Source organism: Streptomyces sp. NPDC017940, assembly GCF_044328435.1.
Taxonomy (GTDB): Bacteria; Actinomycetota; Actinomycetes; order Streptomycetales; family Streptomycetaceae; genus Streptomyces.
The window spans coordinates 1-41044 of the sequence record NZ_JBIRHJ010000020.1 but is presented as its reverse complement, the minus strand read 5'-3'; the positions used below and the strand labels follow the sequence as shown (position 1 = coordinate 41044).

Sequence of the window (41044 nt, the reverse complement as noted above, 5' to 3'; positions counted from 1 at the left end):
TGTTCCACATGAACGTTCCCAAAACATCTCCCTCGCGGACTCCGAGATCGTCTCGCAGTGCGTGGGCGAGCTGGGCGGCGCGGTTGCCGATCTCCGCGAAGCTACGGCGCCGGGGTTCGGCATCGCCGGTCCATGTGGTGACCTGCGATGTGCCGTGTACCGTGCGGCCGTGCTCAAGGATTCGCGGGATGGTGAGCGGAACCTCTTGCATCGTGCTGTACACCGGGGGCCTCCCATTGGGTTACGCGGCGGTAGCTCCGTGCCGCGATTGTGAGGGCATACCCAGCGGTATGTCACTACCTACGAGGGATTTCTCGCATCGGTTCACCCGGGCGCGACCACAGAGCGTCTGCCGCCCACTCAGCCGCGGGGCGGGTTCCGAGGCTCCCTCGGCAGATGTGCGCCGGGGTCCACGGGTCCGGCTCCCACAGGGCTTGTACCCAGGTCTCCACACCTTCCGCCCCGGGGATGGGCTGCCCATGCTCGTCCTTGCGCCGGACGAGAGCGACGCGGCGCACGATCTGTTTGAGCATGGCGTTTTGTTCTCTGGTGTTGAGGGTCTTCCACTCCTGGGCGAGGCCGACGACCAGCAGCTCGAAGTCAGCGCGGTGCGGAGTTTCCGCGACGGCGGTTAGTTGCTCCATGTCGCGGGTGACGCTCTCCTGCTGTGCGAGGAATCCGTCGCGTGCCCGCTCGAACGCTCCTGCCGGGTATTTCTTGGGGTTGCGCGCGTTGTCTGTAATGAGGTTGGTGAGCGCAGTCTCGATCTGCTCGTGTTCGGCCTGGAGTCGGGCCCGTGCCGCGTGAGCTTGTGCGCGCTCGTCGATTCGTGGTTCTTCGGATTTTGTCGCTGGGGCGTGGTCGATTCCGGGGGCGGCCTCCTTCACGAGCCATTTCTCGACGTCTTTCTCGACTTGGGTGCGGGGTACCCAGATTCCCTCACAGGACTGGGGGCCGGCCTGTGCGCGGCGCGTGCACCTGTAGGCGTAACCGGGGAGGTTGACGCGTTCGCCGCCGGTGGTGGTGTGGCGGGCGCTTGTCATGCTGGTTCCGCCGTGGCAGTGCGCGTGTCGTGTGAGTCCGGTGAGCATGTAGAGGGTGTTTCGGGAGCGGGGCGGGGTTTCCTGGATTTCTTTGCGTCTTTGGCGGTAGAGCTGCCAGAGGTCGAAGTCGACAGCTTCTTTGTGGGCGCCTTGGACTAGGTGATAGTTTCGGCATATTCCTTTGGTGTTTCGACCGCCTTTGCAGGGGCACTGGTCGTCGTGGACGCGAAGGAGGCCTGCGGCGAATCCGCTGTCCATGTAGCGGGTGAGGGTTGGGGTTTGCCAGAGGTTTCCGCGGGTGGTGCGGTGTCCGTGGTTGTTGAGCCACGTGCACAGGGTGAGGAATCCGTCGCTGTTGCTGTCACAGTAGCGCCGGTATAGCTCAGCGACGTCTGGTGCCACTTTGCGGTCTAGTTCGTACTTTTCCTCTTGCAGTTGTTCGGTGCGTGGGTTCCAGCGGCGATGCCATATGTAACCGAACCGCGGTCTGCCGGTGGCCGGTAGGCCGACGCTGCGGCGGTGTTGGTGGGTCTCGGCCCATGCTTCGCCGATGCGGTCGGACTCGAACGCTGCGAACTCAAGGATCATGCCGCGTTGGAATCGGCCGATGGCTGTGCTGGCGTCGACTGGCTCTGTTGCGCTTGCGAGTTGGCCGCCGACGCTCTCGACACGGGCGAGGTTGATGGCGTTCCCGGCGCGGTCGCGTCCGAAGCGGCTGTATCGCCATAGGGCGATGCCGCGTTCTTTGCCCTTTTCGACGATCTCGATGGCTCGCATGATCTTGCGTTTGAAGTTGCGGCCGGTGGTGTCGAGGTCTTCTATCCACACGCTGATTTCTGCGTGGTTGCGGCGTGCCCAATCAAGGATGGCTGTCCGTTGGAGTTCGGGGGATATCTTCTCCTCTTTCCAGGTCGATACTCTGATGTATCCGACCCAGAGGTCTCGCGGTTTGAGGTATGGGCCGTGGAGGGTTGCGGGTGTTTCCGCTGGTGTCATACGGCTTTCCTGTCGTTTTCCATTTCGTCGTCGTGCGACCGGATTGGCCGCACGTTGTCGGGGAGGATGACGGATTTGGTGGTGGAGAGTTTTTGCGCGTCGTCCTCCTCGACGCCCTCGCCCCCGTCCGGCGGTGCGCTCGGTGGTTCGAGGAGTCCCATGGAGACGTGGTGTAGCGCGAGCCGGTACCCGGCGCGGTGTGTTTCGGCGAGTCGCTCGTCGTTGGCCTGTGTGGCGCGGTGCGTGAGGCAGTAGCAAATGGCGGGGACGGCGGCGACCAGGATGAGCATTCCGTAGCTGGACCAGGCGTAGTGATTTCGGAGGACCCCGGAGGTTGCCAGGGCTGCGCCAAATGCAGCGGTGGCGAACGACGGGAAGTACAGGCGTCTTGCGAGCGGGGCCATGTTCGGGTGTCCTCCGTGCTGATCGTTCAGTCGGCGAGTTGCTGCTCGCCTTCTTCTGGTGCGGTGCGGCTCAAGGTCTGTGCCATGTTCACGAAGACTTTGCGTTCGACCGGGTCGTCGATGCCGAGTTCGTCGGCGGCTTGGTCAGGTGTGATGTGGCGTGTGGTGGTGGGTCGCTGGACGGCGGCGAGTTCGTTGGCGGTGATGACGCCGGCGCGGACCAGGACTTCGGCGTAAGGCACGTCGATGGCCTCGGCCAGGGTCCGCAGGGTGCGGGTGTCGGTGGGTAGCTCGCTCTTGAGGAAGCGGGTCACGGCTGAGGGGCTGAGTCCGCTCTTGGCGGCGAATCGGGCGCGTCCGCCGCTGCGGGGGCCGGAGACGTCGAAGCCGAGGGTGCCTAGCCGTCCGGCTAGCCAACTGCCGAAGTTGGCAGGGTCAGGTGACGCATGAGGGGGCTTGGGGGTTGTACGGCGCTTGCTTTCTTTCATGGTTGAAATGTAGCGCGCGCCCGTTTGAATGAGCACGCCAGGTTTCAGACACACCATTTTGTCCCACATCGCCCTCCTTTGGCGTACAGGTTTGACGTGAAACCGCCGTTTCTGGCTCGCACGTCTGACCGATTCTTGTATGGCCGATCACCAGGTGTCAACGCGCATTCATGATCAGTAACCGTCTCCTTGCTTTCAATCTTGAAAGCAAGCTGTTACTTTCGATCTCGACAGACAACTGTCGAGATCGAAAGGACATGTTCCGTTGGCATATGACCGTGCCGTCTTGCACTCCGCAGCCCACATGCGCGACATCCACAACCCCTCGGCTCTGGCCCGTGCTGCGGGCCTGTCCGGGCCCACCGCATGGCGGATCTGGAAAGGCGTAGGCGCCCCCCGGGGCGACCACGCCGACCGCGTCGCCGAGGCCGTCGGCATCTCCGCGTCGAGCCTCTACACCCCCGCCGAAGCCGGGGCCGCCGTATGACTGGCGAAGTCATCACGCGCGAGCAGGCCTATACCAATGCCCGAGCCGTCCTCGACCGCGCCCGCTTGCGAATCGCTCGTGACCGTGCCGCCGGGCGCCTGTCCCCCGAGATCGAACTCGTCTTGCGCCGCCTCGAACGACAGCAGCGCGCCGAGCGGGCGCCCGCCGTCGAGCACCGCGCCGCTGCCTGAACGCCGAAGGGCCGCCCGGATGCGACCCGGACGGCCCCTCTCGACCGGCCCCCGAGAGGACCAATCGTGAACACCCCGCAGGCTACCCGCCGACTCCGCGCCGCCAAGGCCGTACAAGGCGCCCAACGCGCCCGTAAGGACCTCCTCCGCCGCGCCGTGCTCGCTCGGCAGCTCGACCAGATCGCACCCGGCACCGTCCGCGTGCGCACCGTCCCCGTGTCCACCGACCAGGACGGCGATCAGCGCCTCGCAACGGCCGTCGCCCTCGACGACGCCCTCGGCCTCCCCGTCACCGCCGACCGGGCCGCGCACCGTGCCGCCCACGGTCTGTTGCGCCGGATGTTCCCCGCCGCCGACTGGAGACGCCCGCAGGTCTACGACGCCCTCACGGGCGCCCTCGCCGTCGACGAGCCGACCATGCCCGAGGAGCTGCACCCGTGATCCGGCCCCAGCTCAGCACCGACGGGAACACCGTCCGCCTGCCGCTCGCCGAGCACGTCGACCCTCTGCTCGACGAACTCGCCCTCGCCTACGCCCAGGCCCCCGAGGACGTTGGCCGCCTGCTCGCCGCCCATGCCGCGAGCGTCGTCGCCCTCGACTTCGCGCTGTGCAGCGACGACGCCACCGACTACGGCCGCGCCGTGCGTGCAGCCGAGGCCGACGCCACCCGCGAGGCCCTGCTCGACGACTGCCCGGCCGCCGTCACGCTCGATCCCCTGCTCGCCCCCGACGACGCGATCAGCCTCGCCGGACGCATCACCCGGGCCGCCGCCCACATCCGCCACCGCACCGCACAGAACAGGAACGCCCGCCCGTGACCGTGACCACCCTGCCCACCGCCCATGCCCCGGCCGCCGTCACCCCGGCCCGCGGCGGCGCCCTGTCCCTCTCCCACATGAGCCCGTACGAGGCGTGGCAGTTCTGCGAGTCCCTGGCCAGCACCCCGCTTCTGCCTGACGCCTACCGCAAGCAGCCCGCGAGCGTGTTGTGGGCGATGGAGTACGGCCGCGCTCTCGGCCTCGACGTCGTGACCACGATCACGACCATTCACGTGATCAAGGGCAAGCCGTGCCAGTCCGCCGACCTGATGCTCGGCCGCGCCCGCACCGCCGGGCACCGCGTGCGCATCAAGTCCGAGCGCACGCGGTGCGAGGTGCGGATCATGCGCCACGACGACCCGGACGACGAGACCGTCATCGAGTGGACGCTCGATGACGCGGTGACCGCTGGCCTGTGCACGCTGCGCGAGGGCCGCCCGTACGCCCGTGACCAGAAGGGCCAGCCGCAGCCGTGGGAACGCTTTCCGCGCGCCATGCTGCGGGCCCGTGCCATCGCCGAGGCCGTGCGCACCGCGTGCCCCGAAGTGCTGCACGGCGCCATCTACACGCCCGAGGAACTTGGCGCCGTCGTCGACCAGGAGGGAAACCCCGTCGTCGCCGAGCGGGCCGACGCCCCGCCCGTACAAGCTGGCGTGACCGTCGTGCGGTCGACGCCGAACGGGCCGCCGCCCGCGCCTCAGCGTGACTACCTCGTCGAGGCCGCCGCCACCGCCGAAGCCGACCAGCTCGCCGTGATCCTCGCCGACGCCGAAGCGAACGGCGCCCCCGCGGACTACATGACGTGCCTCGCCGAGATCCGCGACGCGCACGCCGCCGAGTCGGTCGGCCCTGTGCGTGCTCTGCACACCGCGGCCCAGGAGCGGGGCGCGCACCCCCACCACCTCGCCCGCCTCGCGGCCATCGGCGCCACCAAGCCGGGCGCCAGGCAGCAGGACGCTGGGGCCGAGAAGCGCACGGCGCCCGACGAGCAGGTCACGCCGGCCGGACCGGCGCCGCACTCGATATCGGACGCGGTCGCCGCCGAGGCCCCCGTACCCGCCAACGTGGTCACCGCGGAGGAGGCCGCCGCCGAGGCCGAGAACCGGCTCAGGCTCGCCGCGAGCCGCGCCAACCTCGCCACCCTCGACGCCGATTTCGAGCGCGTCTATGGCCTGCCGGTCGAGCAGGCGACTGCCGCCCAGCTCGACCAGTTCCGCGGCAAGATCGAGGCCGCCGGGGGTGCTCAGTGACCGCCGTCGAGAAGAAGGTCGAGGCCCCCGACCCGGCGTACCTCGCCGCCGTCCTGCGCCGCCGTCAGGCGATGCGGGCCCGCCTCGACCAGGCCGAAGAGCTGTACGACGACGTCAACCGCGAGGCCGCGAAGCTGCTCGACCAGCAGTACCAGGCGACCCGCAGCGTGAAGGCTGACGTGACCCTCGACGACGATACGAAGTTCGCCAGCGTGACCCGCGTCGGGGGCGAAGCGGCAGCACAGGTGATCGACCGCGAGGCATTCGCCGCGTGGGTGCGCGACCACTTTCCCGACCACTGGGATTACCGGATCGTCCCGGCCCGTGCCGAGACCATCGTCGACGACGCGTTCGCCGCGGCTGTCCTCGCCGCCGTGGATGCCGCAGGCACACCGCAGTTCGCCGACCCTGAGTCGGGCGAAGTACACGACGTGCCCGGCGTCATGGTCAAGCCCGTCCGCAGCCGCTACTACCGGTGGACCTTCACCCGTCCCTCTAAGCGGCAGCCGCTCGACGGCCGCGCCCTGGTCGCCGACGCGGTCGAGTCCGGGGCGCTGGACCTCGATACGCCGCTCGCCATCGAGGCCGCACCCGCCGACGCGTGACCCCCGTGAACGGCCCCGGGGCGAGGAGACAACCGCGCCCTCGCTCCGGGCGCCCCTTCTTGCCCCACAGGAGCGACCCCTCGTGACCCTCGACGCCATGGATTGGGTGTGGACCCGCGCGACCTCGCGCGGGAATGCCCGCCTGGTCCTGCTTGCCGTCGCCGACGCCACGACCGGCCCGGAGGCCACCACGCGTATGGGCACGGCCGAGTTCATGCGCCGTCTGGCCGCGTCCCGCTCGACTGCGCGGGCCGCCGTCGACGCTGCCCTCGCCAGTGGCGAACTGGTCGAGGACGAGCCTGCCAAAGGCAGCCGTGCGACCCGCTACAAGATCCCCGGAGCCGTCGGATACGTCCGGAACCACCGCGCTACCGGGCCGGAATCCGGCACCGAAGCCAGGATGACCCCCGGGCCGGAATCCGGTCCCCTACCGGCTACCGGGCCGAATCCCGGCCCCCTTACCGGGCCGGAGTCCAGTCCCCCCGCCGATACCCCGCCTACCGCCTACCGGGCCGAATCCCGGCCCCTTTTGGGACCGGATTCCGGCCCCCTTCACCCACCCATAGAGGGAGTGGGTGAAGGAGTGAGGGAGCGCGGGCGCGACGAGGTGGCAGTGATCCCGGACTTCGCCCGCCCCCTGGTCGACCGGATCACCGCCGCCGGGGTCCTGGTCGCGTGGACCCTCGCCCCGGCCGAGTGGTTCGTCGTCGATGCCCTGGTGAAACGTTCGGGCCTCGACATGCTCGCCACCGCCGCCGTGCAGGCCGCCGCCCGCAACCGCCGCGGTGTCTCCCACGCCCGCTACTTCCTGCGCGCGTGGCAGTCCCTCGCGCCCGCTCCCGCGCCCGGCACCGTCCCCGCCGCCGCCTCGAACGTGATCCCCCGCAACCGCGCCCAACCCCGCGGGCGCGTCGCCCAGTCCGCCGACCACCTCGCCGCCGCCCTCGCTGCCATGGAGGCCCACCCGTGACCCCCCGAGAAGTTGCCGCCCTACTCGCCTACATCGCCCGCCTCGACCCCCGGCTCGCCGTCGAGGACCAGGCCGCCGCCGCCGAGCGGCTCGCCCAGTGGTGCGACCTGCTCGACGACGTGCCCGCCACCGCCCACCGATGGGACGCCGCCCGCGTGGCCCGTGACTACATAGCCCGCGTCCCCTACCGCATCCAGCCGTCCGACATCTCCCGCCCCTGGCACGCCCACAAGGCGGAACAGTTGCGCCGACACATGGGCACGTTCGAGCCCACCGCGCACCCCGAGATCAGCCCGGACGACGAGACCGGCAATGCCTTTGTCGCGGCCCTGCGTGCCGAGCGCGCCGCCATCGCCACCGGCCAAAGGGCACCCGTCACACTCCGTGCCATCACCGCAGGTCCCGCCGCCGCAGCCGTTGAGCGCCGACTCGCCGAGCTGGGGACCTACCTGCCCCGCACCGCTGCCCAGGCCCTCGCCGCCCACCGGCCAGAGCGCGCCGCCCGCGAACGGCTGGCCGCCGCAGGCCTGCCCGACGCGCTCGACGTGGCATGCACGTGGTGCGCCGCCCCCCGGGGCAAACCGTGCCGGGCCCGCCGCATCAACCCCCAGACCCACGCCGTCGGCCACCGCGCCAAGAAGACACCGCACCCGTGCCGCATCGAGGACGCACACGCCCACTACGCCCGCCGCAACGAGCAGGAGAGCGCAGCATGAGCCCGACCCCGAAGCAGACCCGCACCCACCGCCGCAAGCCCGCCACCGGCGACAGGACACACAACGTGAACGCCTACCGGATCGAGGCCAGTTGGGACCACCGGCCAGACGACCCGGCCATCATCCGCACATCGGACCGCAAGCGCGCACGCAAGGTGTTCCGCGACTTGGTCGACAAGGGGGCGTATGTGATCTTCCAGGAACACCAGGGGTGGGACCGGTGGCGCACGCTCCGCGAGGCCGACGGAGCCGCCCTGCGCGCCGAACGCGCCGCCGAGCAGCAACTCGCCGCCGCCGCGCTCCCCCCAGCCCCCGCCAGCTACCGACCCGAGGAGCACGACCGGAACCGGACGTGGCTTGCGCGGATGAACGTCCGCGCCGAGGCCGAGCGCCGGACTGCCGAGCAGGCCGCGCGCGAACAGGCCGAGGCCGAGGCCCGCCGCAGGCGCCTTGCGGCCGAAGCCCGCCGCGACGCCCGCGCCCTGATGAGCCCGCCCGCCGACGTCCGGCCCGAGAACCGGCGGCGCGCCCGGCACATCACCGGGGCCCAGCGATGATCCCTGCCGCACTCGCCGTCATCCTGGCCACCGTCGAGGCCGCCCAGCACGAGCACCTCACCCAGCCCGCGGCACTCGTCGCCCGGATCGCCGTCGACCTGCACGATCACGGGTGGACGCTGGCCCCACTGGACCGTCCCGAACAGCCCAGGCAGCTCAAGAAACCCGCAACCTGACCCGCAGCCCAGGGGGGCGCATCCCCCACGACAAGGCGCCCCCCTGACTGCTAGCTTGCTATCTTGACAGGCAGCTAGCGATCTCGACAGCAAGCTCCTTTGGCCGCCGCACTTCCCCCGGAGGCACGTCCCGATGGCTCGCACCACCACACCAGCCGAGCGGTTCACCGCCAAGACCACCCCCGGACCCGTCCCCGCCGGTCCCGGCACCCCTGCCACGCCTTGCCTGATGTGGCCCGAGAGCAGCCTCGACCGCGACGGATACGGCCGCTTCTGGGTCGAGGGCCGCGTCGTCCCCGCCCACCGATGGGCCTACGAACAGACCCGCGGGCCCATACCGGCCGGCCTCGAACTCGACCACCTGTGCACCATCCGCCGATGCGTCGCCGACGACCACCTCGACCCCGTCGACCACCGCACCAACGTCCTGCGCTCGACCGGCCCCTCGGCCATCAACGCCCGCCGCACCCGATGCGTGAACGGCCACGACCTCACCGACCCAGCCAACGTCCGCGTCAGCTACCCCCCGTCCCACCCCAACGGCATGCGCAAGTGCCGCACATGCGCCCGCAACCGCGCCCGACGCACCCGCGAGCCCCAGCTCGCCCCCCTCGCCACGCTTCCCACCCGCGTCACCCCCGAGAGGACCGCCGCGTAATGGCCGGAGAGACCCCGATCACCGTCGTCGGAAACGTCGTTGCCGACCCCGAGTTGCGATTCACCCCGTCCGGCGCCGCCGTCGCGAAGTTTCGCGTGGCCAGCACCCCCCGCACATTCGACCGCACCACGAACGAATGGAAGGACGGAAACCCCCTTTTTCTCGGTGTCTCCGTCTGGCGCCAGCAGGCCGAGAACGTCGCCGAAACGATCCGCCGCGGCGACCGCGTGATCGTCGTTGGACGCCTCGCACAACGCCAGTACGAGAAGGACGGACAGACCCGCTCCTCGTACGAGATTCAGGCCGAGGACGTCGGGCCCGCGCTCAGGAACGCCAGCGCCCAAGTCACCAAGAACAACGCCCACAACGGCCAGCAGCCGCGTGCCCAGGGGTACGGCCAGCAGAGCGCCCAGCAGGGATACGGAGCCCCCCAGGCCGACCCGTGGAACCAGGCCCAGCCTCACCAGGGATACAGCGCCGAGCCCCCGTTCTGACCCTCGCCGCGACCGGACGCGGGCCCGCTCACACGCGGGCCCGCACGCGATAACGCCCACCACTGACACAGGAGCACCCCGCCATGACCACCGCCCGCCCCGCCTCGCTCGACGCCCTGCTCGCCCACGTCGCCGAGCACCTGGTCGCCGACGAGCAGCCCGTCGAGTCCCGCGTCGCCGTCGTCGACGGCCGCGACACCCTCGCCGCCGTCATCCTCCGCCCCGCCACCGGCACCAACGGCGAGGACTCCATCAGCGTGGAGGCCAACGCACACGGCATCAGTAAGGCCGTCGTGGCCTACGCACTGCGCCAGGCCGCCGACCAGTTCGACGCCGCCGCCCAGGCCGAGGGCGACGAGCCGATCACCCCCGACGAAGCCGCCGACGAGCAGCGCGCCCGCGTCAACGAGCCGCCCGCGCTCACCGCCGACGACGTGCGCGCCGCCCTCGACTTCAACGCCCCGGACCGCGACCCCGCCCTCGCCACGCTCCGCGACGTCCTGCTCGACGACGGACCGCGCACCCCCGAGCAGGCCCTCGCCGCCGCCCGCATCATCCTGTCCGCGCACGCCCGGCACCTCGCCGCCCTGGTCGAGCACGAGAGCACCCAGAGCCGTTGGGGACTCAACCGCTCAACCCGCGGTCTGCTCACCGGATACAGCGGAGCCCGCCGCGCCGTACGGGCCTACGCCGACCGCCTCGACGACGAGCAGGCCCTCGCCGAGCACGCAGCAAACGGCCAGGCCCAGCCGTGACCGGCACCCGGACGTGTCGGGCGTGCCGCCGCCCGCTCCGCGCCCCCTCACCCGACGGATACGGGCCACGGTGCCGACGCAAGCAGCAGCCGCCCGACATCCGGACCCACGGGGGCGACCTGCTCGCCCTCTCCCGTCAGCCGCGCCCCGCCCCGCCCGGACACCCCACCCTCGACGACGCCCAGGAGCAGCACGCATGACCCGTCCCCAGCAGCGCGCCCCCAAGGGCCGCACCCGCGACCGCGACGACCGCCGGGCCGTCGTCGACGTCCTGCTCGCCCGTGCGCAGCGAGGCGCCCTGTCCCCGGTCGAGGGCGCCCTACTCGCCGAGCACGTACGCGAAGAGATGCGCCTCGCCGACGCCACCCGCCGCGCCATGGCCGGTACGACACAAGCCCTCGACCGGCACCGCGAGGCCGCCGACGCTGCGATCGTCGAGGCCGAGCAGCGCGCCGAGGCCAGCGAGGAGCAGCTCGCCCGTACCCAGGCCGAGCGCGACCGCCTCGCCCGCGACGTTGAGGCCATGCACGACGGCATCAACCAGGCCGCCCGCGAGGCGTACGGGGAGCGCAGGCAGCACCGCCAGGCCCTCGCCGAGCAGCGCGCCCGCCTCGACCAGGTGCTCGCCGTCCTCGCGCGCGTCCGGGGTGCCCAGTCCCTCGGCGACGCCCTCGCCGCCGTTGCCGAGCACGACGGACTCTCACCGGCCGCCGCCCAGATACACGGCCGCATGCTCGACCGCGCCGACACCGTCGAGGCCCGCCTCGCCGAGCAGCAGCGCGAGCACGACATCGCCCTCGCCACCGAGCGCCGCCGCACCGAGGGATGGAAGCAGCACACCCGCGAGGCCGAGCGCCAGGCAGGCCGATACCGCATTGCGTGGCTCGCCGCCCGCCGCGACCGCCAGGCCGACCGCGCCGCCATGGCCGCCGAGCTGCCCCTCGTACAGGCCGTCGAGCGCGTATGCGCCCTCGCCGCCCGCATGCGCGCCGGATCACCCCAGGGCGCCGCCGCCATCTACGCCGCCCGCATCGAGCAGGCCCTCGCCGACAGCAACGAGCACCAGGAGCAAGCCGCGTGACGATCACCCCCGGCCAGCGCGCCGCCGACGACCTCGCCGCCGTCCGCGAGCAGTGGGGCGACCTGCTCGCCGCCATCGCCGAGCCCCCGCGGGCCGCCGAATGGATGCCCTACGAGCGCCGCGGATTCCTCGACCAACTCGCCGCCGACGACCGCGCCGAGGACGACCAGGCCCTCAACGAGGCCACCGTCGGGCGCCTGCCGCTCATCCTGCGCGAGCACCCCGCGCCGGCCAACCTCCGCGCCCTCGACGCCGCCCTCGACACCGAGCGCGACGTGTTCGACATGTGCGACGCCGTCGCCGAGCGCGTGCAGCTCCCCGCCCGCGACGCGAGCGACCCGCGCCTCTGGCGCCTGCCCGAACATCGGACCGCAGACCACCGGCCCCCCGTCGCCACGGCCGGATCACGTGCGTACGGCCTCCATTGGGCCGCCGTTTGGCTGGGAGGACGCGCCCTAGACGACCCGGCCGACCGCGGCCTGTTTGCCACCACCTCCGCGACCCTGGTCGACCAGATAGCCGACGTCGCCCGCACCGCGCGCCGTCGCGTCGAGGCAGCCCTCGGCCGCACCCCGCGCGTGCTCACTCTCGATGACGTCTGCCCGTTCTGCCACACGGGCCGCATCACCGTGCACAACGGCGGGGGCGACCCCCGGCAGGCTGTTGCGACCTGCTCGACTGGGCCAACGTGCCTGGCACCAGTCGACGCCGAGCGAGGACGCCGCGCGTGGCGTGGGCCCGACCTGGTCGGTCTGTGGGTGGCTCTTCAGGCTGCACCTGAAGAGCAGCAGGCCGCAGCCTGAATCGACGGGCCGGGCAGCTCCCGCGGATGAGTCGCCCGGCACGAGGCGGGCGGATAAGGCGTTCCTGATCTGTTTGGTCTGCCGTCTCTGTGGCTTGCCGATGACCGTAGGGCACACCCGTACAAGTCCGCCGACCTTCAGGCGGGTTGCTTTCGATCGGCACCGCCCCACCGCTTGTGTACTGGGTTGTGAACTCCGTACAGTGACGCATACGCCGAACCTCACTCGGCCGCCGGACCTCACCCGGCACCACCAACCACGGGAGCAACCCCCATGGACCTGTACCGCCCCGCCAATCCCCGTAGCCGCGGCGTCGGCCACTACCGCCGCCCGGGAACATCCGCGAGCTACTGCGGGCGCACCGTCGAGGCCACCCCCACCGAAGGGAAGTACGTGACTGGCGTGTGCCAGACGTGCGCCAAGGCCGCGAAGCGCGACCGCGTCGCGGCCGAGCAGGTCGCCGCCGACCGGGCCGTCGACGGCCCGGCCCTCGCCGAGCGCGCGGGCGTCCGCTACGCCACCGTCGGCACCGGCCGCCGCGTCCACTACTCGCCGAACAACGACGACACCCTCTGTGGCCGCGAGGTCTCCGGGTACGTCGACGGCGACGACCTGCTCGCCCTGTTCAACAAGGGACACCAACCGTGCGTCCCGTGCGACCGCGCCGCCGAGAAGCGCGCTTACGCACGTTCCCTCGCCGCCGCCTCGCCCGTCGCTGCCGCTGCGGTCGCCCTCGCCGAGACGGTCGAGCAGGCCGCGACCCCGGCTGAGGAGCCGACGCCGGCGCCCGGCACGCTGGTTGATCCGTGGACGTGGATTCGGCGCCCGTCGAGCAGCGACGCCGCCCGGGCCGCCGAGGAGCGCACCGAGCGTCGCCAGCATCTCGCCGACTCCCGCGGGGCGAACGCGTACGAGCTTGCCCTGACCGCCGTCCGTCAGGTCGTCCGCGAGATGCCGCAGACCGGCGCCTTTCGTGTCCGCGTCGTTGAGGGCAGCCCCGAGGCGACCCTCACCCGCAACGACCTGCACGCCCTCGCCTACAGCGGACACACCACCGCCGACGCCGTCACCCGCGTCCGCGCCGCCGTCACTGCCCACATCCGCCACGGCGAACGCGAGGTGCACGTCATGTTCCCCGCCCTGGGGATGCGTCCCGCCCTGTACCTCCCCGACGTCATGGCCCTGTTGGGTCACTGGGAGGACAGCCAGGCCGAAGCCGAGCAGGCCCTCGCCGACGTTGAGGCGCAGCAGGCCGCCGCCATGGTCACCGGGGCCAAGGCCGCCGAGGGCACGTGGCGAGGCGCATGGATCGGCGAGCAGCCGCCCGCTGACGCCCTGTTCGTCGTCGACCGGCCCATCGAACAGGGCGCCCTGTTCGACGAGCGCGCCACCGCGTCTGCCCCGACCGTCCGCGAGCAGCAGCGCGCCGCCCTCGCCCGCATCAAGGCCAAGGCCGACGCCAAGCGCGCCGCCGAGCGCGTTGCGACCGACGAGCAAATCGCTGGGGAGTGCGCCGCCCACGGCGTACCGGCTCCCCGCTCCGTCACTGCCCGGATGGCTGTCCGCGCCGCCGAGCAGTCGCCCGAGCGTCGCGTGATCGAGGGTGTGATCGTGCAGCACGGGGGCACCGCCCAGGGCAGCACCCCGGCCGATGCAGACCACCCGGACGTGGTCGCCGCCCGCGCCGCCCTCGACGGCCTCGCCGTCGCCACTATGACCGACCACCATGACGTGACCGAACCGACCGAGGACGAACAGCACGTACGCGGGTACCTGATCAACCCCCGCACGCATGGTCGCGTCGCCGTCTACTGGCTCGAAGGCGGGCGGATCATCCAACGCGACCAGATGCCGCACGGGCCTGCCCTCGACTGCCTCGCCGACCGACTGAAGCGCCGCGGGTGGGCCGTCGAGAAGATGCTCCGATCGAGTCAGTGCGTGTTTGCGCACCGGCCGTCGACCGACTGACCACCACCCGACCGGCCCGCCCTCACCGAGGGCGGGCCCTGCCCCGAACCGACAGGAGCCCCTCAGCATGGACAACGACCACCCACCGAAGACGTTTGAGGAGCAGCAGGCCGACGCCATGCGTGTGGCACACGACCGCGGCCTCGACGCGACCCCCACGCCGGACCCGGACGCCACCCGGGCCGCCCTCGCCGATCTGCTCGACGAGCGCCCACAGCTCGCCGCCCTCGCGCTCGACCTGCTCGGCACCATCGCCAAGCACGAGCCCCGCACATGGTCATCCGGCGAGGTCGTACGCAGCATGCGCCGCGGACGTGCGGCCCAGCGTCTCGCCGAGCGCGAGGCCGTCATCCAAGCGCGCTTCCCCGCGCAGCAACAACCGCACGCGCTCGCCCTCGCGCAGATCGCCGACACACGCAAGGCGGGCGAGAAGGCCGTCGAGAAGACGCCCCACATGATCAGAATGGCCGGTGACGCGGGCATCAAGGCGCCGGACATCGCTCGCCTGATTGACCTTACGACGTCGTACGTCTACCGCGTGTTGCGCGAGCGACCGGCCGAGGGCGACTCGCCCCCGATGGACCGTTGGCGGCGCGACATGCTGCTCGTTATGGAGGAGTTCGAGCACAACCGCGCCGCCGCGTATCGCGCCGAGGCATCACGCAAGGTCCCCGCGGGACACGTGCTCTTCGACTGGCGCCTCGACCTGTTCAACGGCCCCGGCGGCGAAGGCTGGCGATCCTGGGAGAACGGGACCGACACCGGCCCGAAGGGAAGCGAGGCCCACCTCGCCGAGTCCATCATCGAAAACGGCGGACATAGGCCCGCGCAGCACAGGGCCCGCGTCCTGATCTGGGAGGGCGAGCAGGGCCCCGACGATGCGGCCCTCTTCCGGTACGAGCGCACCCCGGACGAGCAGTAACCCACCACACAACAGCGCGGGCCCGGTCCGGCGACCTCACCGCCATACGGGCCCGACTCACCGACGGGAGCAACCCCCGTGGCTAACGCCCACCCTAACCAGCCCAAGAAGCAGGACCCGCCGAAGGTCGGCGCCCGACCCTCGTTCCGCGTCGACGACCAGCTCGCCGCCGACCTCGCCGACGTCATGCGGACCGGCCTCAATCTGTCCGACGCCATCCGACAGGCCGTCGGACACCTCGCCGACGTCTACCGCGTCGGATGGGCCAACGGCGTGTGCCCGGAAGGGACCGCGCCGCAGGTACTCGCCTACCAGTTGCATCAGCAGCCCAGGCCCGAGCCCACGGCCAGCGGGTATGACGAGCCGTCGGCCACGTCGGACACGCGTCCGCCGCACCTGCTCAACCGCAGGCTTGCCAGTCCGCCACCTGGTCGGCACCTGCCCACGGCGTACGCCGAGACCCTGCTCAGCCGTCGGACACCCCAGCAGCCGCGTCCGGACGCAGGGCGCTCCGCGCGCACGTGACGGCGCCTGAACAGACTTGCGCCGTTATCGTTCCGTGACCTAATGTTGGACCCGTCTTCGGCGTGCCCGGAAACGGAACGCCCACCCGAACGCCCCGCCGCGCCCCCGCGGCGGGGCGTTCTGCATGCCTAGCCTCGGGCAAGGAGGTGACAGCCCCATGGCTCGACCAATCGACGACAGCGACCGCGAGCAGGTGCGCCGCCTGCACGCCCAGGGCAAGGCCCGCAACGAGATCGCTCGCAAGATCAGGCGCAGCCCGTCAACCGTGTCGAAGATCGCCGCCTCGTACGAACCGCCGCTCACCTTCGACCGTGCCGCCGAGGTCGCCACCGCCACCGACGTACGGCGCGCCGACCTCGCCGCCCGCCGCACCGCCCTCGCCCTCGACCTCCAGACCGACGCTGAGCGCCTACGCGCGCAGCTATGGGTACCCACAGTGCACGGGGAGTTCGCCGGCCGCGAGGGCGAGTGGCACGAGACCCACCTACCGCAACCACGCTTCGGCGACCAACGCCAGATCATCGCGTCGGTACAGACCGCCGTCGGCACCTCACTACGCCTCGCCCCGGCCGAGAGCGGAGAGGGTGCCGAGGACGTGCGCAGCATGCTCGGCGCACTCGGCGAGGCCCTGACGCAGGCCGCCAACGACGACCAGGCCCACGACGACGGGGGCGACGCCGGGGGGTGAGCCGCTGTGCTCAACCTCGGCCGCCTGCCCCTGTCCCGCAAACAGCTTCGCTCCATCGGGCAGGCGACCGCCCGTATCAACCTGTGGCACGGCAGCGTGCGCAGCGGGAAGACGATCGCCTCGCTACTGGCGTTCGTCATCGCCGTTGCCACCGCGGGACCGTCGGGTCTGATCATCGTGTGTGGGCGCAGCCTCCAGACGATCGAGCGCAACGTGTTGGAGCCCCTGCAAGACCGCGCACTGTTCGGGCCATTGGCCCGGCACGTCGTGCACACCAGGGGCGCCACCACGGCGACGATCCTCGGCCGCACCGTCCACCTGATAGGCGCCGCCGACGCCCGCGCCGAGGGCCGCCTACGTGGCCTTACCGCACAGCTCGCCTACGTCGACGAGGCCACCCTCGTACCCGAAGGTTTCTGGACTCAGCTTCTGGCCAGGTTGAGCGTCCCGGGCGCCCGCCTGTACGCCACGACCAACCCGGACAGCCCGCGGCACTGGCTCAAAACCGGCTACCTCGACCGCAGCGCCGAGCTGAATCTCAGGGCTTGGCACTTCCGCCTCGCCGACAACCCGTCTCTGTCGCCCGAGTACGTCGCCGACCTCACCGCCGAGTACGTCGGTCTGTGGCGCCGCCGCATGATCGATGGGGCGTGGGTGGTTGCCGAGGGCGCCATCTACGACATGTGGGACGAGGAGCGGCACGCCGTCGCCGAGCTGCCCGACATGCGCCGGCACTGGCTCGGCTGCGACTACGGCACCACCAACCCGTTCGCCGCTGTCCTGCTCGGCGAGGGAGTCGACGGCCGCCTGTACGTGTGCGCCGAGTGGCGCCACGACTCCCGCACCGCGCACCGCAGCATGACCGACGCGCAGTACAGCCGCGCCGTCCGCGGATGGCTCGCCGCCCTCGGCATCACGCCCGAGTGGACGTTCATTGACCCGAGCGCCGCCAGCTTCTCTACGCAGATGTGGCAGGACGGGCACCCGGGCCTCGCCCGCGCCACCAACGACGTCACCGACGGAATCCGGTCCGTGTCGAGCCTGCTCGCCGCCGACCGCCTGCTCGTGCACAACTCGTGCGAGGGACTGCTCGCCGAACTCCCCGGATACTCATGGGACCCCAAGGCGACCGAGCGCGGCGAAGACGCCCCGATCAAGGTCGACGACCACAGCGCCGACGCCCTGCGGTACGTCGTCCACTCCACCGCGCACGAGTGGCGCCACCTGCTCACCGCCCCCGCACCCGACACCGCCAGGAGGTGAGCACGCATGGCACTGCCCGACAACGGCGCAGCGTGGCCGCCCCCGCAGTGGGCCCCGTACTACGCCGAGATGCGCCTCGACGATGCGTGGTACTCCGGTGACCGGCGCCGCCTCGCCCGCTACTACGGCGAGCACGACGCCGCCCCGTCCCGCCGTAGCCCGTTCAACCGGCGCCGCGAGCAGCCCGCCCGGCCGCGCCGTCACCGACTGCATGTGCCGTTGGCGTCCGACATCGCCAGCGTGAGCGCCCACCTGTTGTTCAGCGACATGCCGTTCCTGAGTGTCGAGGACACCGCCACACAGGAACGCCTCGAAACCCTGGTCGACGAAGGCCAGATGCAACAGGCGTTGCACGCCGCCGCTGAGCAGTCCGCGGCCCTGTCCGGGGTGTACTACCGCGCCACGTGGGACCGCGACTTGGTCGACCGGCCGATCTTTTCCGTTGTCCAGCCCGACAACGTGGCCCCCGAGTTCCGTTGGGGCATGCTGCGGGCCGCGACCTTGTGGCGCGACCTGCCCGGCTCGACGGCCTCGACGGTGTTCCGGCACGTCGAGCGGCACGAGCCGGGCCGCATCCTGCACGGCCTGTACGAGGGCACCCCCGACAACCTTGGTCGCGCCGTCCCTCTGGCCGAGCACCCCGAGACCGCCGATCTTGCGGGCAGCCTCGGCGAGGACGGCGTCAGCGTCGAGACCGGCATCACCGATCTCACGATCGCGTACGTGCCGAACATCGGGCCCAACCGACTTCACCGGTCAAGCCCGATGGGGCGTAGCGACTTCCAGGGCATCAGGGACGAGTTCGACGCCCTCGACGACGTGTGGACGTCATGGATGCGCGACATCCGCCTCGCCCGCGCCCGGTTGATCGTCCCCGACGGGTACCTCCGCGATCAGGGGGCAGGACAGGGCGCGTCGTTCGACGAGGATCGCGAGGTCTGGCACTCCCTGAAGATGCCACCCAATGACGGCACGGGCATCACCCTGGCTCAGTTCGCGATCAGGGTTGAGGAGCACCAGAGGACCAGCGAGGCACTGACCCGGCAGGCCGTCCAGTCGGCCGGCTACTCGGCTCAGTCGTTCGGCCTCGACGCCAACGGCGCTCCGATCACCGCGACCGAAGTCGACAGCCGCGACGCCCTGTCCATCGTCACCCGCAAGCAGAAAGCCGGATACACGCGCCAGCCGCTCGCTCACATCCTGCACGTTCTCTTGCAGCTCGACGCCGTGCACTTCGGCCGCCGCATCAGGCCCGAGCGCCCCCGCGTCGAGTTCGGCGACGGCGCCACCGAGAGCGAGCAGAGCACGGCGACAACCCTCGACCTGCTCGCCCGCGCGGGGGCCGTCTCCACCAAAACGAAGGTGAAGATCCTTCACCCGGAATGGGACGACGGCGACGTACAAGCCGAGGTCGCCGCGATCCTGCGGGAGACCGGTGCCGCGGACGCACCCGACCCCGGGGCTACGTATCCGCTCGCCGCGTAAGTGGCGGCGTCCAAGCCTCAAAGACTCGTACCGGTTCGGGCACGAGTCCTTGAAAGGCTCGGCGTCGATGCGCGCTTGCCTACTTCCGTCGCTTCATTCGTCGGGCGTGCCGCTCACGATCAGCGTCCGTTGTTCGAGGTCCGGGTGGTGGATCTGGACCTTGCACCCCGCGCCTCGGAGGTCCCGTTCGATGGCGCGCGCCCACTGCCGCGTCTTCGCTTTGACCATGCAGGCCCCGTTCGGCGCATCCGTCACGGTCGCCACCTCACGGATCATTACATGCTCTGTGCCATTCCCTACGAATCGCTCCTCGATTTGTGTACGAAGCTCCTGAGACACCTTGCTCCTCCTCGTCGGCCGTGTGCGCGAGGATCATTCCCTCGCCCCGGAGAGAGCAGACCACCCTTACGGATGAACATCGCGCGTCACGGCTACTCCAAGCCAACCGTTACGGAATGACGGCGGGCGCCCGGCAGGAAATATGACGCTGCTCTGAGGCGACGGGGGGGGGTGGCCCGTGCCGATCCACCCGGGCATGGTCGAGGATCTGGCCGCGACGACGCGCGACACCTACGCCGCGGCCGAGGAACGGCTGTTGGGCATCATCGCCCGCCAGTTGGCCGCAGGGCTCGACGCGCCCGGTTGGGTCGAGGCCAAGCTCGCCGCCGTGCAGCAGCTCAGGCGCGCCGCACAAGCCATCGTCGAGGAGCTGGGCAAGGCGACTCAGCTCGACGTGTTCGACGCGGTCGCCGAGGCGTACAACACCGGGCACCGCGCCGCGGTCGCCGAACTCGGCGCCCTGTCCAACGACGCCCGCCGCCTGGTCGACGACCGCTTGCCGCAGGCGCAGGCCGTCGACCGCCTCGCACAGGAAGCCGTCGACGTCGTCACCGCGACGCACCGCAGCATTCTGCGGGCCGTCGTCGACGGCTTCCGCGCCGTCGTGGCGTCCGTGGCCGCAACGCCCCTGCTCGGTACTGGCACCCGCCGACAGGCCGTACAAGACGCACTGCGACAGTTCGCCGACCGCGGGATACGCGCGTTCGTCGACAAGGCCGGCCGCCGCTGGTCGATCCCCACCTACGCCGAGATGGCCGTACGGACGGCGACCGCGCGGGCCGCGACCGAGGCGCACATGCGCACCCTCGCCGAGCACGGCGTCGACCTGGTCATCGTCTCCAACGCCCCGCGCGAATGCCCGCTGTGCCGCCCGTGGGAACGCCAGATCTTGACCATCGGCGGGCCCGCGGGCCCGCGCACGGTCGAGGTCGAGCACGCCCTCGACGACGGCCGCATGGTGCCCGTCCGCGTCGCCGGATCGCTCGACGAAGCGCGCGCCCGCGGGTTGCAACACCCCAACTGCCGCCACTCCGTGAGCGCCTACACCCCAGGACTGACCACGGTCGAGGACGCCGAGCCGGACCCCACCGGGTACGAGGCCGGACAGCGACAGCGCGCCATCGAACGGACCATCCGCAAGTGGAAGCGCCGCGAAGCCGTCGCCACCAGCCCGGCCGAGAAGCGCACTGCCCGCGCCAAGGTGCGCGCGTGGCAGGGCGCCATGCGCCAACACCTGACGGATCACCCGGACTTGCGCCGACTTCGGCACCGCGAGCAGGAAGGCGCCGGGAATCTTCCCGCGACGCCGCGCCCGCCGGTGCCGGATCAGGTCGAGCGGGCCCGCGTGTGGTCGGGTGACGAGGCGACCGTGCGGGAGATGAGCGACGACCAGCTCGCCGCCGCGCTCCGTACGCCGCTCGACGACCGCGCACGGCGCCGGATCGAGACCGAGACCGACCACCGCGACCTCGCCGCCCTGCTCGACCGCGCCGCACCGCGCGGGCGCCTGGTCGAGGATCTGCTCACCCTGTCCGACGACGACCTCGCCCGCCTGTTCGCCCACGTCGACCAGGACGACCAGTTGCGCATCATGGCCGAGACCGACCGCCGCGACCGCGCCGGACAGTACCCCGACGTGCGCCCCGACCTGGTTGGTCTGTCCGATGCCCAGCTCGCCGCCCGCTACCGCGACGCCGGGACCGGACCGGAGGCCGCCGCCATCGCTGCGGAGGCCGCCCGCCGCGACCTGCTCGCCCGCCTCTTCCCCGGCGGGAACCTGCGCGCCGATCTGTCGGGCGTGGGCGACGACGACCTCGCATGGGCCATGCAGTACGCCGACACTCCGAACTACTGCGCATCGCCGCGGAGATGGACCGCCGCGACGCCGTCGAGCTACCGGCCCCAGCCGACACCGGCAACGCCGTCGACGACCTGCTCGCCGACCGCGACGCCCTCGCCGAGGCCATGGCCCCCGCGCCCGACCCCGAGCAGTGGGGGCGCCTCGCCGACGACGAGTCGTTCGCCGCCGAGGCCGCCGCCCTCGCCGCCGCCCAGCAAGAGGACGAGGGCGAGCAGGACGAGCGGCACACGATCACACGCCGCGAGGCCCGCGCCCTGTACGAGGAGTACGTCTACCGGCAGTACTTGAAAGCCGAAGAGGACTGCCGCGGTTACCTGCTCACGAAGAAGGCCCACGCCGCCGGACACAGCCCAATCGGTCTGTTCAGCGGGCCCGCGCGCATCGCCTACGCGCGGGCGTCCGACGAGCTGAAGGAGTGGTGGGCCGTACACGGCAGGCTCACGCAAGCCGAGTTCATCGAGCAGGCGACGGGCAAGACCCAACGGTGGGCCACCAGCGCCCGCCATAACGAGTCGGACCACCAGAACAAGAGGTGACCTTGGGCACGCGCGAGGACATCGTCGAGGCCGTCACGACAGGTCGCGAGGCAGGCAAGCGCGGCGACCCTCCGACCGTATGCCCGTACCCGCTCACCTCACTACTCAGTACCGCGTGGATAAAGGGATACGCCGACGGCCGTCGAGAACACAAGACGGAAGATTCCGCGTGATTTTTCGTTCCATTCAACGTTGATTCGCCTTACGAGTGCGCCGTCAAGGCTGATTCGTATTTCGCATCCACGATAGAAACAAAACGTCGCTGCCTCTTCGATTTCGACAACTGTGCAGCATCGCGCCAGCCTTGCCCTGCCATGCTCCAATATCTCCTGCCCACTTCTCCCCTGAAGAAAGATTCGAGCAGTAGAGACAACTGTCCGTCGGTCATATCATTGATCACATAGCCAGAGTTCCACCAGGTGACGATGAGGTTGGCGAACATACTTTGCCGAGCTGTCTCCTCTGGAAGCTCGGCAATAGTACCTCCCCAACTTGCCCTCAAGGTTGGGTCGTTGAGAGCCATCCCTAAAAGCTCTCTGTGAGAACTCCTCATGCTCTCGTCTTTAACGAGCCTAGTCTGGCGTGCTTGATATACGAGTGATAACCCGGCAGCCACCAAGGCAGCCGCTGAAACCATGAGGGAAATGATCGCCACAGGCGACACTCCTAAGCGTCAATTTACGGCGTGACTCAAAACGTCAGAGGCATAGAACGTTCTCAATCACGCGTGCCTGACTCACATTCTGTAGCCGAGCCCGCCAGGAGCGGGCCCATTTCCCGTTTCCCATACTCGGTCGAGCGCCAGGCGCGCACGGCCCCTGACACCGTCCCGGGAGGACACCGTGTCGACCCCGCCCACCGCGCCCGCCCCGTCCAGCGACCCGCAGGCCCCGACCGCGCCGAGCACCACCTCGGCACCACCGCAGCCGCAACCCACCGCTACGCCCCTCACCCCGCAGCAGTCGACCACGCCGCAGGGTGAGCCGCAGGACGTCGCATCGCTGCCCGAATGGGCCCAGAAGCTCATCAAGGACACGCGCGCCGAAGCCGCCGACTACCGCACCCGCGCCCAGCAGGTAATTCCGCAGCAGCTGACCCCGCAGGCCTCGGCCGCGCCGCCCGCCGCCGAGGCGCCCGAGGGCGACGTCGCGCGCCTGCCGAAGTGGGCACAGCAGGCCCTCGCCGACTCGGGAGCCGCCGCCCGCCGCGCCGCCGTTCAGGCCGCCGTCATCCAGGCCGCGCCGACCGTGGGCGCCGACGTCGCCCGCCTGCTCGACTCCGCCAGCTTCACGGCCGCCGTCGCCCAGCTCGACCCGACCGACACCGCCGCCGTGACCGAAGCGATCAAGAACGCCGTCGCGGCCCAGCCCTACCTCGCCGCCGTCCCGCAGACCGCGCCGAAGGGGGGCGCCGACTTCAGCGACCCCGGACCCGGGGCCGTGACCGCCGAGCAGTTCGCCGCCATGCCCTACGCCGAGCGTGCCGAGCTGTACCAGACCGACCCCGAGACGTACCGGCGCCTCGCCGGTTCCTGATCTGTCCGGCCGAGCGCCGGGCCCGTAATGCCCGGCCACCGTGCCGGAGAAGGAGCACACCACCCATGGCCAAGACCACCAGTGCCGCAATGATCGTCCCCGAGGTCTGGGGCGACATGGCGCAGGCCGAGTTCCTCGGCAAGGTCCGCGTCGGCGGATCGTCCGCCGTCGTCGAGGACAACACCCTTGAAGGCGCACCCGGCAGCGAGATCGAGTTCCCGAAGTGGGGCAGTCTCGGTGACCTCGACGAACTGACCGAGGCAACGCCAATGACGCCGGTTGCGATGTCGACCAGCTCGGCGAAGGCAGTGATCAAGGAGGCCGGTAAGGCCGTCGAGATCACCGACAAAGCCAAGTTGGTCAGTCTCGGCGACCCCGAGGCCGAGGCACGCCGGCAGTTCGGCATTCTGGCCGCGCGCAAGGTCGACGCCGACCTGATCACCCAGGCCCAGGCCGACGAGACCGCCCTCGGCGGTGGCCTCCCGTTGAAGTTCACCACCGGCGCGGGCAAGACCAAGTTCACGTGGCTTGACGCCATGGTTCCGGGCATCGCGCAGTTCGGGGACGAGTGGGAGCCGGACGACTTCGCGGGACTGTTCCTCAACAGCGCCCAGTACGCCGACGCGCTCGCCGACCCGCAGTTCGTCGATGCCTCCAAGCTCGGCAATGGCCCCTCCGCCGCCGTCGCGGGCAGCATCGGCCGTATCGGCGGGGTGCCCGTCTTCCTGACCAACCGCGTCGCCGCTCGCACGTTCCTGCTCATGAAGCGGGGCGCCCTTGGTCTGGCCTACAAGCGCCGCCCCCTGGTCGAGGACGACCGCGACATCCTCGCCCGCTCCACCGTCGTCACGACCACGTTGCACTACGCCGTCAAGCGCTTGAGCGACCGCGGTGTCTGCGTCGGCACCCTCGCCGCCGCCTGATCAGAAAGGAGGGTGCTGCGTGATGCTGCGCCGCTACCACCAGAGGATGCCGGGCCCCGAGCCGGACAACCCCGTCACCGCGCCGGACAGCCCCGATGGCGCCCCGCAGGCAGACAAGCCCGCGGGGCGTTCTGCTGTCCGCAGCAAGGCCAAGAAGGAGGGGTGACCGTTGCCCCGTGTCTACGCCACCCCCGTACAGCTCACGGCGTGGACCGGGAAACCGGCCCCGCCCGGCGCCGAGCGGCTGCTCGCCCGCGCGTCCGCGGACCTCGACGACGCACTGATCAGGGCGGTCTATCGCACCGACGACGCAGGTATGCCTACCGATCCGGCGATCGTCGGTGCGTTCCGGGACGCGGTCTGCGCTCAAGTCGAGTACCAGCTCGCAGCAGGTGACGACGGCACCGGAGCGGCCGACCGATGGGGTTCCGTGAGTATCGGGCCCGTGGCCCTGTCGGCCCCCCAGGGCGGACCGCGGACGCCCGACGATGTCGACCTCGCCCCTCGCGCGCACCGCGCCCTACGGCGTGCCGGACTGCTCCCGGGGGTGATCTGGTGACCAGTGTTCCCCGCTGGCTCCTGCGCCACCGCATCACCATCGAGCCCTGTCTCGGCACCTCCGCGTACGGAAAGCAGTACGGGCCCGCGGTCGCGGACGTGCCCGCCCTGGTCGCCGAGACCGTCAAGACCGTCCGCAACAAGGAGGGGCGCGAGGTCATCAGCACGGCGCAGATCATCGCCGAGCCCGATCTCACCTGCCCGGCCGAGTCGCGCATCACCCTGCCCACCGGCCGCAAGACCACCGCAATCAGCGTCGCCCACCACACCGCGCCGGGCCTGCCCGTTCCCGCCAGTACGGAGGTGATGTGTGAATGACGCAGCGCACCCGCCTGCGCTGGAACGGCGACGCGATCCTCGCCGCCGAGCGCCGGGGCGCCGCCCGCGGTCTGCGGCTCGCCGCCGAGCACGTGCTCGAAGTCTCCCGCCGCCGCGTCCCGATCGAAGAGGCCACCCTCGAACGCTCCGGAACCGCGACCGTCGACGAGCCGACGCTTACCGCCGCCGTCTCCTACGACACCCCGTACGCGGTGAGACAGCACGAGGAGATGACCTACCGCCACGATGCAGGGCGCACCGCGAAGTACCTCGAACGCCCCCTCACGGAAGAGGCCGGCACGGTCGCAGAGATCATCGCCGCGCAGGTCCGGCGGTCGCTGCGGTGACGTTTCTCCCCGATGTCGTCGACGGCCTCGCCCGCCTGCTCGACGAGCAGGCCATCGGCACCTACCGGCCCGACGGCCTGTACGCCGAGGGCGAGACCGCCATCACCGACACCGTGATGCCCGCGGCACCCGATCGCGTCATCGTCCTTACCGCCTACCCGGTCCAGGAGTCGGCCGCGCTCACCGACACCGTGCTCGCCGTGCAGGTCCGCACCCGCGCCGGACCCGACCCGCGTGAGGTCGCCGCCCTCGACGACGACGTGTTCGCCATTCTCCAGGGCCTTGGGGCGCGCACCTTTGGCGCTGCCCGGATCACTCTCGTCTACCGCTTCTCGGCCGCCTTGCTCGGCGCAGACGCCAACGGCCGCCAGGAGCGCACCAGCAACTACCGCGTACGCGCCCACCGACCGCACCCCCGCCTCGAATAGGAGGATTCGCCCTTGAGTACGCCCACGCCCCCGGCGGAGACCGAGACCGCGCTCGCCCGCCGGTACCGGCTCGAACTGAACACCGGCACCACCACCCCGACATGGTCCCTGGTCCCGGGCGTGCAGGAGTTCGCGCCCAAAGTTGAGCCCACGCAGCAGAAGTCGACTACCTACGACGACGAGGGGTGGGCCGACAGCACGGTGACCGAACTCGCCTGGTCGATCGAGACCAAGCTCGCGCACCGCTGCCACCCCGAAACCCGCGTGTTCAACGCTGCCCAAGAGCGGCTGCGGCTCGCTTCCGAATCGTTCGGCGCCGCCTCGCGCGTGCACGTGCGCTACTACGACCGCGAGGGCCGCGACGAGGCGTACGAGGGGTACGCCCTGGTCACCTGGGAGCCCGAGGGCGGGGCGCCCGACGACCTCGACACGGTCAAGGTGACCTTGACCGGCAAGGGACCCCGCAAGAAGATCGCGAACCCGCTTGCCCCGCCCGCCGGTGGCACCCTCGCCCTGGTCGCCGAGGAGTCCTCGGCCGCAGTCCGTAAGAAGGTGGCTGCCTGATGGGGTTCGAGGACATCGACGACCTGCTCGACGAAACGTTGTCCCTGCCGATCGGCGGGCGCCGCTACACCATCCCCGCGCCGTCCGCAGAGACCGGTCTACGGGTCCAGGCCATCGTCCAGGCCGCCGCCCTCGCCGCGAACGGGGGCGACATCAACACCGAAGTCCTCGGCGATGCCGATGAACTTGACCTGTACCGCGACGTCCTCGGCGCCGCCTACGCGCAGATGCTCGTCGCTGGCGTCTCCTGGCCCGCGCTCAAACTCGCTGCGCGTACTGCGGTGGTGTGGATCGTGCAGGACAAGGCCACCGCGGAGAAGGTGTGGGCCGCGGGCGGCGACCCAAACCGCTCGGCCCCGTCCAACCGGCAGCAGCGCCGATCGGACGGGGCGAGTACGACGCCGCCTCAGGGCTCTACGAGTGGTACGAGTACCCGCCCGGCCAAGCCCCGCGCAAAGCGCCGACCGGCGCCGCGTCGCTGACCTGGCCGCAGCTCCTTCAACAGTGGCCGCTGATCGAAGCGGACCTGCACGAGGTGTACGGCATCGACGCCGGCGACCCGCTCGTGAGGCGGGCTCGCTCCTGGCGGTGGCTGCGGGTGCGCATCCTCGGCCTGCTCTCGGCTGACTCCCGCCTCGCCCGCCACCTGGCACCACCCCCGGATGCACCCGTGCGCTAGGCCGCCGTAGGCCTGCCCGTGCCCGCTCTGCGAGACGCGACGGGAGGCGGGCCCGTGGCACTGCGCATCGGCGAACTCTTCGGCGTCATCGACCTTGACGATTCCGGCGCCCGGCGGGGCATCGCCCGCACCGAGGCAGGGCTCGATGGTCTGGTACGCACCACAGACGGGCGGCTGCGCGACATGCGCGGGCGTTTCGCCCGGCAGGGCGAGGCCATGGGCGACTCGCTCGGCGAGAACATCCGGTCTGGTGCGCTGCGTGCGGCTGCGGGTCTTGGCATCCTCGGCGCGGCTGTGCCCGCGGTCGCTGCCGCCACGGTCACGCTCGGAGGTCTGGCCGCGGGCGCTGCCGCCGCGGGATTGGCCGTCAAAGCTTTCACGACTGCGGTCGGGCCGCAGATGGAAGGCGTGCAGGAGGTCGCCAAGCTCGCCGAGGAGGCCGAGAAGGCCGCAGCTGAGGGCGCGGCCGATGCTGCCGAGAAGCAGCAGGCCTACACTGCGGCGCTTGCGGAACTGCCGCCCGCCACGCGGGAGACCGCACGGGCGTTCTTGGGCTTGAAGTCGGACTATCAGCAGTGGTCGGACGCGCTGAGCGACACCACGATGCCCGTCGTTACCAAGGGCCTCACGACCCTGCGCGGTCTGCTGCCCACGCTGACTCCGTTCGTCGACGCTGCGGCGGGCGCGTTCTCCTCTTTCCTCGACGACGTCGAGGAAGGGGTGGAGTCTGCCCGTTTCAAGGAATGGGCGAGCGAGACCGCGGCGGCATCGGGGCCCGCACTGCGGGACCTTTTGGCCTTCGTCAAGAACCTCGCCGTGGGGTTCGCGGGTCTGCTGTACGCCTTCCTGCCCGCTTCGGCAGGCATCACCGGCGGTCTGGTGGACCTGTCCGCCGCCTTCGCCGACTGGGCTACGTCTCTCGGCGACAGTCAGGGATTCGCCTCCTTCCTCGACCTTGCCGACGAGGGCGGCGAAACGCTGGGGAACCTGGCGGGGGCCGCAGTCGAGGTCCTGGTCGCGCTCGGCCCGCTGATCGGAGTGGGCACGCAGATCGCCCTGGTCCTGGCCCGCATCGTCGGCGCTACGCCCACCCCGGTCCTGACTGCGCTTGCGGTGGCTATCGGCGCGGTGACGCTGGCCTCGAAAGCCTGGGCCATCGCACAGACCGTCGTTGCGGTCCGCAACCGGATCTGGACGGCATCGCAATGGCAGCTCAACGCCAGCATGTACGCCTCGCCGGTGTTCTGGATCATCGCCGCAATCGTCGCCCTGGTCGCGGTTGTGGTGTTGATCGCGACGAAGACCACGTGGTTCCAGACAGCATGGTCAACGGCGTGGGGGTTCATCAAGGCGACCACGGATACCGTCGTGGCGGGCATCGGCAGCGCGCTGGGCTGGTTCGGCTCGCTGCCTGGCCGGTTGGGCGGCTGGTTCGGTGCGGCGAAGAACGCTGCCGTGCGCAAGCTCGTGGAGCTGCACGCCTACCTCACCGGGGTGCCGGGCCGCGCCGCCTCTGCGCTTGCAGCGCTGCCCGGCCGTCTGCGCGGAGCCGCTTCCCGCGGCTTCCAGGCTTTCCGGTCGGCCGCCGGGCAGAAGGTCGGCGAGTTCCTGGGGTGGGTGCGTGGCTTCCCTCGCAGCATCGCCGCCGGAATCGGGAGTCTGGGCGGACTGCTGCGCGGGCACGGCCGCGACGTCGTGCGCGGTCTGTGGGCCGGTATCCGCTCCATGGGCGGATGGCTCAAGAGCACGATCACCGGATGGGCGAAGTCCGTCATCCCGGGTCCGGTGGCGCGGGCCCTGCGCATCGGCAGCCCCTCACGTCTGATGGCGGACGAGGTGGGCCGGTGGATTCCTGCGGGCATCGTTGAGGGCATCGAGTCCGGCGCCGGTGCGGTCGACCGCACCATGCGCACCCTGGTCACCACCCCCACCCCCGGGCAGGCCACCGCCGCAGCCATGGCTGCACAGACCACCGCGGTCACGGGCGGCGCGGTCGGCGGGGGCGGGCGCCTGGTCCTCGACGTCACCGGCGCCGACGCCGAGTTCAAGCGGCTGGTTCGCCGCATGGTGCGTGTGGACGGACGCGGCAGCGTACAGACGGCATTCGGCACGTGAGCGGGGGTGGACCTGTGGTTTTCCCCGACACCCCGCTCGGCGTGCGCGTCGAGCTGCTGCTCGACGCCACGTGGGTAGACATCACCGCGGACGTCTTCACGCAGTCGCCCATCACCATCACCCGCGGGCGCCCGGACGAGGGGGCCCGTACGGACGCGAGCACGTGCTCGTTCGTCCTGGACAACACCAGTGGCCGCTACTCGCCCCGCAACCCCCGCAGTGACCTGTTCGGACTCCTCGGCCGCAACACCCCTGTACGCGTCTCCGTCCAGCCCGACCCTGGGGGTCCGCGGCTGGTGCGGTTCGTGGGCGAGGTCCCGGCCTGGCCCGTGCGCTGGGGCACCCCGCACGACGTCACCGTGTCCGTGCAGGCCGCGGGCATCCTGCGGCGCCTGGGCCAGGGGGCCGCGCCGCTGCACTCGCCGATGCGCCGCGAGTTCTCCCACCCCTCCCGCACGAGCATCGTGGCGTACTGGCCCCTGGAAGACGGTGGCGCGGCGACGGAGTTCGCTTCCGCGTTCCCTTCCGCACCGCCGATGCGCACGACCGTTGCGGGGGTACGGCCGGCCGCGTACAGCGCGTACGCGGCATCCGACGCGCTGCCCACCCTGGGCACCGGATCACTGACCGGCGTGGTACCGCGCTACCCGGACACCGGGGAAGTCTCGCTGCGCCTGTTCGTGGCCATCCCCGAGACCCCGCCCGAGACCGAGATCGTGCTGTGCACGCTGTCCGGTACCGGCCTGATCTCCCGGTGGACCATCGCCCTGCGCACCGACAACCGGCTGTCGCTGTACGGGCGCATGACCGGCGGGCAGGAACTTGTACGGGTCGTGGGCGGTGGTGACTTCCTGGGCGGGCGGCGCCTGAACCTGGGTCTGGAACTGACCGAGGGCGGCCTCGCTACCTACCGCATGTACTACGTCGACCTCGACCGGTACACGCTCACCGGCGGGGGACCTATGCCTTCCTGGCAGGGCAACGTCGTGGGCGGCGTGGTCGGCCGCATCACCCACGTCACGGTGGGCGGCGGCGCCTCCGGCGAAGTGGCCGTGGGGCACGTGGCGCTGGCCAACCGCCACTCCGCCTACGCCGATACCGGCTCGGCGATGATCGGATGGCAGGGCGAGAACGCGCACGCGCGGATACAGCGCCTGGCCCGTGAGGAGCAGATCCCCCTCGCCTACCGGGGCAGTGCGACCGCGACACCTACCAGGATCGGCGCGCAGTCCGTCGCGACCCTGCTCGACCTCGTGCAGGACGCGGCGGATGCCGACGAGGGCCGATTCTACGAACCGCGCGACCGTCTCGGTCTGGCGTTTCGGACCCGGGCCACGCACTACACCCAGCCCCCCATGCTCACCCTCGACTACGCCGCACGCGAGGTCGTCGCCCCGCTCGAACCGGTCGACGACGACCAGACGGTACGCAACGACATCACCGTGCAGCGCTCAGGCGGGTCATCGGCCCGCGCGGTCCGTGAAACCGGGCCCCTGTCCGTTCAGGCCCCGCCGGACGGGATCGGCCGCTACGCCGAGCAGATCACCGCCAACCTGGCCACGGACGAACAGTGCCCGCCGGTGGCGTGGTGGAAGCTGCACCGCGGCACCTGGGACGCCCCGCGCTACCCGGCGGTGACCGTCGCCCTGCACGAAGCCCCCCACCTGGCCGGGCCCGCGGCTGCGGTCGATGCCGGGCACCGCATCGCCCTCACCCACTCGCCCCCGTGGCTGCCGCCCGAGCGCGTTGAGCTGCTCGTCGAGGGATACACCGAAACCCTCGGCGTGCGCACGTGGGAGATCACTTTCGGGTGCTCGGCCGGGGGCCCGTGGCTGGTCGCCACCACCGACGATCCCGAGTACGCCACCGCCGGACCCGACGACTGCACCCTCGCCGCCCCGCTGGACAGGGACGCCACCACGTGCGACGTCACCACCACGAGCGGCCCGGCGTGGCCGCTCAGCAGCAGGCACCCGGACCTGTACCCGGTCGCGGTGCGCATCGGCGGCGAACAGCTCGCCATCACCGCAGTCCACACCGCGGCCGGCGGACGCCGACGGCTCACCCTCGCCCGCGCCGTCAACGGCATCACGCTGCCCCATCAGGCAGGCGCACCCGTCCAGCTCGCCCGGCCCGCGCTCGCAGCGCTCTAAGAGGCCGCCCGGCAACGGGGGGAGGAGCCGGGCGGCCAGCCAACCACCGGGGGCACGGCGATCGGGGCACTCACCGTAGGGCCCCTAGATCGGCTGTGACATCTACCGCGCCCGTCAATTTCCCGTAAAGAACCGATCTTTGGAGGCTTGTCCTGTCTACGCCCGTTGCTCAGTGGCTACCGGGCATGCAGGTGACCGCCGGACGCCTGCAATACATGCTCGAACGGCTCTCCGAATCGGTCACGGTCACTTCCTACGGCGCCCTCGGCGACGGCCGCACCGATGACGCGCCAGCCATCCAAGCCGCCCTCACCGCCTTGAAGTCGCTCGGCGGTGGTTGGGTGATCGTCCCGCCCGGGAACTACCTTCTGGCCACGCTGCCGCTGCGTATCTACCGCAACACCCGTCTCACGCTCCTGCCCGGCGCCCGATTCGTACGCGGGACTGCTGAAACCGTGATCGTCAACGGTGATCAGGGCCAGGGGTTCGGCGGGTACACCGGGCACGGCAACATCCTCATCGAGGGCGGTGTGTGGGACTGCCAGGGCACCGCTCCGGGACTGACCGCGTCCGCCATGTGCATCAGCATCGGCCACGCACGAGACCTCACCATCCGCGACCTCGAAATACGCGACGTCTCCGGATACCACGCCATCGAATTCAACAGCACGAAGCGCGCAACGATCGACAACTGCCGATTCCTCGGCTACCGCGACCCCGGGCAACGCGATTTCAGCGAAGCCGTACAGATCGACCTGGCAAAAAGCAGCGGAGTATTCGGCGCTTTCGGCCCCTACGATCACACTCCCTGCGAAGACATCACCATACGCAACTGCTACTTCGGCGCGTCCGGCACTTCCGGCACAACCGCATGGCCGCGCGGCATCGGCTCCCATTCAGCCACCATCACGCGATGGCACCGGCGCATCAAGGTGACCGAGTGCTCTTTCGAGGGGATCACACAGTACGGCGTCAGCGCCTACAACTGGGAAGACTCCGCCATCATGGGGAACACCTTCGATGGCTGCGGATCAGGTGTCCGGCTGCGCACGGTCATCCTCTCCGACACCGAGGACACCAAGACCCCCGACGGGACGCAGACCGGCGCCTCACAGGACATGAGGAACCTGACCGTCACCGGAAACACGTTCCGGCAGGGAGGCGGTTATGACGACCCGATCGTTGCTCTCGGCGAAGCATCCGGCCTGATCTTGAATCTCACGGTCACGGGCAACACCATCGACGGGTCGACCGGCGGGCAGAACGGCATCCGCTTGCAGCGAGCCAGCCGCGCCACGGTCAGCTCGAACGTGGTCACCAACACGGCCGGGACCGGTATCTCTCTCGGAGTCAGCGGAAACCTGATCGTCAGCGGTAACGAGATCTGGGGTATCAACGGGAACGGTCTGACTTTCACGACCTGCGACCATTCCACGGCATCCGGAAACCAGATCCGTGAGCCAGGCGCAAGCGGAATCCTGGTCACAGGAAACAGCGACAACATTCACTTGCGGTCGAACTACATCAAGTCCCCGAGCCGCACAAAGAACGGCGACGCGTGGGGAATTCGCCTCCAGGGCGGAAGCTCCTCCATCTCCTTGTCTCAGAACAAGGTCCGGCCGCACGGCTCGGGAAACGAAGCCTCACACGCGTTCTCCGCCGAGGGCGGCACCACCCCGGTAACCCTGATCCAGCGCCACGGCAACGACTGGCGCGGCACATGGACAGTCGCACCCCTGGCCGAAGGCACCGGCGTCACCTCCAGCACATCCGCCCTCGACGTCACCTGACCCCCAGGAACCCACCCACCCCGTACGGCCCCGCGCACCGCGCCGGGCCTTTTTTCATGCCCAGGAGCACCCCGCCGTGAAGTTCGTTTCCCGCGCTCAGTGGCGCGCCCGCCCCTCCCGCTACCCGCTCACCTATATACGCAGCACCCGCGGCGTAAAGATCCATTACGAGGGGACGGCCGTCCCCGCCTCCCTCGTCCGCCCCGAGAACCACACGCGGTGTGCCGGCCGCGTCCGCGACCTTCAGGCAAGCCACCTCGCCAACCAGGCAGAGGACTACTCCGACCTCGCGTACAACGCGATCGTCTGCCCCCACGGCTACGTGTACGAGGGCCGCGGCGCGCACAAGAAGACCGGCGCCAACGGCACCGCCGCACTGAACTCCGCGCACTACGCGGTGTGCGCCATGCTCGGCAACACCGGACTGACCACCCCGACCGACGCCCAGCTCGACGGACTGCGCGACGCCATCGAGTGGCTGCGCACGTCCGGCGGCGCCGGAAAGGAGATCCGGGGCCACCGTGACGGATACCCGACCGCGTGCCCCGGCGGACCGCTGTACGCATGGGTGCAGCGAGGCGCCCCGCGCCCCGGCGGGAGCAAGCCGCAGCCCCCGCGGCAGTTCGAACCGTTCCCCGGGGCCGCCTGGTTCAAGACGAACCCGCGCTCGCCCATCGTCACGGCGATGGGCCGCCGCCTGGTCGCTGAAGGCTGCTCGGTCTATGCCGAGGGACCGGGGCCGCAGTGGACCGACGCCGACCGCGCCAGCTTCCGCAAGTTCCAGCGCAAGTTGGGCGACGCCCCCGAGCACTGCGACGGGTGGCCCGGCCTGCGCCAGTGGGCCGCCCTGAAGGTCCCCAAGCTCTGACCCCCGCCCGCTTTGGGCGAACACCCACTTCACGAGATGAGGAACCACCCATGACCGATGCCGCCCGCCGCACCATCCGCACCGTCATCCAGACCACCGTTGCCCTTGCCCTGGCCCTGCCCGCCATCGTGGCTGCGTCCGGCATCCCCGAGGCGCTGCCGTGGGTCGCCGGGGCACTCGCCGTCGCCGGTGGCCTCGCCCGCGTGATGGCCCTGCCCGTGGTCGAGGCCCTGCTCGACCGCGTCGGACTCGGCCTCGACGACAGGAGCGATACGGCGTGACCCACCCGCCCTTGCCCGAGCCGTCCGTCGCGGTCGAGCTGGAGCGGCTACGCGGCACCATGGCCGAGGGATTCGCGCGCGTCGACGGCTCACTCGCTCTGCTCGTCCAGCGTGGCGAGCAGACCGACCGCGCTCTCGACGACCTCGACACCCGCGTGCAAGCCCTCGAACGATCCCGCTGGCCCCTGCCCTCCATCACCGCCTTGGTAGCCGTCATCAGCCTGTCCCTGACCGCCTGGCAACTCGCCCACTGAACGAACCGCGCCCCCTGTACGGCCCGTGTGGGCCCTACAGGGGGCGCTTTCGCATGTTCTTGTTACGCCGCGACGAGTTCCCGCGCACGTTCATTGAAGTCGGCCACTCGCCGATCTTTTCCGAATGGCTTCATACGGCGCTGCAAATCCTGCACGGCTTCGATGCACCGTGTGCTCTTGACCTGTTTCGACAACTTCAGAGTGCGAATACCTGCCGAGTAAGCAGCATCCAAGTCCTTGCGCTGCAAGTAGGAAGCAGCAAGGGCAGCTTGTGACATGGCGCCCCGTCGTGCCCGCTTCTGTGCGCGCGCATGCTCGATCGACCTACGTGCATGCTGCTCGGCTGTTTCCGCGTTGCCCAAGTCTCGAAATGTATTGGCGTGTTCACCGTGCAGGTAAGCAGGGTCGATGAACGCGGCCCACTCCTGTTCCTCTTCCGGACGGATGCGCTCTGATGCCGCCTCTGATTGCACGACAGCGTGCGTTGCCTCTGCCTTGTCACCCAGCTTGCTCAGCGCCCGCGCTTCCAAGGCCCACAGGTCAGCCAGGCAGGCCGGTGACGTCCGCTTGCCCAGACCGGCGCGGCCGGCCTGCGCCAGGCGGCGCCCCTCCTCGGGATTGCCAAGCAAGGTCGATTGGTCGGCCATGCCAGCAAGGACGTGCGCGCCGAGTGCTGCATTTCGGGACTCTTCGGCCAGTCGCAGCGACTGAATCAAGTACCGCTGTGCGGTTCCGTGTTCACCGCTGTCATACGCCATCCAGCCGAGTAGATAGGTCTGCTCGGCTGCGGCCTCACACAAGGCTCGGCGGACTGCTTCAGTGTTCGTCCGCCGAAGCAGCGGGAAGACGTGCTGGTTCATGTACTCGGCGAGAATGAGGCGTCCGGAACCACCCCCTTGAAGAACATCCATCTTTTGAAACTCGCCGAACATATTCCGAACCGCGCTCACGTCTTCCAGCCGAACACGGCTTGCGATTGCAGGTTCCTGATCGAGGGTGTTGAGCAGCCAGTTACGAGAAGGGCCCACCGCTGCAACTGCGGCGAAGGGGGCTGCTGCCATGAACTTTCGACGCTCCACGTCCGCTCTCCCCAGGTCGGCAACAGCTTCCACCGTAGCTGGGAATGAACGGTCGTAGACGAGGGAGCGCTCTGCGGTACGACTCTCCCCGAGCCCGAGATCATATGTTGTGACCCGATATCCCACCTCGGCAGAGAGCACGTCCGCGATGATGTCCGGTGTCGGCTGGCGGGGCTCATCGCCCGCTAGCCAGCGGCGCACGGTCGTCGCGTTGGGAGTGATGTGCGGCTGATCCCACGCCTGAGCTGCGCGAGTCACCCTGCGTGCAAGTTCGGTGTTACTGAGCCCGCTGCGCATCATCCAGTGCGTGAGTCGTACGTTCATTTGCTTCATGACTGACCTACCCCTAACCGCGGACGGCAGTGGAAGTAACACCCTTTGACACCCCCTCTGACGGTACCCGGAGCACTGCCAGCGCTGTTGCCTTGATGGACGAACTAACCGAATGAGTCGGGGAGTTAGCACCATGAGCAACACGCGCCACGATGGAGTGTCGCAGCCACACAGCGGGCCGCCCACGGTCAGAGCATCCCTTGACACCGCAGCGGTTGCCCCGGCAGTTCTCCCCTCACCCACGACGGAAGAACTCTTGGCACGGTCGGCTGACTTGCAGCAACGCCTCGCCGCGCACTCGGACGTGCTGCGCGGGATGGGGGCGCGGTGATGGGTGACGTCTACCGGCCGCGTGCGCACACCATCGCGCCGAACCGTGAGGCGGATGCCGAACCGGTTACCCGGGCCATGGAATGCATGACGTGCGGGGAGAAGAGCCCGCCCAGCGAGGGGCACGTCGAGCCACAGGGATGGATCTTCGGACACCTGCGGTCCAGTCCCGCGCACCTTGACTACCGTGAACACGTCACTTTGCCCTACCGCGTCACGCGCGGACCGTGGCTGTGAACACCCTCATGGACTCCCCGCCCGCGGCGGCGCCACCGGTGCCGGTCTTCACGGTGCGCCCGTGGTGGTGCGAGTGCACGATCGCGGAAGCTGTGGACCCGGTACGAGCACGCGAATGGATGCTCGCCGGATACGCCGCGCCCAGCCCCCGGCTTGCCATCCGGTGGCTTGCGGAGCGGGCCCGGCACCTGGCCGACCACATCGACCCGCCCATCGAGGGCGGATGGGCCCCCGCCCCGGCCCTGCGTGTTCGACGTGCCCCCGAACGTGGTCTGGACCCCGCCGCCGCACTGAGCGCGTGGACTGCCGACGAGGGCGAGCACGACCAGGCCCGCGCCGCCATGCGTGACGGCCACTTCTACCGCTTCACCGTCGCCGACTCCGACCAGCGTTACAGCCTGTCCGTCCGCCCGCTTCTCCTGACATGCGGATTCACACTGCACCTCCAGCCCCCCGCCCCCGGCCCGTGACAGCGGCCCTGCACCCCCCGCGGCCGGCAAACCGGGCCCGGGGCGGGCTCCACCCCACCGCGCCGTTTCCCGCGGCGCCCGACGAGAAGAGACGACGACCTTGATCACCGTTGCACAGTGGAACATCGAGCACGACGGCGGCACAGACGCCAAACGATGGGAGAAGGCACACGACATCGTGCGCGGCCACCGCGCGGAAGTCTTCTTACGCCAGGAAATGACCTACAGCCACCAGCACGGACACCGACGCCTGCACGAAGCCGAACACGTCCTCGGTCTGCGCGGCTTCATCACCCCGGCCACGCCGGAAAACCAGAACGTCACCGGCGTCTTCCTCGACCACGACCTCTTCACCGTCGATGCCGTCTACCCGCACACCGCCCTTACGTGGCACCCCGTGTGCAACATCGTGGCCTACTTCGACGGCTGCCCGAGGCCTATCAGCTTCGCGTCGTTCCACCTGTGCTTTTTCGACGCAGACACCCGCCTCACCGAAGCCAGGCGTCTGACGTCCCTCACCAAGCCGGGCACGGTCGCCCTGTTCGGCGGTGACTGCAACAGCTACCCCCGCAACCCCGAACCGCGCACCCCTCTGCCCGACTGGGACACGGTCAGCGACCGCGCCCACATGGTCCACCGCACCTACCTCGACCCTCAGGGCCACCGCCACAGCGACACCCGGCCCGACACCGAACTGACCACAGCCGGATACATCGACCTCGCCCGCCACGCCGCAGACCACCTCGGCCAGCCCGACGCCCTCGCCCCCACCGCAGGACACGACAAACCCGACCAGGGCGGACCGCGCCGCATCGACCGCGCATACGCCTCCGGAGGACTCGCCACCGCCCTCGACAGCGTCGAAGTCATCGATACCCCCGACACCCGCGACGTCTCCGACCACTCCCTCGTGCTCTACCGCTTCAACGAAGTCCGCCTGCACAACCTCCTCAGCCGCCCCACCCCGGACGCGGCCTAGCACCACCCGTACACCCCAACAGAAAAGCCCCGGCAGCCGGGTACGACCGGCCGCCGGGGTTCACACAACGCCACCAGCTACCAAGGAGCTGAGAGCGCCATGCGCAACCCTATCCGCCGACTCGCCAGCCGATTAAGGGCACGAAGCAACCACCGCACCCCCGGCCGCCACACCACCGCGCACCTCACCACCACCCCGACACCCCCACCACCCATCCCCCTGCCCGCCCACGTACGAGACCGCGCTCGCCCCCTCATCGGCGAAGAGATCGCGCTCGTCCGCCCCTACCTGTCCGCCCTCGAAACCCGACGCGCCCAACACCGCCCCCACCACGCCCGCCCGGCCGCCACACCGGACGATCACCCCACGCTGCAACTGGCAGCCGCCATATGAGCACCTGCGGCAACTGCCAACGGCTCACCACGGCCCCGATCCCCGTGCGCGATCACGTCAGCATCAGCGGACGCGCCCTCACCGTCTTCGCATGCCCGGACTGCGCACCCCTCGTCGGCGGCGCGGGCCCCCTCACCACAGACACCCCTCCCGCCCCGCACTCCCGCACGCCCACCCCCCACACCCCGCCGGCCACTTACGCCACCGACCCGAAAGGGGCCATCTTGCGCGCCTTGAACAACCCCGCATGGGAAACGATTCCCCCACCCATGACTCCCGAAGAGGCCTACCAGAGCACCATTCACGGCCGCATCCCACACGAGATCACCAACTTCAACGACATACAGCTCGCCGTCGCACCCCGCCTCATACGACCCATGCTGTACGACCTCGCCCGAACCGGCCGCTGGCAGCGCCACCGCCACGGCTACTACCGCCTCACCGACAATCTCGACTGCCACGTCTTCTCATGGGACGCCACCGGCACGGAGATCCAGCGCTACAACGCCGGACACAGCGAACACCAATGCCCCCGCCCACACCCCCCACGCGAGCCCCGGGCCCACTTCCCCCACGTCCACGACACCCCCGCCCTCCCCCCGCCCGGAACCCCTCACGGCTGGCGAGGCCTGCTACGCGAGGCCACCGACCTCCCGCTCACGTTCCTCGGGCCCGCCCTCAACTTCTACGGCCGATACCGCTTCGGCTACGACCGGCTCACCCCCGCCAACTTCGCAACGATCTTCTACGCCATGGCCGACCAAGCCGCAGAGATCCACGAACGCATGCTCTACGCCCCCGGTCACCACTTCATCAGCGACCAGCACGGATTGATCTGGGATATCGCCACACGCACCGAGTGCCGACACGCCACCAAACCCGCAGTAACCGGCATCTACCCGCCCTACGGCAGACCCGCCGACCACCCCGGCCACCAGCGCGCCAACCGCGCCCCCGGCTCCTCCACCCTCGCCACACGCAAACGCCCCCAGTGATCTTCCACAAACACTCCTAAACTGGCCCCCGCCGCCACGAGAGGAAGATCGAAAATGCGCCCCGCCCGCTTCCAAGAATTCGCCCTCGACGTCCTACCGAAAGCCCCCGAAATCCAGACCGTCACCACCTGGGACGGCCGCACCTTCGGTCTGCACGTCACCTTCAACACCGGGTCACAGCTCTGGATCGGCAGCACCGCACAAGCCGCCCCCAGCGAGCAAGCAGACCAGCCAGAAACCCCCGTGCACGGCGAAGCACCCGCAGAGGCCCCCTACCCCGACCTCTACGAGAACGGCAAGATCACCCCGGCACGCGCCGAGGCCTACCTCGCGGCAGCACTCACCAACAGCCACAACGACGAAATCACCAGCGTCTACCCCTACGGCAGCGAAGCGAAAAACCCCGGCCTCGGAGTCCGCTTCCACAGCGGCGCACGCATTTTCATGCTGTTCCAGTCCGCCGGCCGCCCCGGCCAGGCAGAGGGCGGACGAGACTACGACCTTCCCGCCACCTTCTGACACCTCCCCCACAGCCACCACGGCGCACAGAGAGAGCACCACACCGTTCAGCACCATCCCACCACCCAAGGGAGAAACTGATCATGTGTGACCACGGACGCCGCGGACGACGCCTCGACCCCGGCCAGTGCTCCCAATCGGGGTGCTCCGCATGCGGCACCTACTTCCCGAACACGGCACCAGGCGAACCCGCCCCCGCACACCAAGCCGAGGGCGAACGAGACATGTGCCCGGGAGCAGGAAACCCGACCATCGGATAGCACGCCACCACACCAGAACACGGCCCCGCCTACTCGCCAGGCGGGGCCTACCTCTGGAGACAAGAAAGATCACTCCACCACTCGAAGCCTGCTATCCGGCCGACAGTGCGGACAGGCCGGCACCTGCTCGTACAACGCCCGCCGCGCCTGCTCCGCAGTGATCCCTTTCATGCGCGCACCCTTCGCGGCATAACAGTCCCCAGCGTGCACGTACGTCGGGGGACCATCCCCGATACCAGTCTCAATGAGCCAAGCAGGAGCAGGAGGGCGCCGAGCCGCACCACGCGCCCGCTCCGCCTCACGCCGCTCCGCATCCGAGATCGCCGCGTCCAACCGCCGCAACCACATCGCGTGCCAGACCCGCAAAGTACGCAAGCGCGGCAGGTCCGGCGGAAGGTCGTTCATATGTTCGATATTAGGCCCTGCCCTGCCCCGCGAGCCATCTCGCAACGCGAGCGCCCCCGAAGGAAACCTCCGGGGGCGCTCGCCGAGCCGCTGCTGCTCAGACCCGCAGGTCAGACCCGAGATGTTTTGGGAACGCTGTTCCACATGAACGT

50 protein-coding genes and 1 pseudogene are annotated in these 41044 nt (G+C 70.1%); 43 read left to right on the top strand and 8 right to left on the bottom strand.

Annotation, left to right across the window (positions count from 1 at the left end):
• The 4 genes and pseudogenes from ACH4DX_RS35325 to ACH4DX_RS35310 all read right to left on the bottom strand — a co-directional run.
• Positions 1-223 (bottom strand): annotated as a pseudogene (locus tag ACH4DX_RS35325) (fatty acid--CoA ligase); the annotation flags it as partial.
• Between the two features lie 73 nt (positions 224-296).
• On the bottom strand, positions 297-2039 hold the full coding sequence (locus ACH4DX_RS35320) for a recombinase family protein (protein ID WP_398158126.1): 1743 nt from the start codon (positions 2037-2039) through the stop codon (positions 297-299).
• Positions 2036-2443, bottom strand: coding sequence for a hypothetical protein (locus tag ACH4DX_RS35315; RefSeq protein ID WP_398119196.1), 408 nt, complete (start codon positions 2441-2443; stop codon positions 2036-2038). The genes ACH4DX_RS35320 and ACH4DX_RS35315 overlap by 4 nt, the downstream gene beginning before the upstream one ends.
• Positions 2444-2469: 26 nt before the next feature.
• Positions 2470-2931, bottom strand: a complete 462-nt coding sequence (locus tag ACH4DX_RS35310; RefSeq protein ID WP_398158125.1) for an XRE family transcriptional regulator — start codon at positions 2929-2931, stop codon at positions 2470-2472.
• A 286-nt stretch (positions 2932-3217) separates the two neighbouring features.
• Between ACH4DX_RS35310 and ACH4DX_RS35305 the strand changes: the two genes are divergently transcribed.
• The 21 genes from ACH4DX_RS35305 to ACH4DX_RS35205 all read left to right on the top strand — a co-directional run bounded on the left by ACH4DX_RS35305 (position 3218) and on the right by ACH4DX_RS35205 (position 19343).
• The gene (locus ACH4DX_RS35305) at positions 3218-3418 is read left to right on the top strand and encodes an XRE family transcriptional regulator (RefSeq protein ID WP_398158124.1); all 201 of its coding nucleotides are present in this window, start codon (positions 3218-3220) and stop codon (positions 3416-3418) included.
• Positions 3415-3609: a hypothetical protein gene (locus ACH4DX_RS35300; RefSeq protein ID WP_398158123.1), complete on the top strand. Its 195-nt coding sequence runs from the start codon at positions 3415-3417 to the stop codon at positions 3607-3609. The genes ACH4DX_RS35305 and ACH4DX_RS35300 overlap by 4 nt, the downstream gene beginning before the upstream one ends.
• A gap of 66 nt (positions 3610-3675) precedes the next feature.
• Positions 3676-4050, top strand: coding sequence for a hypothetical protein (locus ACH4DX_RS35295; RefSeq protein ID WP_398158122.1), 375 nt, complete (start codon positions 3676-3678; stop codon positions 4048-4050).
• Entirely contained in the window at positions 4047-4427 is a 381-nt protein-coding gene (locus tag ACH4DX_RS35290) for a hypothetical protein (protein ID WP_398158121.1), read from the top strand. Before ACH4DX_RS35295 ends, ACH4DX_RS35290 begins: the two co-directional genes overlap by 4 nt.
• Positions 4424-5677: a recombinase RecT gene (locus tag ACH4DX_RS35285; protein ID WP_398158120.1), complete on the top strand. Its 1254-nt coding sequence runs from the start codon at positions 4424-4426 to the stop codon at positions 5675-5677. The genes ACH4DX_RS35290 and ACH4DX_RS35285 overlap by 4 nt, the downstream gene beginning before the upstream one ends.
• Positions 5674-6282 (top strand): hypothetical protein, encoded by a 609-nt coding sequence (locus ACH4DX_RS35280; protein WP_398158119.1) that lies wholly within the window; start codon positions 5674-5676, stop codon positions 6280-6282. Before ACH4DX_RS35285 ends, ACH4DX_RS35280 begins: the two co-directional genes overlap by 4 nt.
• A gap of 583 nt (positions 6283-6865) precedes the next feature.
• Positions 6866-7252, top strand: coding sequence for a hypothetical protein (locus tag ACH4DX_RS35275; RefSeq protein ID WP_398158118.1), 387 nt, complete (start codon positions 6866-6868; stop codon positions 7250-7252).
• Positions 7249-7968, top strand: a complete 720-nt coding sequence (locus tag ACH4DX_RS35270; RefSeq protein WP_398158117.1) for a cell surface glycoprotein — start codon at positions 7249-7251, stop codon at positions 7966-7968. Before ACH4DX_RS35275 ends, ACH4DX_RS35270 begins: the two co-directional genes overlap by 4 nt.
• Positions 7965-8525, top strand: coding sequence for a hypothetical protein (locus ACH4DX_RS35265; RefSeq protein ID WP_398158116.1), 561 nt, complete (start codon positions 7965-7967; stop codon positions 8523-8525). Before ACH4DX_RS35270 ends, ACH4DX_RS35265 begins: the two co-directional genes overlap by 4 nt.
• Positions 8522-8701, top strand: coding sequence for a hypothetical protein (locus tag ACH4DX_RS35260; protein ID WP_398158115.1), 180 nt, complete (start codon positions 8522-8524; stop codon positions 8699-8701). Before ACH4DX_RS35265 ends, ACH4DX_RS35260 begins: the two co-directional genes overlap by 4 nt.
• 133 nt (positions 8702-8834) lie before the next feature.
• Positions 8835-9359: an HNH endonuclease signature motif containing protein gene (locus tag ACH4DX_RS35255; protein ID WP_398119214.1), complete on the top strand. Its 525-nt coding sequence runs from the start codon at positions 8835-8837 to the stop codon at positions 9357-9359.
• On the top strand, positions 9359-9853 hold the full coding sequence (locus tag ACH4DX_RS35250) for a single-stranded DNA-binding protein (RefSeq protein ID WP_398158114.1): 495 nt from the start codon (positions 9359-9361) through the stop codon (positions 9851-9853). The genes ACH4DX_RS35255 and ACH4DX_RS35250 overlap by 1 nt, the downstream gene beginning before the upstream one ends.
• Positions 9854-9936: 83 nt before the next feature.
• Positions 9937-10608, top strand: coding sequence for a hypothetical protein (locus ACH4DX_RS35245; protein WP_398119217.1), 672 nt, complete (start codon positions 9937-9939; stop codon positions 10606-10608).
• A 196-nt stretch (positions 10609-10804) separates the two neighbouring features.
• Complete coding sequence (locus ACH4DX_RS35240) at positions 10805-11689, top strand: hypothetical protein (RefSeq protein WP_398119219.1); 885 nt, start codon at positions 10805-10807, stop codon at positions 11687-11689.
• The gene (locus ACH4DX_RS35235; protein WP_398119220.1) at positions 11686-12492 is read left to right on the top strand and encodes a hypothetical protein; all 807 of its coding nucleotides are present in this window, start codon (positions 11686-11688) and stop codon (positions 12490-12492) included. The genes ACH4DX_RS35240 and ACH4DX_RS35235 overlap by 4 nt, the downstream gene beginning before the upstream one ends.
• A 273-nt stretch (positions 12493-12765) precedes the next feature.
• Positions 12766-14460: a hypothetical protein gene (locus ACH4DX_RS35230; protein WP_398119222.1), complete on the top strand. Its 1695-nt coding sequence runs from the start codon at positions 12766-12768 to the stop codon at positions 14458-14460.
• A 67-nt stretch (positions 14461-14527) separates the two neighbouring features.
• On the top strand, positions 14528-15382 hold the full coding sequence (locus ACH4DX_RS35225; protein ID WP_398119224.1) for a hypothetical protein: 855 nt from the start codon (positions 14528-14530) through the stop codon (positions 15380-15382).
• 78 nt (positions 15383-15460) lie between these two features.
• Positions 15461-15907: a hypothetical protein gene (locus ACH4DX_RS35220; RefSeq protein ID WP_398119226.1), complete on the top strand. Its 447-nt coding sequence runs from the start codon at positions 15461-15463 to the stop codon at positions 15905-15907.
• Positions 15908-16064: 157 nt separating this feature from the next.
• Positions 16065-16595, top strand: a complete 531-nt coding sequence (locus tag ACH4DX_RS35215) for a helix-turn-helix domain-containing protein (RefSeq protein WP_398119228.1) — start codon at positions 16065-16067, stop codon at positions 16593-16595.
• Positions 16596-16601: 6 nt separating this feature from the next.
• Positions 16602-17858 (top strand): PBSX family phage terminase large subunit, encoded by a 1257-nt coding sequence (locus ACH4DX_RS35210; protein WP_398119229.1) that lies wholly within the window; start codon positions 16602-16604, stop codon positions 17856-17858.
• A 6-nt stretch (positions 17859-17864) separates the two neighbouring features.
• Positions 17865-19343 carry a phage capsid protein gene (locus ACH4DX_RS35205; RefSeq protein ID WP_398119231.1) on the top strand — a complete coding sequence of 493 codons (1479 nt, stop codon included), beginning with the start codon at positions 17865-17867 and terminating at the stop codon, positions 19341-19343.
• 93 nt (positions 19344-19436) lie between these two features.
• On the opposite strand, the gene ACH4DX_RS35200 is transcribed toward ACH4DX_RS35205, so the two are convergent.
• Positions 19437-19598 carry a hypothetical protein gene (locus tag ACH4DX_RS35200; RefSeq protein WP_398119233.1) on the bottom strand — a complete coding sequence of 54 codons (162 nt, stop codon included), beginning with the start codon at positions 19596-19598 and terminating at the stop codon, positions 19437-19439.
• Between the two features lie 262 nt (positions 19599-19860).
• On the opposite strand from ACH4DX_RS35200, the gene ACH4DX_RS35195 reads away from it, so the two are divergent.
• The 3 genes from ACH4DX_RS35195 to ACH4DX_RS35185 are packed head-to-tail and all read left to right on the top strand — an operon-like array spanning position 19861 to position 22252.
• Positions 19861-21831, top strand: coding sequence for a phage minor capsid protein (locus ACH4DX_RS35195; RefSeq protein WP_398158113.1), 1971 nt, complete (start codon positions 19861-19863; stop codon positions 21829-21831).
• On the top strand, positions 21828-22079 hold the full coding sequence (locus ACH4DX_RS35190; RefSeq protein WP_398158112.1) for a hypothetical protein: 252 nt from the start codon (positions 21828-21830) through the stop codon (positions 22077-22079). The genes ACH4DX_RS35195 and ACH4DX_RS35190 overlap by 4 nt, the downstream gene beginning before the upstream one ends.
• A complete protein-coding gene (locus tag ACH4DX_RS35185) occupies positions 22076-22252 on the top strand; it encodes an Rmf/CrpP fold protein (protein ID WP_398119236.1) in 177 nt (58 codons plus the stop codon). Before ACH4DX_RS35190 ends, ACH4DX_RS35185 begins: the two co-directional genes overlap by 4 nt.
• A gap of 29 nt (positions 22253-22281) precedes the next feature.
• On the opposite strand, the gene ACH4DX_RS35180 is transcribed toward ACH4DX_RS35185, so the two are convergent.
• Positions 22282-22734: a DUF6082 family protein gene (locus tag ACH4DX_RS35180; RefSeq protein ID WP_398119238.1), complete on the bottom strand. Its 453-nt coding sequence runs from the start codon at positions 22732-22734 to the stop codon at positions 22282-22284.
• A gap of 187 nt (positions 22735-22921) precedes the next feature.
• Here ACH4DX_RS35180 and ACH4DX_RS35175 point away from each other — a divergent pair, with 187 nt between their 5' ends.
• From ACH4DX_RS35175 to ACH4DX_RS35105, 15 genes are all read left to right on the top strand, one after another.
• Complete coding sequence (locus tag ACH4DX_RS35175; RefSeq protein WP_398158111.1) at positions 22922-23614, top strand: hypothetical protein; 693 nt, start codon at positions 22922-22924, stop codon at positions 23612-23614.
• A 65-nt stretch (positions 23615-23679) separates the two neighbouring features.
• Positions 23680-24537 (top strand): phage head protein, encoded by an 858-nt coding sequence (locus ACH4DX_RS35170; RefSeq protein ID WP_398119241.1) that lies wholly within the window; start codon positions 23680-23682, stop codon positions 24535-24537.
• Between the two features lie 22 nt (positions 24538-24559).
• Positions 24560-24703, top strand: a complete 144-nt coding sequence (locus ACH4DX_RS35165) for a hypothetical protein (RefSeq protein WP_398158110.1) — start codon at positions 24560-24562, stop codon at positions 24701-24703.
• Positions 24704-24706: 3 nt separating this feature from the next.
• On the top strand, positions 24707-25096 hold the full coding sequence (locus ACH4DX_RS35160; RefSeq protein WP_398158109.1) for a hypothetical protein: 390 nt from the start codon (positions 24707-24709) through the stop codon (positions 25094-25096).
• Positions 25093-25413, top strand: a complete 321-nt coding sequence (locus ACH4DX_RS35155) for a hypothetical protein (protein WP_398158108.1) — start codon at positions 25093-25095, stop codon at positions 25411-25413. The genes ACH4DX_RS35160 and ACH4DX_RS35155 overlap by 4 nt, the downstream gene beginning before the upstream one ends.
• A complete protein-coding gene (locus ACH4DX_RS35150) occupies positions 25410-25760 on the top strand; it encodes a hypothetical protein (RefSeq protein WP_398119249.1) in 351 nt (116 codons plus the stop codon). Before ACH4DX_RS35155 ends, ACH4DX_RS35150 begins: the two co-directional genes overlap by 4 nt.
• Positions 25757-26188, top strand: a complete 432-nt coding sequence (locus ACH4DX_RS35145; RefSeq protein WP_398119251.1) for a minor capsid protein — start codon at positions 25757-25759, stop codon at positions 26186-26188. The genes ACH4DX_RS35150 and ACH4DX_RS35145 overlap by 4 nt, the downstream gene beginning before the upstream one ends.
• 12 nt (positions 26189-26200) lie before the next feature.
• Complete coding sequence (locus ACH4DX_RS35140) at positions 26201-26752, top strand: phage tail tube protein (protein ID WP_398158107.1); 552 nt, start codon at positions 26201-26203, stop codon at positions 26750-26752.
• On the top strand, positions 26752-27234 hold the full coding sequence (locus ACH4DX_RS35135) for a hypothetical protein (RefSeq protein ID WP_398119255.1): 483 nt from the start codon (positions 26752-26754) through the stop codon (positions 27232-27234). Before ACH4DX_RS35140 ends, ACH4DX_RS35135 begins: the two co-directional genes overlap by 1 nt.
• A 251-nt stretch (positions 27235-27485) precedes the next feature.
• Positions 27486-29546, top strand: a complete 2061-nt coding sequence (locus ACH4DX_RS35130; protein ID WP_398158106.1) for a hypothetical protein — start codon at positions 27486-27488, stop codon at positions 29544-29546.
• 14 nt (positions 29547-29560) lie between these two features.
• Positions 29561-31699: a hypothetical protein gene (locus ACH4DX_RS35125; RefSeq protein ID WP_398158105.1), complete on the top strand. Its 2139-nt coding sequence runs from the start codon at positions 29561-29563 to the stop codon at positions 31697-31699.
• 185 nt (positions 31700-31884) lie between these two features.
• On the top strand, positions 31885-33489 hold the full coding sequence (locus ACH4DX_RS35120) for a right-handed parallel beta-helix repeat-containing protein (RefSeq protein ID WP_398119259.1): 1605 nt from the start codon (positions 31885-31887) through the stop codon (positions 33487-33489).
• A gap of 76 nt (positions 33490-33565) precedes the next feature.
• Positions 33566-34357 (top strand): peptidoglycan-binding protein, encoded by a 792-nt coding sequence (locus tag ACH4DX_RS35115; protein ID WP_398158104.1) that lies wholly within the window; start codon positions 33566-33568, stop codon positions 34355-34357.
• Positions 34358-34407: 50 nt separating this feature from the next.
• Positions 34408-34638 carry a hypothetical protein gene (locus ACH4DX_RS35110; RefSeq protein WP_398158103.1) on the top strand — a complete coding sequence of 77 codons (231 nt, stop codon included), beginning with the start codon at positions 34408-34410 and terminating at the stop codon, positions 34636-34638.
• On the top strand, positions 34635-34892 hold the full coding sequence (locus ACH4DX_RS35105; RefSeq protein WP_398158102.1) for a hypothetical protein: 258 nt from the start codon (positions 34635-34637) through the stop codon (positions 34890-34892). The genes ACH4DX_RS35110 and ACH4DX_RS35105 overlap by 4 nt, the downstream gene beginning before the upstream one ends.
• Before the next feature lie 62 nt (positions 34893-34954).
• Here ACH4DX_RS35105 and ACH4DX_RS35100 read toward each other — a convergent pair whose 3' ends face one another.
• Entirely contained in the window at positions 34955-36304 is a 1350-nt protein-coding gene (locus ACH4DX_RS35100) for a transcriptional regulator (protein WP_398158101.1), read from the bottom strand.
• Between the two features lie 557 nt (positions 36305-36861).
• Between ACH4DX_RS35100 and ACH4DX_RS35095 the strand changes: the two genes are divergently transcribed.
• The 4 genes from ACH4DX_RS35095 to ACH4DX_RS35080 all read left to right on the top strand — a co-directional run bounded on the left by ACH4DX_RS35095 (position 36862) and on the right by ACH4DX_RS35080 (position 40227).
• Positions 36862-37341 (top strand): hypothetical protein, encoded by a 480-nt coding sequence (locus tag ACH4DX_RS35095; RefSeq protein WP_398158100.1) that lies wholly within the window; start codon positions 36862-36864, stop codon positions 37339-37341.
• A 100-nt stretch (positions 37342-37441) separates the two neighbouring features.
• On the top strand, positions 37442-38320 hold the full coding sequence (locus ACH4DX_RS35090; RefSeq protein WP_398158099.1) for an endonuclease/exonuclease/phosphatase family protein: 879 nt from the start codon (positions 37442-37444) through the stop codon (positions 38318-38320).
• Positions 38321-38982: 662 nt separating this feature from the next.
• Positions 38983-39708 carry a hypothetical protein gene (locus ACH4DX_RS35085; protein WP_398158098.1) on the top strand — a complete coding sequence of 242 codons (726 nt, stop codon included), beginning with the start codon at positions 38983-38985 and terminating at the stop codon, positions 39706-39708.
• Positions 39709-39762: 54 nt separating this feature from the next.
• Entirely contained in the window at positions 39763-40227 is a 465-nt protein-coding gene (locus ACH4DX_RS35080) for a hypothetical protein (protein ID WP_398158097.1), read from the top strand.
• 329 nt (positions 40228-40556) lie between these two features.
• Here the strand turns inward: ACH4DX_RS35080 and ACH4DX_RS35075 are convergent, their stop codons facing one another.
• Complete coding sequence (locus ACH4DX_RS35075; RefSeq protein WP_398158127.1) at positions 40557-40835, bottom strand: DUF6233 domain-containing protein; 279 nt, start codon at positions 40833-40835, stop codon at positions 40557-40559.
• Positions 40836-41044 lie beyond the last annotated feature (209 nt).

Excerpts from the sequence above, each read along its gene's own strand:
- ACH4DX_RS35320 (WP_398158126.1), bottom strand. The coding sequence starts at position 2,039 with ATGACACCAGCGGAAACACCCGCAACCCTCCACGGCCCATACCTCAAA.
- ACH4DX_RS35315 (WP_398119196.1), bottom strand. The coding sequence starts at position 2,443 with ATGGCCCCGCTCGCAAGACGCCTGTACTTCCCGTCGTTCGCCACCGCT.
- ACH4DX_RS35310 (WP_398158125.1), bottom strand. The coding sequence starts at position 2,931 with ATGAAAGAAAGCAAGCGCCGTACAACCCCCAAGCCCCCTCATGCGTCA.
- ACH4DX_RS35300 (WP_398158123.1), top strand. The coding sequence starts at position 3,415 with ATGACTGGCGAAGTCATCACGCGCGAGCAGGCCTATACCAATGCCCGA.
- ACH4DX_RS35265 (WP_398158116.1), top strand. The coding sequence starts at position 7,965 with ATGAGCCCGACCCCGAAGCAGACCCGCACCCACCGCCGCAAGCCCGCC.
- ACH4DX_RS35260 (WP_398158115.1), top strand. The coding sequence starts at position 8,522 with ATGATCCCTGCCGCACTCGCCGTCATCCTGGCCACCGTCGAGGCCGCC.
- ACH4DX_RS35255 (WP_398119214.1), top strand. The coding sequence starts at position 8,835 with ATGGCTCGCACCACCACACCAGCCGAGCGGTTCACCGCCAAGACCACC.
- ACH4DX_RS35250 (WP_398158114.1), top strand. The coding sequence starts at position 9,359 with ATGGCCGGAGAGACCCCGATCACCGTCGTCGGAAACGTCGTTGCCGAC.
- ACH4DX_RS35245 (WP_398119217.1), top strand. The coding sequence starts at position 9,937 with ATGACCACCGCCCGCCCCGCCTCGCTCGACGCCCTGCTCGCCCACGTC.
- ACH4DX_RS35240 (WP_398119219.1), top strand. The coding sequence starts at position 10,805 with ATGACCCGTCCCCAGCAGCGCGCCCCCAAGGGCCGCACCCGCGACCGC.
- ACH4DX_RS35230 (WP_398119222.1), top strand. The coding sequence starts at position 12,766 with ATGGACCTGTACCGCCCCGCCAATCCCCGTAGCCGCGGCGTCGGCCAC.
- ACH4DX_RS35225 (WP_398119224.1), top strand. The coding sequence starts at position 14,528 with ATGGACAACGACCACCCACCGAAGACGTTTGAGGAGCAGCAGGCCGAC.
- ACH4DX_RS35215 (WP_398119228.1), top strand. The coding sequence starts at position 16,065 with ATGGCTCGACCAATCGACGACAGCGACCGCGAGCAGGTGCGCCGCCTG.
- ACH4DX_RS35205 (WP_398119231.1), top strand. The coding sequence starts at position 17,865 with ATGGCACTGCCCGACAACGGCGCAGCGTGGCCGCCCCCGCAGTGGGCC.
- ACH4DX_RS35170 (WP_398119241.1), top strand. The coding sequence starts at position 23,680 with ATGGCCAAGACCACCAGTGCCGCAATGATCGTCCCCGAGGTCTGGGGC.
- ACH4DX_RS35165 (WP_398158110.1), top strand. The coding sequence starts at position 24,560 with ATGCTGCGCCGCTACCACCAGAGGATGCCGGGCCCCGAGCCGGACAAC.
- ACH4DX_RS35150 (WP_398119249.1), top strand. The coding sequence starts at position 25,410 with ATGACGCAGCGCACCCGCCTGCGCTGGAACGGCGACGCGATCCTCGCC.
- ACH4DX_RS35135 (WP_398119255.1), top strand. The coding sequence starts at position 26,752 with ATGGGGTTCGAGGACATCGACGACCTGCTCGACGAAACGTTGTCCCTG.
- ACH4DX_RS35120 (WP_398119259.1), top strand. The coding sequence starts at position 31,885 with ATGCAGGTGACCGCCGGACGCCTGCAATACATGCTCGAACGGCTCTCC.
- ACH4DX_RS35110 (WP_398158103.1), top strand. The coding sequence starts at position 34,408 with ATGACCGATGCCGCCCGCCGCACCATCCGCACCGTCATCCAGACCACC.
- ACH4DX_RS35100 (WP_398158101.1), bottom strand. The coding sequence starts at position 36,304 with ATGAAGCAAATGAACGTACGACTCACGCACTGGATGATGCGCAGCGGG.
- ACH4DX_RS35085 (WP_398158098.1), top strand. The coding sequence starts at position 38,983 with ATGACTCCCGAAGAGGCCTACCAGAGCACCATTCACGGCCGCATCCCA.
- ACH4DX_RS35080 (WP_398158097.1), top strand. The coding sequence starts at position 39,763 with ATGCGCCCCGCCCGCTTCCAAGAATTCGCCCTCGACGTCCTACCGAAA.
- ACH4DX_RS35075 (WP_398158127.1), bottom strand. The coding sequence starts at position 40,835 with ATGTGGTTGCGGCGGTTGGACGCGGCGATCTCGGATGCGGAGCGGCGT.